The 57,671-nt window shown below is 45.2% G+C and carries 48 protein-coding genes and 1 tRNA gene (2 of these 49 cut by a window edge); 17 read left to right on the top strand and 32 right to left on the bottom strand.

Annotated features, from left to right (window positions below; all coding sequences use genetic code 11):
• From DXN04_RS34495 to DXN04_RS01775, 3 genes are all read right to left on the bottom strand, one after another.
• Positions 1-243, bottom strand: the 5' portion of a protein-coding gene (locus tag DXN04_RS34495; protein WP_147319814.1) for a hypothetical protein. It extends 6 nt beyond the left edge of the window; only the first 243 of its 249 coding nucleotides appear in the window; its start codon is at positions 241-243; its stop codon lies beyond the left edge, outside the window.
• A 79-nt stretch (positions 244-322) separates the two neighbouring features.
• On the bottom strand, positions 323-757 hold the full coding sequence (locus DXN04_RS34490; RefSeq protein WP_147319813.1) for a MauE/DoxX family redox-associated membrane protein: 435 nt from the start codon (positions 755-757) through the stop codon (positions 323-325).
• 547 nt (positions 758-1,304) lie between these two features.
• Positions 1,305-2,123, bottom strand: coding sequence for an Ig-like domain-containing protein (locus tag DXN04_RS01775; RefSeq protein WP_158568800.1), 819 nt, complete (start codon positions 2,121-2,123; stop codon positions 1,305-1,307).
• 479 nt (positions 2,124-2,602) lie between these two features.
• Between DXN04_RS01775 and DXN04_RS01770 the strand changes: the two genes are divergently transcribed.
• Complete coding sequence (locus tag DXN04_RS01770) at positions 2,603-2,995, top strand: response regulator (RefSeq protein WP_116851587.1); 393 nt, start codon at positions 2,603-2,605, stop codon at positions 2,993-2,995.
• A gap of 78 nt (positions 2,996-3,073) precedes the next feature.
• On the top strand, positions 3,074-3,427 hold the full coding sequence (locus DXN04_RS01765; protein WP_116851586.1) for a DoxX family protein: 354 nt from the start codon (positions 3,074-3,076) through the stop codon (positions 3,425-3,427).
• A gap of 107 nt (positions 3,428-3,534) precedes the next feature.
• Here the strand turns inward: DXN04_RS01765 and DXN04_RS01760 are convergent, their stop codons facing one another.
• From DXN04_RS01760 to DXN04_RS01695, 14 genes are all read right to left on the bottom strand, one after another.
• On the bottom strand, positions 3,535-4,668 hold the full coding sequence (locus DXN04_RS01760; protein ID WP_116851585.1) for a glycoside hydrolase family 172 protein: 1,134 nt from the start codon (positions 4,666-4,668) through the stop codon (positions 3,535-3,537).
• Between the two features lie 32 nt (positions 4,669-4,700).
• Positions 4,701-5,462, bottom strand: coding sequence for a hypothetical protein (locus DXN04_RS01755; protein WP_147319812.1), 762 nt, complete (start codon positions 5,460-5,462; stop codon positions 4,701-4,703).
• Between the two features lie 8 nt (positions 5,463-5,470).
• Complete coding sequence (locus tag DXN04_RS01750; RefSeq protein ID WP_116851583.1) at positions 5,471-5,977, bottom strand: O-acetyl-ADP-ribose deacetylase; 507 nt, start codon at positions 5,975-5,977, stop codon at positions 5,471-5,473.
• Positions 5,978-6,109: 132 nt separating this feature from the next.
• Positions 6,110-6,556, bottom strand: a complete 447-nt coding sequence (locus DXN04_RS01745; protein ID WP_199414967.1) for a YbhB/YbcL family Raf kinase inhibitor-like protein — start codon at positions 6,554-6,556, stop codon at positions 6,110-6,112.
• Between the two features lie 48 nt (positions 6,557-6,604).
• A complete protein-coding gene (locus DXN04_RS01740) occupies positions 6,605-7,969 on the bottom strand; it encodes a BT_3987 domain-containing protein (protein ID WP_116851582.1) in 1,365 nt (454 codons plus the stop codon).
• 10 nt (positions 7,970-7,979) lie between these two features.
• Complete coding sequence (locus tag DXN04_RS01735) at positions 7,980-9,704, bottom strand: alkaline phosphatase family protein (RefSeq protein WP_116851581.1); 1,725 nt, start codon at positions 9,702-9,704, stop codon at positions 7,980-7,982.
• A gap of 9 nt (positions 9,705-9,713) precedes the next feature.
• Positions 9,714-11,288 carry a DUF5008 domain-containing protein gene (locus DXN04_RS01730; protein WP_116851580.1) on the bottom strand — a complete coding sequence of 525 codons (1,575 nt, stop codon included), beginning with the start codon at positions 11,286-11,288 and terminating at the stop codon, positions 9,714-9,716.
• An 18-nt stretch (positions 11,289-11,306) separates the two neighbouring features.
• Positions 11,307-12,008: a fasciclin domain-containing protein gene (locus DXN04_RS01725; protein WP_116851579.1), complete on the bottom strand. Its 702-nt coding sequence runs from the start codon at positions 12,006-12,008 to the stop codon at positions 11,307-11,309.
• A 10-nt stretch (positions 12,009-12,018) separates the two neighbouring features.
• Entirely contained in the window at positions 12,019-13,557 is a 1,539-nt protein-coding gene (locus DXN04_RS01720; protein ID WP_116851578.1) for a RagB/SusD family nutrient uptake outer membrane protein, read from the bottom strand.
• A 10-nt stretch (positions 13,558-13,567) separates the two neighbouring features.
• Complete coding sequence (locus DXN04_RS01715) at positions 13,568-16,687, bottom strand: SusC/RagA family TonB-linked outer membrane protein (protein WP_116851577.1); 3,120 nt, start codon at positions 16,685-16,687, stop codon at positions 13,568-13,570.
• Positions 16,688-16,699: 12 nt separating this feature from the next.
• Positions 16,700-17,722, bottom strand: coding sequence for a DUF5007 domain-containing protein (locus tag DXN04_RS01710; RefSeq protein WP_158568798.1), 1,023 nt, complete (start codon positions 17,720-17,722; stop codon positions 16,700-16,702).
• 5 nt (positions 17,723-17,727) lie between these two features.
• Complete coding sequence (locus DXN04_RS01705; protein WP_116851575.1) at positions 17,728-19,293, bottom strand: carbohydrate-binding protein; 1,566 nt, start codon at positions 19,291-19,293, stop codon at positions 17,728-17,730.
• Positions 19,290-20,801, bottom strand: a complete 1,512-nt coding sequence (locus DXN04_RS01700; protein ID WP_116851574.1) for a RagB/SusD family nutrient uptake outer membrane protein — start codon at positions 20,799-20,801, stop codon at positions 19,290-19,292. The genes DXN04_RS01705 and DXN04_RS01700 overlap by 4 nt, the downstream gene beginning before the upstream one ends.
• The gene (locus DXN04_RS01695) at positions 20,801-23,650 is read right to left on the bottom strand and encodes a SusC/RagA family TonB-linked outer membrane protein (protein WP_116851573.1); all 2,850 of its coding nucleotides are present in this window, start codon (positions 23,648-23,650) and stop codon (positions 20,801-20,803) included. Before DXN04_RS01695 ends, DXN04_RS01700 begins: the two co-directional genes overlap by 1 nt.
• A gap of 589 nt (positions 23,651-24,239) precedes the next feature.
• Between DXN04_RS01695 and DXN04_RS01690 the strand changes: the two genes are divergently transcribed.
• Entirely contained in the window at positions 24,240-25,712 is a 1,473-nt protein-coding gene (locus DXN04_RS01690; RefSeq protein ID WP_116851572.1) for a hypothetical protein, read from the top strand.
• A 171-nt stretch (positions 25,713-25,883) separates the two neighbouring features.
• Positions 25,884-27,380 (top strand): hypothetical protein, encoded by a 1,497-nt coding sequence (locus DXN04_RS01685; protein ID WP_116851571.1) that lies wholly within the window; start codon positions 25,884-25,886, stop codon positions 27,378-27,380.
• Here DXN04_RS01685 and DXN04_RS01680 read toward each other — a convergent pair.
• The 4 genes from DXN04_RS01680 to DXN04_RS01665 form a co-directional block, all read right to left on the bottom strand.
• Positions 27,377-29,599: an alpha-L-rhamnosidase gene (locus DXN04_RS01680; protein WP_116851570.1), complete on the bottom strand. Its 2,223-nt coding sequence runs from the start codon at positions 29,597-29,599 to the stop codon at positions 27,377-27,379. The genes DXN04_RS01685 and DXN04_RS01680 overlap by 4 nt on opposite strands.
• A 64-nt stretch (positions 29,600-29,663) precedes the next feature.
• A complete protein-coding gene (locus DXN04_RS01675) occupies positions 29,664-31,262 on the bottom strand; it encodes an MFS transporter (protein WP_116851569.1) in 1,599 nt (532 codons plus the stop codon).
• Positions 31,259-32,311, bottom strand: coding sequence for an HlyD family secretion protein (locus DXN04_RS01670; RefSeq protein WP_116851568.1), 1,053 nt, complete (start codon positions 32,309-32,311; stop codon positions 31,259-31,261). The genes DXN04_RS01675 and DXN04_RS01670 overlap by 4 nt, the downstream gene beginning before the upstream one ends.
• 5 nt (positions 32,312-32,316) lie before the next feature.
• Positions 32,317-33,654, bottom strand: coding sequence for a TolC family protein (locus DXN04_RS01665; RefSeq protein ID WP_116852395.1), 1,338 nt, complete (start codon positions 33,652-33,654; stop codon positions 32,317-32,319).
• A gap of 84 nt (positions 33,655-33,738) precedes the next feature.
• Between DXN04_RS01665 and DXN04_RS01660 the strand changes: the two genes are divergently transcribed.
• From DXN04_RS01660 to DXN04_RS01625, 8 genes are all read left to right on the top strand, one after another.
• Positions 33,739-34,539 (top strand): AraC family transcriptional regulator, encoded by an 801-nt coding sequence (locus DXN04_RS01660; RefSeq protein ID WP_116851567.1) that lies wholly within the window; start codon positions 33,739-33,741, stop codon positions 34,537-34,539.
• A gap of 96 nt (positions 34,540-34,635) precedes the next feature.
• A complete protein-coding gene (locus tag DXN04_RS01655) occupies positions 34,636-35,220 on the top strand; it encodes a TetR/AcrR family transcriptional regulator (RefSeq protein ID WP_116851566.1) in 585 nt (194 codons plus the stop codon).
• A gap of 56 nt (positions 35,221-35,276) precedes the next feature.
• Positions 35,277-36,428: an efflux RND transporter periplasmic adaptor subunit gene (locus DXN04_RS01650; RefSeq protein ID WP_116851565.1), complete on the top strand. Its 1,152-nt coding sequence runs from the start codon at positions 35,277-35,279 to the stop codon at positions 36,426-36,428.
• A 21-nt stretch (positions 36,429-36,449) separates the two neighbouring features.
• A complete protein-coding gene (locus DXN04_RS01645; protein WP_116851564.1) occupies positions 36,450-39,605 on the top strand; it encodes an efflux RND transporter permease subunit in 3,156 nt (1,051 codons plus the stop codon).
• Complete coding sequence (locus DXN04_RS01640; protein ID WP_116851563.1) at positions 39,592-40,989, top strand: efflux transporter outer membrane subunit; 1,398 nt, start codon at positions 39,592-39,594, stop codon at positions 40,987-40,989. The genes DXN04_RS01645 and DXN04_RS01640 overlap by 14 nt, the downstream gene beginning before the upstream one ends.
• A gap of 116 nt (positions 40,990-41,105) precedes the next feature.
• Complete coding sequence (locus tag DXN04_RS01635) at positions 41,106-41,486, top strand: hypothetical protein (protein WP_116851562.1); 381 nt, start codon at positions 41,106-41,108, stop codon at positions 41,484-41,486.
• A 140-nt stretch (positions 41,487-41,626) separates the two neighbouring features.
• Positions 41,627-43,189 carry a S8 family peptidase gene (locus DXN04_RS01630; protein ID WP_116851561.1) on the top strand — a complete coding sequence of 521 codons (1,563 nt, stop codon included), beginning with the start codon at positions 41,627-41,629 and terminating at the stop codon, positions 43,187-43,189.
• Positions 43,190-43,362: 173 nt separating this feature from the next.
• Positions 43,363-43,433 (top strand) — tRNA-Gln (locus tag DXN04_RS01625).
• Between the two features lie 220 nt (positions 43,434-43,653).
• On the opposite strand, the gene DXN04_RS01620 is transcribed toward DXN04_RS01625, so the two are convergent.
• The 6 genes from DXN04_RS01620 to DXN04_RS01595 form a co-directional block, all read right to left on the bottom strand.
• Positions 43,654-44,346: a hypothetical protein gene (locus tag DXN04_RS01620; protein ID WP_116851560.1), complete on the bottom strand. Its 693-nt coding sequence runs from the start codon at positions 44,344-44,346 to the stop codon at positions 43,654-43,656.
• 197 nt (positions 44,347-44,543) lie between these two features.
• A complete protein-coding gene (locus DXN04_RS01615; RefSeq protein WP_116851559.1) occupies positions 44,544-44,783 on the bottom strand; it encodes a hypothetical protein in 240 nt (79 codons plus the stop codon).
• Positions 44,784-45,122: 339 nt separating this feature from the next.
• Positions 45,123-45,455 (bottom strand): hypothetical protein, encoded by a 333-nt coding sequence (locus DXN04_RS01610; protein WP_116851558.1) that lies wholly within the window; start codon positions 45,453-45,455, stop codon positions 45,123-45,125.
• Between the two features lie 202 nt (positions 45,456-45,657).
• Positions 45,658-46,233, bottom strand: a complete 576-nt coding sequence (locus DXN04_RS01605; RefSeq protein WP_116851557.1) for a hypothetical protein — start codon at positions 46,231-46,233, stop codon at positions 45,658-45,660.
• A 338-nt stretch (positions 46,234-46,571) separates the two neighbouring features.
• Positions 46,572-48,140 (bottom strand): SMI1/KNR4 family protein, encoded by a 1,569-nt coding sequence (locus DXN04_RS01600; RefSeq protein WP_116851556.1) that lies wholly within the window; start codon positions 48,138-48,140, stop codon positions 46,572-46,574.
• Positions 48,141-48,510: 370 nt separating this feature from the next.
• Positions 48,511-49,050, bottom strand: a complete 540-nt coding sequence (locus tag DXN04_RS01595) for a hypothetical protein (protein ID WP_147319811.1) — start codon at positions 49,048-49,050, stop codon at positions 48,511-48,513.
• A 234-nt stretch (positions 49,051-49,284) separates the two neighbouring features.
• Between DXN04_RS01595 and DXN04_RS01590 the strand changes: the two genes are divergently transcribed.
• Complete coding sequence (locus DXN04_RS01590; RefSeq protein ID WP_116851554.1) at positions 49,285-50,631, top strand: hypothetical protein; 1,347 nt, start codon at positions 49,285-49,287, stop codon at positions 50,629-50,631.
• A 2-nt stretch (positions 50,632-50,633) separates the two neighbouring features.
• Here DXN04_RS01590 and DXN04_RS01585 read toward each other — a convergent pair whose 3' ends face one another.
• Genes DXN04_RS01585 through DXN04_RS01570 form a run of 4 tightly spaced genes read right to left on the bottom strand, consistent with a single transcriptional unit; the run spans position 50,634 to position 52,844 of the window.
• The gene (locus tag DXN04_RS01585; RefSeq protein ID WP_116851553.1) at positions 50,634-51,002 is read right to left on the bottom strand and encodes a DoxX family protein; all 369 of its coding nucleotides are present in this window, start codon (positions 51,000-51,002) and stop codon (positions 50,634-50,636) included.
• Between the two features lie 56 nt (positions 51,003-51,058).
• A complete protein-coding gene (locus DXN04_RS01580) occupies positions 51,059-51,376 on the bottom strand; it encodes a hypothetical protein (RefSeq protein WP_116851552.1) in 318 nt (105 codons plus the stop codon).
• Entirely contained in the window at positions 51,376-52,209 is an 834-nt protein-coding gene (locus DXN04_RS01575) for a hypothetical protein (RefSeq protein ID WP_116851551.1), read from the bottom strand. Before DXN04_RS01575 ends, DXN04_RS01580 begins: the two co-directional genes overlap by 1 nt.
• A gap of 5 nt (positions 52,210-52,214) precedes the next feature.
• On the bottom strand, positions 52,215-52,844 hold the full coding sequence (locus DXN04_RS01570) for a YiiX family permuted papain-like enzyme (protein ID WP_116851550.1): 630 nt from the start codon (positions 52,842-52,844) through the stop codon (positions 52,215-52,217).
• A 461-nt stretch (positions 52,845-53,305) separates the two neighbouring features.
• On the opposite strand from DXN04_RS01570, the gene DXN04_RS01560 reads away from it, so the two are divergent.
• The 4 genes from DXN04_RS01560 to DXN04_RS01545 all read left to right on the top strand — a co-directional run bounded on the left by DXN04_RS01560 (position 53,306) and on the right by DXN04_RS01545 (position 56,846).
• Positions 53,306-54,121 (top strand): ATP/GTP-binding protein, encoded by an 816-nt coding sequence (locus DXN04_RS01560; protein WP_116851548.1) that lies wholly within the window; start codon positions 53,306-53,308, stop codon positions 54,119-54,121.
• 90 nt (positions 54,122-54,211) lie between these two features.
• The gene (locus tag DXN04_RS01555; RefSeq protein WP_116851547.1) at positions 54,212-55,741 is read left to right on the top strand and encodes a TROVE domain-containing protein; all 1,530 of its coding nucleotides are present in this window, start codon (positions 54,212-54,214) and stop codon (positions 55,739-55,741) included.
• 267 nt (positions 55,742-56,008) lie between these two features.
• The gene (locus tag DXN04_RS01550; protein ID WP_116851546.1) at positions 56,009-56,203 is read left to right on the top strand and encodes a hypothetical protein; all 195 of its coding nucleotides are present in this window, start codon (positions 56,009-56,011) and stop codon (positions 56,201-56,203) included.
• 10 nt (positions 56,204-56,213) lie between these two features.
• The gene (locus DXN04_RS01545; protein WP_116852394.1) at positions 56,214-56,846 is read left to right on the top strand and encodes a hypothetical protein; all 633 of its coding nucleotides are present in this window, start codon (positions 56,214-56,216) and stop codon (positions 56,844-56,846) included.
• A gap of 135 nt (positions 56,847-56,981) precedes the next feature.
• On the opposite strand, the gene DXN04_RS01540 is transcribed toward DXN04_RS01545, so the two are convergent.
• On the bottom strand, positions 56,982-57,671 hold the 3' portion of the coding sequence (locus DXN04_RS01540; RefSeq protein ID WP_116851545.1) for an SDR family oxidoreductase. The gene runs 51 nt beyond the window's last position; only the last 690 of its 741 coding nucleotides appear in the window; the start codon falls outside the window, past its right edge — the gene reads right to left on this strand; its stop codon occupies positions 56,982-56,984.

The raw sequence follows: 57,671 nt of genomic DNA, 5'->3' as shown, positions 1-57,671 counted from the left end.
TTTGAAGGCACGGGCTATGGATGTTGTGGTCGGATTGGGAGATGAGTAGCCATAGGCGCACAGGGCTCCGTTTCCTTTACAACCTGTTGGCGGGTTATCTTTATCGAAAGTAGCTCCCAGATAATCATACGTGTATGGGTCATACCAATAAACGAGAGACCTGAAAGATTTAGCTGCCTGTGTGGCGCTAATGGTTACAATGGTTAGTACTGCCGCTAATGCAGTAAGACGGATGTGTTTCATTTGGTTTGCGATGTTAAAGTTTGGCGTATGTGATTTAATTAGTTGTTGTGATTCCAGATACTATTCTGCGCTAGTTGTATTAATGCTGATTTGATATTCGGTATTTATTTCGCAGCAGCCAGATGCCCGCCATGCATAGTATAAAGCAAGCGGCATCAAACCATACATGTGCATTCCAGCTCATACTGCTGATGATTCCCCCACAGGTGCAGGGTAAGGTACTGCCACTACTCAGCAAAATTCCCAGGTATGCCAGGAATCCGGCAAAGAGGATAGCGCTTGCAATGAAAGCGGTCATGCGAAAAGCAGTGATCAGAAACATTCCTGCGAGCAATACTTCTCCTATTGGCAATGCCCAGGATACAATTCCAGACCAGGATGCGAGCAACGGCCAGGGTGAAATACTCAGTTGGTATCTGAATGTGGTGTGCTCAAATAGTTTATTTAATCCTGTGTACAAAAACAATATGACGAGTAAAGACGCAATGATTTCAATAAGCAGTTTATTTTTCATCTTTCATAACATTTCATGAGTATATGGAGGACACAGATTCTCTTTTAGCATTGCAGAAAATACGTCTCACCGCGTATTATTCATACTATACTTTGGCAACAAAACAGGAAGCACCATTCATTGGCAGGCTATGTCCCGCCTGGCCTTTCTCAGGTACAGTTTTAATAAATAATACACATAACACATTGCTCTTTGCTGAGAGCATCAATCTTTGAAAATAATAATACCAGGGGAATTGAATTGGCTATTGAGACTCTTTGGCTACTTAATGCTAAATGCTGATACTTGATTCTGTTGTAGTCACATTACATTCATCCTGGTTATTTGAGTTCTTATGTTCTTTAGCAGACCTGTTTGTTAGATGCACGGTTCAGATTTTCACGTCTCATAAAGTGGGGGGGCCGACAAAAGTTTTACATAACTTAGTAAAATTAGGGAATAATTTGGATACGGCGATAATTTTTCTACGTAAAATAACAGTCATTTTGCGCTTATCATTTTGGTTTTTATCAAGCTGCAAAATGCAATGGATTGCGGGAAAGATCATCTAATGGGCTACCACTACATTTGTATAAAAACTATAATCTTTTGACCGGGTAAACAACATATACATTCCTGACGGAACCCCACTCACGTCAATAGTTACAGTCAATCCATCCAGCGCCATTTCCTTTTCATACACCGTAATACCATTATAACTTACTAATGAAATCACCGCTTTTGCACTCACCGCAGGTACATATTTTACTGTGAGATTCGTACTTGCCGGATTAGGGTAAATCTTGTCAAACATACCAGTAGATATCGCTGTCCTGGTGAGTACTACCGATGCTATATTTGGATTACCCGCCTGGTCTGTCGCGGTACTATCAGGAATCTGCACACTCAACCTGCCATCATGAATCGGAGTCACTATTGCAGTGATCAGATTATTGCGCACACGATCAAAATCAGATAAAGTAGCATTTTCAACTATGATCCGGCTCACATCAAATGTGCTGATCGCTTCACTGAAACTGATGCTAACTGTGAAAGGTGCTGACACAGGACTTCCCACCGTAGAAAAAATACCGGATGTAGGCCGCGTCATGTCATAATAAACTTTACTATTGTCTGTAGTCGCATTAATCACATTCAGGGTATCACCCGCTTCATCTACATAAGCTACACTGAACAATATTTCTCCCTCAATATCAGTATCCGTCATCGTCCAGGAAGCAGCATATTGCAGGTAAGACACAAAAGAAGGGCTAACCTTATGGCCGGCAATAGTAACCTGGGGGGTTGGGAGGTCACTGCTGGCAATAAAGGATAAAGTTACAACATCCCCCAGTTTGGCAAAGGATGTATTCTCATTGTTAGACACTATATTAACATTGCTTACTACTCCAGAAGCGCTTGTTTTAGCAAAGCCCTGTGCGATGGCATCAGCAAATACAAAAGTTAGTATAAAGCATGATAAAATGAGCCTGTGAGCTATGGTTTTTCTTATTAAAAATCGGTCCATTAGGATAGGGATCTCCGGTTTTTCAGTTAGTAGGATAAAATTATAAATAATTATTTAAAGAAAATAATAATATGTCGATAATAAAACCAGTAAAACGCGATACAGGCAAGGATTAGGAGGCAGGAAAAGTACCTTATTCTTTGTATTTCAATTGATAACAATAAAATCAGGGCAAAAAAGGATTTTTGACAAAAAAACAGGAAAAGACAGGGCTAATTAAAGCATAATGTCCTTGATTTAGTTCCGGTTGTCTATTAACAATTATATTCATACTTTAACAAGTATCCAACCATCCATCTTAATTGGTCTTTAAAACTATTATCGGTACTTTTGCGCACATGACGAACAAGGTTATATTACTGGTGGATGATGATATTGATGATCAGGAACTATTTGGTGAAGCGATGTCTATAGCAGACAGCTCCGCTGTTTGTCACTTCGCATCTGATGGTGAAGAAGGCCTGGAATTACTGAAAGACAATTCCATGGATGTACAACTGATCTTCCTGGACCTGAACATGCCCAAAATGAATGGCAAACAGTTCCTGGAAATCATCAAACAAAACGAACAACTGGAAAAAATCCCTGTCGTTATCTTCACTACCTCACTCAGGGAAAAAGACGGCCTTGAAACCGCTGCATTGGGAGCCGCTCATTTTATGACCAAACCTTCCAGTTTCGGAGAACTCGTGAAACAGTTGGAAGGCGTATTGGAAAAAGCCCTCGGATAAACTTCACTTACCTGTAAGTAACTAAAATTTTATGGGTTGTTAACCTGCATAAGTTTGCCTTATTAAACATAAGCAAGCATGAAAGTATTGAATCCTATCCTTTGGATACTCCAGGTTTTAACAGGTCTGCTGTTTCTTTATTCCGGATACATGAAGCTATTTACTCCTATCGCACAACAGGCTGCTATGTATCCTTGGACCGGACAGGTAGCCCCCGCATTCCTACGTTTTATGGGCATTATTGACCTCCTGGGTGGTATCGGCATACTCATTCCCTTTCTGAGTGTTTATGCTGCCAGCGGGATAGTATTACTCATGATCAGCGCTTCGGTTTTCCATATCTCCAGAGGCGAATCCAGCGTGATCGGGTTTAATATCGCTATCGCGCTTATTGCCGCTTTTATTGTATGGGGAAGGAAGAGACTGGCATAATGCCAGTCCCTTCATATCCTTGCTGTAACCATAATATGAAAAGTGATTTCATAAATTCCGTCAGCCGGGAACTTAATCGAATGCGCCACCCCTTGCATATCTGCCGCTTAATACACTTCCAGCGCATCTTTTCCAGGTAATGCAGGAAATGGCTGGTGAGGCTCAGTCTGATACCAGTATACTACTGATGATAAATCAGACTGCTGTTTTAAATACCTTCCACCACTCCGCCAGCCCAGATCCTGGATCGTCACCCGCAGGTCCTTGTCAAATCTCACAGGATCCACAATATGCCAGCGGTACATGCCAAAACGCTGACGTGTATGATAATCATTGTCCGGACGGATCACCTGGTGCAACCCGCTGTATGGTGTACAAAAAGGCACATATTTACCATTCCGGTCAAAGTTGTAAGAACCACAGAAATAGTCTTCCGTACCCGTACCACAGATAGTAGGGAATTGCTGATCTCCATCCATGAAAAACTTGATTTCACCTTCTCCCCACCAGCCATTATTATTCACGCCGACTGCCAGGAAAGTACCCACATACTGCCCTTTCCCCTGGATATTGTCTACGAGTACATAATCACCACTGGTATCAGGATTTGCCCGGCGAAACTGCGCATGAAAATAAGCCTCATCTGAGGGTACATCCCTCAACTCATAATCTACCTGGTAATAAAGCGTCATCTGCTCTGTATGGATGTTTTCCATAGTTATGCGGCACTTCTTCCTGAACGGCATCTGCCAGTAGCTATTAAAGGCACTGCCGGGATTCACACATACAGGTAAGGAGGTCAGTGGTGCATATTCATTCCAGGCCATGCCGAAGAAATCACCAACAGGGCATTCTACTGAAGGGGTCTTCTCATCGTCCCAGTAGATGCGCAGAATGCTGTAGCGCCATACACCTGTCGGTGTCATCCAGATGTGCTGTATAGCACCGGAACCGCTTATTTCGGCCAGTGTAAATGTCTGGCCCGGCTTAATAATGATGAATGGATTGACTTTCCAGCCCTGGCCCAGATCGCGGGCTGCATCAGAAGCATTGGCTGTGTTAAGAGGAGCATTTTTGGAGGGCAATGCCATGCCTCCCTTACCTTTCTCACCAGTCAGGTTTTCAGGACTGATGCTACGTGTTTTTGCATTGGAGAGGCGGTACAGATTGTCAAGACCCTGGGAAGAAACCCGGAGGCTAAAAACTACTATTAAGAGTAACAATAACGGGAACTTTCTCATACATGATTATTTGTATGAGAAAGTTACTGTTTTTATTGGCGGATGTCAAGCTGTGAAATCTGTATACGCATACTGTCTGACTCTTCTTCTTCCTCATCTTCTTCCAGGCGACCTCCCTGTATAAAGGTCAGCTTCGTACTGCCGGCCTCACCTTTGGGGTAGAAGGCCAGTTGACCATAACTGGCTACCACATAGGCAGTCGTATTATTCTCTGCCAATGGTATGAGCAGCCCAAAACAGAGATTGGTGAACATACCTGAAGACCATTCGTTAGTACCTGCAAGTATCACATATTGCTGACCATTGATGGTACAGGTTTCCATCGGAGAACCGGCCCAGTTGAGGTATCCACAATCATTGATCGTACTGCCGCTTTCATCAATGATGCGGGTGATCTGCTTTTTATTGACAGTAATGGTACTGATACCCGGTTCGAACTGTTCTTTAAATTCAAACTTATAGGTAATATCATACCCCGGAATGTGGAAAACTGAAACCCGGGTGGTCGTACTATCCCCGGTGATATCCTCATCGTTGTGAGTGAATGCAATACTGCTTGAAGTGAAAGGATATTTCGCCTTTATAAAGGCATCTGTTTGTTTGGCAGCAATGACTGTATCGAACAGTACTTTTACTCCTTCCTGTACTTTTTTGCTCTCGAATGCGGCTGCCGAAGTGGCTGAACCGGATGTAGTCGTACTGGTTTCCGTGGCCGTTTCTTCTCGTTGTGATGTCTTGTTTTCCTGATGACACCCTGCTATTGCAAGCGCCATTAGGATGCTGATTCTTCTCATAGATTTTATTATAATAGGGATTTGTACAGATCGTAATTCTCCCGGTCGAAACATACAAAGATTACCTTTTCAATTGTATTATTTTTTTCGGCAAAATCCCTTACTGTAGTGATAGCTATTTGTGCAGCCTTATCTTTTGGAAAGCGGTAAATACCTGTGCTGATATTAGGAAACGCGATGGTTTTCACATCGTGTGCCACAGCCTGTTCCAAACTGTTGCGATATGCATTGGCCAGTAATTCTTCTTCTTTAGCTTTGCCATTCCATACAGGTCCTACTGTGTGAATGACGTACCTGGCAGGCAGGTTCCCTGCGGTAGTGGTCACCGCTTCTCCGGTGGCGCATTGGCCCTGGCGGGCCACGATCTTCCGGCAATCTTCAAGTATAGCCGGACCGCCGGCGCGATGGATGGCACCATCGACCCCTCCACCGCCCATCAGGGATGTATTAGCTGCGTTTACAATTGCATCTGCATGAACTTTAGTGATGTCTCCCTGGATGAGTTCGATTTTCATTGGCTCAAAATTATGAACAAAAAGAGGTTGTATCAAAAGTAATTTGAAGGCATTGAGAATTAAAAAAACAAGAATTCTCTCTGCCAATGCATCCGGATTAATTCCCGGAATTTACTTTTGATACAACCTTTTTTAATTACGTTGATATGTTCCCATCAGGCTGCCCTGACCTATGATATGCCCTTGCATCGCATCCTGCAACTCCTGCCGGGATGCACCTGCCGGCAGATCCAGGTCTGTATCCAGGGCAAACAGGTAAAAAAAGTAACGGTGTGACCCATTTGGCGGACATGCTCCATGATATCCTGTCTTACCCGCGCCATTCTTACCACTGATGCCCGGTCTGCCACCCTCTGCTATATCTGGCACAGGGTCTATATTCCATACCAGCCAGTGGTCAAAAGTACCCTTAGGGGCATCGGGATCCTCCGCTATCAGCGCCATGGTAATCGTACCTTCAGGAATGCCTTCTATATGCAATGGCGGACTCACTTCATCACCATCGCAGGTATACTTAGCCGGCATAGCACCTTCATGTTCGAAGGCTTTACTGCTGATCTTCATTTCCTGTACTTCCATAACAAACTGTTTATGGAATATACCATCAACAACGTGCCAGATCTATTGCTAGGGCCGTTTGAGCAGCCGCCATTCTGCCTGTTGCCAAAGAGAACTGCCATGTGTAGCGGTCACATAGAGGCGGTAAAACTTATACGCCTCCTGGTTGGAGAAGGTATACTTAACAGTCAGAAAACGGGAACCAAAGTTCTGATCTACCCGCTTATCCAATACTACCCAGTCTGTTCCATTGTTGGAACCTTCTATTGTCCAGTCTTTAGGATCACGGTCAGGTGCATCGTTTGCCGATGTCATTGTATAAGCACCAGTGGTCTGCGGCGTAGCAAATTCAAGCATTGCCCACACTGTAGAGAAGCTGCCTAAGAGGAACTTCGTATTGATGTTGTTATCGATCAGCTTAGGCGAATTCTCGTTACCATTACTGGTATTTTCGTACTGTGTAGTGTACCTGATATTCTGACTGGTGATGTCTGTTTCTATCAGTTTGGAAGGATCCAGCTCCAATACAATCGTACGCTTCGATGAATCCAGCAGATGGCGGGTCGGATCACTCAGCTGAATGGCCAGCACCGGCTTGTTATTCACATTGTTTAAAAGAGAAGCCGTTTTCACTGTAAGATTAAATTTAGCCACATTTGTGTTCGCCGGGAAACTAACAGAAGCTGGTAAGGTATAATCTGTTCCTGATGCCAGTAAGGTGGATCCGGCAAGGGTACCATTGTCTATAAGCGCCTGTGCCGTATCAGGTGTGGCGGACAGGTTGATAGTAAATGCACTTCCTGCCGTACCCCCCAGTGTAACACTCACCGGCAGGGTCACTTCTGTATTGCCTAATGTATGATCAGTACCATCCGGTTCCATCAGCACACTCCCCGCTTTCGTGAAAGAGAGATAGTGAATTTCTGATGCACTTATTACCTTATCTGTATGAATCAGCACAATCGCCAGCTGCCCTTTCAGGTCCAGGGTATTTGATTTCGTGGCATCAGAAAGTCGTATTGCCAAAGCCAGATCGCGACCATAATATCGCTCTATCGCCTGCATACTTACCTTCAGCGGAATACTGAAAGTATCCAGCCCGAAGCGGATCTCCGCACTACGTGGCAGGGTATAGTAAGACTCCTCCAGCAATACCGCATTTCCCAGTGTCTGGTTATTGATCAGCGCATTGACGGTATCGTTATCCACACCTATATTCACGGTAAAGAGCTTCGGTGTTGCAGCGGAAAATACAAGTCTGACAGGGATCGTAATATCATCTGTCGCCTTGGTATACTCACCTGGCCCGGGTATATTCACAATGCCATTCTCACTGCTGATCGCGACACTGACAGGACTTAACTGTTCATCTTTAAAGCGGTCATTTTTCTCACAGGCAAATAAAAATAACAGCAGAAATATATAAGGACGCATAGCAGTCTATTTATTTGTTAATATCTACATAAGAAGTGACCCATACTCTTCCATCCAGGTCCCATTTGGTATCGGCAGCTATCTGCAGCCAGTTCAGGATCTGACGCACCGGATCTACAGGCTGTGGTACCAGCTGCGCCAGGTTACTGGCACTACTTGGACACATCAGGTCACTGAAGTCATCCCATTTATAACTGCCATTGATCCTGAAATCATGTGCCCATTCACTCTGGTCTTTAAATACACCTCCATACCCGTCTTTGCATGACCAGTAGCCTACCAGGTAATCGTGATAAGGATGCGATGTGGGCAGTTCTGCAGCACATACATACTCACTGATCACATTGTCAGGTAGCGCTGCCTTCCAGAATTTCACCTCTGTGATATAAGCATCCATCCAGCGGTTATTCACTATGTTGCCCGGCATGTAACCTAATGTAAGCGGGGCATCTGTATCGAAATTGCCATAATTGGTGATATCTGCCTCTGTGTTGAAATTACCATCTGTAAACAGGCGCAGGAATCGCTTGTCATCCCTGTTCACAAACACCGCTGCTATATCATGCCACTTACCGTCACTGATATTGCTGGCGGTAGCCATATTAAAACCGGCCCCGTTCTGACCGAAGTGTACACCCCAGGCATTTACTTCCAGCGAGATGTTCCAGCCTGTATTGTTCCACCAGTCCAGCGACATGTTGTTGCCGATGACGGAAGGATATGTGTAGGAATAGTCACCAGCCGAAGTTTTGTTCTTTTTAATCTTCAGTTCTATCGTTGCTTCCGCATCCTTGCCCAGGTTATAATCTTCCTTACCACTGTCGATGGTGGCATATACTGCCGTTGCCGCGGTGTTACCATACAGCCGCACCGCTTTGCCGGTATAACGGTTACCCGTATATGGTCTGTCTAAGAAACTGGTAGCATAACGGGGAGAATAATAAATTGTGAAGGTATTCACCTTGGTATTGCTCAGGATTGTGCCATCATCCTCCGAAGGATCAATAGTATAAGGACCGCCATTACCGGCTGTGATAATCACCAGCCAGTCTTCAGCAGCATAGGTCTTCCGCTGCTTCAGCGCGGCCATGATCTTCCCGATATTTTCATCTGCCTGTAAGATGGCCGCCTTATATTCGGGCACACTCACATCATATCCATACTGGCGGCCTGCCAGCTCTACCTGCGAGAACTGACCAAATACCATACTGGCAGTATCTATGGTCAACTCCTGCAGGATAGCCTGGGTTGCGGCTGCATCATCATCCGCATATGTCTGGTTGACATCTGTATCCGTTATTAAGAATTGACCCAGGCTATCAGAGGAGCTGTATGCTGCAATACGGAACTTAGGCTCTCTTTCTTTGATATATTTAAAAAATACAGGGTATGCCTGCAGGTGGTTGTTGCTGAAATCAGCTTTCGTCACACCATGTTTTTCCTTGTGTACGCCCGTGAGCAAATCTGCCCACCCCGTGCTACGCAAAGCAATGGTATCACTGATGCTATTCCAGGAATAGACGGCATGCTCTGACAACGCCAGCAGATTGGGAGCTGCAGCATCCCTCACCGACTCTCCCCTGGCCCCGTCTATAGTCAGGAACAAAATCTTTGGAGTACGTGCAATCGTACCTGTGCTGTCATTATAGTCTTTCTTGTCCAGCATACGGTCATAGCCTTTGTTGCAGGCCATAAAGCCGACCAGTAGCAGGAGGATGTATATTCTGTGCTGCATAATTGACCTTTACTTAAAGAGTAACCTTACTACATTCGAAATTTCTACCCTGTTGAAGCGACTAAAGATCCCTGTGATGAGGGTCTGTGTCTGCCCGGAAGAATTAGTGGTTTCGAAGATCCGCGTGAGACTGCCACTAAAATCTGCCGTATTGTTATATCCTGCCACCAGCGAGCCATCAGGGTTCAATACCATGAACCCGCTGCGGTGTACATTGCCATACTTATTGAAATAACCACTTACTACTATCAACCCGTTATTCAACTGCTGGGCTAACCTGTAACTCACATCTGCCGCCATCGGTAATGATACCAGCTGAGGATCTACCGTACCATCCGGTTTCAGCATCACCAGCCCCTGGTGATCTACCCCGTCGAACTTCCGGAATATACCTGACAGCATAAACCGTTGCGTGGTAGCATTATAGCGGATACTGGCAATCTGGTTGTCGGCCCCCGCACCACCAAACCCCGCATCGAGACTGCCATCCGTATTGATGCGGGCAATGTATGGAGCCGGATCACCATTGTAATGAGTAAAACGACCTACAATGATCAGTTTTCCATCATCCTGCATAAACGCATCGCTGATAGGACCATTCGGACCATTATTACTTCTATGCAGTGTAGTATTATAATTGAATGTAGAATCCAGTGAACCATCCGGGAAGAAACGGATCAGGTTCCTCACCGGCACACTGTCTACCACCAGCGAATCCCGCTCATGCAGATAATCTGATACACCATACACATACTGCTCGTAATAACTAAATGAACCAACCGCTGTAATCTTATTTTCATGTACAAATACTTTGTAGATATTGCCATCAGTACCGCCATTAAATGCAGGCACCGTATCTTTTCCTTCGAATGTGTTGACAACAGTGGAATCTATCGAACCGTTTGCATTCAACACCGTAATGTTGTGCATTTCTGCGAGGTGAATATCATACGAACCAAAACTGCCACCCACTACCAGCTTGCCACTGGGTAGCGTACTGATAGAACTGAGTGAACCATCTGATCCCCTGCCTGATTGCAGCGAGCGATCTATCTCCCCGTCTTTGGAGATGAGTACAATGCGGCCTATGGGTTTTACCACACCTTTATGTTCATAATCCAGGAAATCGCCGATCAGCAGCATACGACCATCAGAGAAGCGGTATACATCATTCACCCAGCTGCTGGCACCTACTACTCCCTTCCAGGCTGGATCAATGTCCAGGTTAGCCTTTACTTTGAATACAGGCCCAATGAACACCTGGTCGCCAATGGATACACTGGTCACACCGGTGCTGGCAGTGACAGGTACTTTCACCCGGATGCCGGTTGAATCTACTGCTACTATTTCGCCCGCTTCACCATTGAAGTTGAAGTGGATACTATCCTTGTGCGGCAACAAACCTTTGCCTTTGAATGTGATGACAGTACCTACCGTCGCTTCTGATGGTGCAGGAGCATCTGTGCTAAGTGTGACCCCCAGAGGGTCACGTCCCCCGGCATAGGGATCCGGATAGACTTTGTCGGTTTTGCGGCAGGCACTGAGCGTTATGCTGACAGCCAGTATATATGCGAGTATTTTCATATCGTGTTCTATTTTTTATCAACCGCCGGTTTGCATTACAGAGATCATATCGTTCACGAATGCTAAAATGTCAAAACCAAAGTAATAATGATCTTTATCCAGCGCATGAACCACCCCATTGTCAGTAATAATATTGGTAGATGATACAAATGCCGTATTCCAGTTATCAAGCGGATAAGTGAGATCCGGTATGTAGGACAAGGTTAACTGCCGGTAGCCCACATACTTTACCCCATTGTCATCTGCGTAGACTACACCAATATTCATCGTGGTATTATTCCAGGATAAATAGTCCTGGCCCGGGTATATGGATTTCAGACTGAAGTCTATCTGCGGAAAATCCTTCAGCTGGTTCGCTCCACGAAACATATAGCGCTGCAGGTATTTCTGCCATACCACCTGTGGTACATCTGCCAGGGTTTTGATCGTATCATAACCGTACCTATAGAGATTGGTATTGAGCGTCTGTACCAGGTTCATGATACTACGGTCAGTAGGTGCAAAAAAAGTAAGTGTATCCGATGTAAATACATCTTCCATACCAGAGAGCCGTACCACCTGCGCTACTGAATCAAAGAAAAAAGGCACCGCATCCAGATACGCCAGGGTATTGCCTTTGAAATGCGGATCCTGGGTACCGGAATCCCGGTAATATTGGTCCTTTTTACAGGCGAATAAGCTCATCAGGATGAGCGAAGAAAATAAGATCATTCGCAGCATAAGACATGTTTTATCTTAACCAGTAATTATTTAATTGCATGTAGGGATTGTTATCCAGCGAAGCTGTAGATATAGGCCAGGTCCATCCGCCATTATCAAACTGCGATTGTGTCAATGCATTATAACACCAGTTTGTATTTGTCACCCTCCCTGTTCTTACCAGGTCGAAGTAATAGTGTCCTTCCATCATCAGTTCCTTTGCTCTCTCTGTAAAGATTGCCTCCTTCAGCGCCGAACCACCAGCGCCCTGGTAAAGCGTTGTTTTCGCCCTGTCCCTGATCAGGTTCATCATACGGATCGCTTCTGCATCTTCGCCCAGTTCTGCCAGCGCCTCCGCCCTGAGCAGTATAGCTCCTGCATAACGCAGTACTATGAGGTTGTTATCCACATTCACGTCATCATTCCCCTGCTCATACACACTATTGTATTTTAAGAAAAGGAAGGTTCCGTCGTTGGCAAACATCTGGGAGTCAAACCACATCTCTATACGTGCATCCGGTACACCTGTCGGATACAAGCGGCGCAGGTAATCGGCCCTGAAATAACAAAAGCTGTATTGGTGGTTAGCTGCCGGACGTTTGTAAGGATAGTGCACCACCAGCTCTGAAAGGTCATTCCACTTTTCAGATAAGGTCTCACCATAGTTGGAGCTGATCACGATATCAAAAAGACTCTCTTTACTCCGCCCTTTGAAAATGGTGAATGACTGATCGATTGGCAACAATTCGTAAGCGGCACTCTGGATCAGTTCATTGCCCAGGTCTGCTGTAGACCTGTAGTATTGCTGCGCATTCGCTTTGTCAAAGCCCGCATTCCACATATTCATTTCCATAATGAGACCAATGGCAGCACCTTTGCTGGCACGCGCCCCCCTGTTCGCAGGGTCTGTAAATGTCCAGGGCAGGTTGTCCATCACACCACTCAGATCCGCAATACAATTCCTCATCACCGTTACCATTTTTTCTCTTGGCAGCGGTGCCTCATGATAGGCATCCGTATAGTAGGCCACATCGCCCCAAAGCCGTACCATGGTCCAGTAAGCCAGGCAACGCATGAAGGTAGCCTCTGCCTGGAACTCCAGTTTCTGTTCATTGGAAAGGTCTGGAATCACCCTGCGGCCTACTTCGTATTGGAGGATATTACAGGCCTGTATAACGCGGTAAAATGGTTTCCAGTCTGACAGGTTCGCCAGGTCAAAAATGTTCCAGAAATCCTTGCCTGATGGCGTGTAAATCAATGGCAGCAAATCGTTCTTGGCTGCATACTCCACGAAACTACGGTCATTGCCATCGTTCTTCTGCGGTGAATAGCCCAGCATACCGCCCCTCACCTCTCCTGCTACGGCGTATAGTGGACAGGAACCTACAACGTCTCTGAAAAGGCCATAGATGTCCCACATATTATCTTCCACATCGCCCGCACTCTGGAAGAAGGCGTTGCCGGACAATCTGTCAAGTGCCTTTACATCCAGGAACTTCTTACAGCTCCCCTGGGTAATCAATAGTAAACAAGCGATGAGATATATCCTGCGATACATATTCGTTCTCATTTTTAGTGTGTTAGAATTCTATATTCACCCCGAAATTGTACGTGCGCGGTACGGGATAACCGCCGGACTGATCACGTCCCAGCGCGGATACATTCTCCGGGTTAGGACCGCTGTAAGGCGAGAAAGTGACCAGGTTGTTGCAGGTGAAATACGTTCTCACTGAATTCACTCCATACCTGTTGGTAAACTTCCTGTTCAGCAGGTAAGCAATTGTGATCGTATTTATCTTCCAGTAAGAACCATCTTCCTCTATCAGCGTCTGATCATACCTGTAAGGCCTGATGGAAGAGTAACGGGTATAATCAAATGGATTCGGATACTTCGCATTCGTATGATCCTTTGTCCAGTAATCCACACTCCCCACATCCGCCACTGCTTTAGGATTGTAAGGATCGCCCAGGAACTGCATTCTTTCTGCAAATGCATTGTTGAGAATCTTACGGATCAGGGTATACGATGTATTGAGATTCAGAGACCAGCTCTTATAGTTTACATAAGATTGCAGACCTCCCGTCACCAGGGGTTGTGAATTGCCCGCAGGTACATAGTCATTATTATCCAGGATGTAGTTGTGATCTACGTCCTGGAAAATTGGATCGCCAGCCTTGAAGTAAGTACCATCTGCGGTGCGGTAACGCTGACCTGTAGCCGGATCCACAGGTACATCCGCGTCAGTGGCATAGACCCCTTGTGTTTTGAGCAGGTAGTTGGTCAGGCTGTTTCTGCCTACGCGGAACAAGGTGTTCTGACTGTTGGAATAGTCATATTCAATGAGCTGTCTGGCACCATTGGGCAAATGGGTCAGGATATCTTTATTGAGTGCAGCATTCACAGACACTGTCCATTGTACCTTGCTGGTACGTGGCAATGGACGAAAGGTCAGGGTCAGCTCATAACCATAGTCAATGAGTGACGTTTCGTTGGTAGTGATCTGATCAAAACCGGTGATGTTAGACAGGTTCTTGGTCCTTAACAGGTTCTTCACCGTTTTGTAATAGGCATCAAAGATCACTTCCAGCCGGCTGTCGAAGAAGCCTGCTTCAAAACCTACGTTGTATTGCGTAGTGGATGTAGGTTGTAAAGTAGTATTGGGCAGGAGTGAATAATTGATACCCAGTCGCTGATTGGCATTGTAGGTACCACGCGGATCGAAGGTACCATAGATGGCAAAGATATCGCCGGATGGTACAATGTTTTGTCCCCAGCTGCCTCTCAGGGAACCGTAGGTAAGCCATTTCTTTTCACTCAGCGCGTTCTCCTTGTTAAAGTTCCATCTCACACCAATAGCCGGGTTCTTTGAATAAGGATCTTCAAAACCGCTGCTGGATGTGCCATCCATACGGTAACTGAGATCCATTACATACTTCTGCTTATAGTTGTAGGAGAAGGTACCTGCAAAGCTGGCAATGTGCTGCTTGCTGTAGTTGTCCAGCAAACCACCTCCCAGCGAGGCATAGCCGTCATAACCCAGGGGGCCCTGGTACTGGTCGTTTGGAGTCTTTTCCTGCTGTATCACCTGCGCCTGAAATCCTTTGCTGTAGATTTCATTGAAGGCAGAGAGGAAGAAGTTGTGCTTGTCCTTAATCGTCGTAAAGTAGGACACGGTATTTCTGTTGTACAATGTATACTTGCGGTCATCGTATGCATATACCTGCGAGAAGTCGCCGTGCGCCGCAGCAGGTATAAACCTGTCTTCCGTATTACTGGCATACTCATAGCTCACACTGGAACCCAGGCTCAGCCCTTTCAGCAACTGGTAACTCACATCCAGGCTCGCTCTTACATTCGCAGTTTTGTTATCATTTTTGGTATCCAGTGAAGACAATACACCGGCAGTACTCTGGTAGAAAGAAGGACCGGGTAACAGTGAAGATGCAGCTGCATTCGCCGCCACACCACTCTGTGTCAATCCATTTCCGTCCCCTTTATTTCTTTTACCTACCTGTGTGGATAAGGTGGTGAATACCCTGAATTTCGGATTGGGCTGATACAGCATATTCGTATTCACAGAATAGCGGTCAAAGCCGGTATTACGGATCACCCCATTTTCATGATAATAGCCCAGGTCCACCTTGTAGTTGAATTTAGGATCGCCACCACTGATGTTGATATTGTGTGTCTGGTTATAAGTAGCCTGGTAAAATACATCCTGCCAGTTGGTAGAATTATTATAATAAGGATTGAGACTATCAGCCAGGAAATGCGTAGTCGTAATGTTGTAAATATCATTGATATTCCCGCTACCATAAATCTGCTGTAAGCGGAGCCTTCTTTCTGCCGCACCACCGATCGTTTTACGCAAGCCCGGAGGTGTATTCACAAAGAAGTTGCCCGTATATCTCACCAGGGGAATAGGCGAACTACCTCTGCGGGTAGTGAGCAGGATCACCCCATAAGCGCCACGGGAGCCATACAGCGCAGTCGCCTGCGCATCTTTCAGGATCTCCAGGCTTTCAATATCCTCTGGGGGAATGAGGGACATTGGGCTTACTCCCGGCCCGGCTGACTGGTACCCATATTCAAAGTTTGCATCTGCATCGATGGGTACACCATCGATCACATACAAGGGAGAAGTAGGCGACAGGAAGGCATCATTCCCACTACCCGTTACTGTGATATTAGACAGGCCCCTGATCTGGATCATACCACGGGCACCGGGTGCACCGGTATTGTTCTGAATATTCAAACCAGCTACACGACCCTGCAGGAGTTGTTCTACGTTGGATACCGGTACGTCCTGGATCTCCTTACCACCCACGATCACTGCAGAACCGGTGGTAACTTCACGGGTCTTTTTCTGATAACCGATGATCACCGTTTCATTCAGCTTATTCTCCGTCACCGCCAGGCGGATCACCAGCTCTCTTTTATCCTTCAGGGTAATGCGATAATCGGAATAACCTATATAACGGAACACCAGCGGAGAATTAGGCAATACACTGGCAGAAAACTGACCACTGGCATTGGTGATGCCCACCGCTTTCAGCGGACTACCCGCCATGATACTTACCCCTACCAACGGCTCATTGGTCACACCATCCCGGACCTGCCCGGTGACGGTAACCTTGTCCTGCGCCTGAAGGAAAACAACGGTCAGCAGACAAAAAAGCAACAGTATAGATTGTTTCATAATTTTCTTTGTTTATTCGTCCCTGAACCGGGGGTTGTTCCTGAAATAGAAGATGATTTCCCAGTCTCCTTCCTGGTAGATGTTGAAGGAGAGATCCATGCTGCCTGTCTGCCGGATATTCCCAAAGCCCACTCTTGTAAAGCTGAATTTGACGTATGCCTGCGAGCCATCTCCATTGGTAAACCGGGTCTTGAAGCGCATGAGCGGAATCGGATAAGCCACCTGGTAAGTCACCCCTGTAGCCGTGCGCGTTATATCAAATCCATGCATCAGACTGTCCCAGGGTGTGAGGTTAAACATAGCAGGATCTATTGGCAGGGAATCCTTATCCATAAATTTGAAGGTGACGCTATGCCCGTTGCCCGTTTTGTTAAACAATACGCGTACGCTGTCTGATTTAAGGTCCAGGTTATTGTCATCGTTGGTAATGCCGCTGATTCCGGGGTGATTATATTGCAATACGAAGATGGATGAGTCGTTCGTATTCGGGTAGGTTGCCTTTTGCCTGCCGGTGATTGGATCGTATTCATAAGGTGCATAAGGCTGTTCCCTAAATGGCATCAGGTTGAGATCCTTGTATACATTTTTTCCGCCGGAATTCGTCGCTTCCACATCGAAGAGGTAGCCGGAATCAGGTTGTGCACGCAGCCCTGTGTTGGACCAGCAGACAAAATCGCCGGATGTAGGCCTGATCTCCCAGATAGGATGTGTCTCTATCACCCGCTTGGCATTGATCTCTTCGAGCGAGGTCTCATATCCCGTATAGGCTTGTTTCCAGACCAGTGCTTCCACAGTCTGATCCAGGTCGGTAGAAGCTTCACCCGTTTTCTTCAGGCGAACGTTCAGAATCTTAAACTGGATCGGCGTACTTGAGTTATCAGTGTTGAAGATCTGGGAATATAAGGTAGTTCTGCCCATTACAGGTGCAAATACGGTCTGATTATACACAGCCCGGCTACTTAGATAATCCAGGTCATCCGGTGCCCATTTGCGGCAGGAAATGAATAAGAGTAATATTAATATCAGTCGTTTCATGTGCATTAATTCAAGGGTCTGAAAGTGACGGACTTTACATCATAACCACCGGTTTCTTCAAAGAAGCGCATCACATGTATGCCTTTGGTGAGATAGACGGTGACGTTGGCGTTCTGGCGCTTGTGATAGTCTGTTGTATTGGGTACGGTGACAGAACCTGTCACATCCACACCATCGAATTCTATGTGGAATTTGCGCCCGTCGTTCGGGCTGCCTAATAATGTAGAGGCAATGTAGTAGCCTGTTTGTTTCACATCTACCGTGTAGTTCATCCACTCACCCGTGTCTGTCCAGCCTACCTGGTATCCGCCACCGGAGTTCCTGGAATAGTCGATATCCACGCTTTCGTCAGGTCTGTATTTGCCACCGGAGTTTTCTTTCGTCACATCGTGGTAGCCTACTCCCTCACCTCCCGGGTCATAGTCCTCCAGTGTGATCACACCAGGTATTGGTAAAGGGCGACCCTCAGGCAGCAATTTGATAAAACGTAAATCATAGAGTGCGAAATCGAAGTAGAGCCGCATGAGGTGTTTACCTGCTTTCAGCATTACGCCACTTACATAAATGTCTGTATAAGTGCTATAGCCCCCGGTGGATTTAGTGGTCATCGCACTGCCTGTCACGGTAGTTCCATCCAATAACAGGTGTAACTTGCCATTATCACCACCAGAGCCATAGCGTAACTGCATTTTATAACTGCCGGTTTCAGTCACATCCACACTATAGTCCATCCATTCATCGGTTTCGGTCCAGCCGATCTTGAAACCGTCTTCGCCGGAAGCGATATCCACATTTTCTGCAGGACGGTACTGACCGCCTTTATTATCGATAGAGAAGTCAAGATAAGCTACTTTGTTACCACCCCTGTTGTACTGCTCCAGGGCTATCACACCCGGGATATAGAAGGGATAATCATTCCAGGGGGTAGACGTAGTTGGGTTCATACGCCCTATGAATTCATCGAAGCCAAACTGGTGATTCTTGTCCAGCACATTCACCAGCCCATTGTCAGTTACGATATCAATTGCTACCGTTGTTGCATTGGACCAGCGATCAGTATAGATCACGCCCTTGGTATCGCTGTAGGTGATGATGCCCGGGCCGCCGTTTACATGCCCCTCCGCATCGGTACGACTGAACTTCCCGTGCATAGGATAGCCATAACGGATGGCTGGCAGGTCCAGGCCATCCTGCAACTGCATGCGGCCTGCAGACACTGTATCTCTTACTACATAGCGGCATACCAGGGTATCCAGCTGTTCCAGCGGTAGGGAACTGATATAGATAGGGCCACGTCCCTGGATCGCACGCAGGGTATTCATATTGTCGATCGCCTGGATGAAACTGGCATCCGATGGAGCGAACACCGTATAGCGGCCAGACCTGAGACTATCGGTTAAACCTACACGATCTACTGCCAGCAGGAAAGAATCATATTGCTGCTGACTATGCAAAAAGTCGTAGGTATTGCCGTCATACTTCTTCAGCTCATTGGTGTAGTCATAATATCCTTTATCCTTTTTACAGGCAGCGAAGGCGAGCAGCAGAAAAAACAAAGTGTATTTACTCATTGCCAGTAAGGATTTTGTGTGATCAATGGATTTTGTGTCATGACTTCATCAGCTACCGGCCAATAAATACCTCCGCTGTTGATGAGCGCCATAAATGCAGGATCGTTTTGTTTGATTTTGTTGTAACGAATCAGGTCAAACCAGCGCCAGCCCTCTCCCATCAGTTCCTTCCGGCGTTCCCTGAAGATGGCATCGATCAGGTCACCTTCCACATTTACATCGTAGCGTTTTATCCTCCGCAGATCCCGGATTGTATTCAACAGGTCAATGGCATTCTGTTGCTGACCTATTACAGCCAAAGCTTCTGCCTGCAGCAGGGTGATGTTTTCAAGACGGGTAATGATGATGGTACTGGAGTAAATCCTGAAGGAAGGATCGGAAGTATTACCATCCTGGATCACCTTTACCTTATTGAAGATGGGGATCTGGGTATTGAAGCTGGTAAAGTAGCGCTCAGAGGTAGGTATACCTGTCAGGGTATCCAGGCTGAAACGCTCATCCAGTGGTTGGTCGAATACGGAGAGAATCGTATCTCTGGGTATGTAGATATCAGGCAATGCCTTGTTTACAACGGGGCTGGCGAGTGTAAGTTCTTCCAGGTGACCGGAGAAGGTCGCATCTACATGGCCCCAGTCGAAATTGAAACCGAGGATGTGGTTATCCTGTTTCCAGTGGAAGAAGCCGGTGCCCCTCACCAGTTCGTCCGTACCTACATAGTAGCTGCCACCTTTGGAGTAATTGTCCAGTACAAACTGGCCATATACAGAAGCATCTACATACTTGCCCTGGTAGGCGGCTACATGTGCCAGAATAGCATAAGCGGTCAGCTTACGGGCCAATACACCTGCCCAGCGGGTGCTGGTTTCATTGTAGTATTGTCCCAGTTGCTGGGGATCATCTGTACTATATTTATAAGGCAGATCCGGTGCTGCCGCCAGTAATTCCTTTTCTACAAAGGCCAGAACAGTCGCCTTGTCATCTCTCGCTTTATTTTCAAATTCACCATCGTGCGAGGAGGTGATCAATGGCACATCGCCCCATACGGATACCAGAAAGAAATAAGTATATGCCCGCATAAAACGCATCTGTGCGATATCCACTTTCATATTCTGTTCGGAATACTTAGGATCACGTTCACGTACTTCGCCTACATGTTCCATGAACATATTGGCGGCATTGATCACCGCATAAAAACGCCGCCAGTTGGACAGCGTCTGCAACAATGGGTATGCAGCCCTGAGATTGCCTTTTACAATGGCTTTCAGGTCCTGTCGCTGCACAGATTGAAAATCGCCCATGCGCAGTTCTCCATACATCCACCAGGCATCATTGTCCGCCATTGCTGCGCGGAGTAAACCATACACACCAATTAGGGCAGTGCGGGTATCTTCGTGAGAGTTCCAGAAGTTTTCTTCAGAAACAGCATGCGTGGAATCTATATCCAGTAGTTTTTTACAACTGACACTACAGAACACGAGCAGGAGTAACAGTAAGAATAGTCGTTTCATTACAAATCCATTTTTATGCCGATGGTGTAGGTTTTAGTGAAGGGAAGCGCATAGCCGGTATCGAATCCGCTATAGTCCACCAGTTCAGGATCTCCACCTGTATAGGGAGTGAGGGTAAACAGGTTGCTGGCAGTAGCATACACTGCCAGGTTATGGACCGGACTTTTTTTGTGCCACCACCTGGCAGTTGTCAGATCATAGCTGAGTGACAGTGTGCGCAGTTTCAGGAATGCACCGTTTTCAAGAAAGAGATCCTGGTCTGTGCGATAGGGATCAACAGTACTCCATGGATTATAACGTGGATATTTATCATAGTTACCTGCCTTGGTCCAGAAGGTGATTTCTTTTACAGCACTCATGTCTATTTTACCCTCCCTGTTTACAAAGTCAAAATGATTCGCCATTTCAGCATTCATCACTTTTCTGAAAGCAGTGAAGTAAAAGTTCACACCCAGGGTCAGGCCTTTCCAGCTGATGTCGTTGTTGAAGCCACCTGAGATGACCGGAAGGATATGTCCTTTCAGCACCTTATCCTTATCATCGATCACGCCGTCATTATTCTGATCTACCCATTTCGGGTCACCGGCCTGCAGGGGAATTCCTTTATAGTTCAATGGTTTGCCGCTGGCATGGCTGGAGGGAATATCCGAGTCCCTGTTATAGATCCCATTGTTCTCCAGAACCCAGAACTGATCAATGCTGTTACCCACTTTCAGCAGGCGGGTTCCGTCAGCAACTACCAGTTGCTGCAATCCACCGGGCAATGCCATGAGGGTATTGCGGTTGTAATTCAGGTTGATACCGGGCTGCCAGGTGATGGTTTTAGTAGCGATGATCGCATTGGCGCTCAGGTCTACGCCCATGTTGCGCACTTTCATCCCGTTTTTAAACTGGTAGGCATAGCCATATTCAGCAGAGAAAGGTACTTCCAGCAGCATGTTGTGGTCCATTTTGTGGTACACATCGATGGCGAGATTGACCCTGTCATGCAGTAAGGTAGTGTTCCATCCAATGTCCAGCTGGTCGGTGAACGGCCAGCGAATGCCATAGCCGATATAACCGGAAGAATAGGCACGGCTGATGCCCGGAAACCCATTGTATGAAAAGCGAACAGGGTTATTGCTGAATGAAAGGTCGGAGGTATACTGTGGCCCTTCACCAAAGCGGTCGTCCGGCATCAACCGGCCTACCCTTCCCCAGCTGGCGTGAAGCCTGGATGTGGTACTCAGTCGCCATCCGGCAGTAAAGGTGGGTGAATAGAACCACCAGTTGTCCGGCTGCGCGCTGGAAGAGCCATCGGCTCTCATCATGAGGGAAAAGTCAAAACGGTTATCGTATTGATAAGCCATGCGGCCATAGAATGACAGCAGGCGATGTCTTTGTTTGTCCAGGAAGGTGAACATCAATGCATGGTTAAAAGACTTGGGCGACAGGTAATTCGTCTTTGTATTATCAGAATACAACAGGTTTACCCTGATCAGGTCATTCGGCCCCTTATATGCATAGGCATAATTATACCTGTTAAAGTCTGCCTGAAAGTTCTCCCCCGCTTCCACCTTCACACCGTGCTTACCCCACTGGTGCTGAAACTGGACCGTGTTGTTCACAAACACACGTTGATTATATCCGAAGTAATTGGAGAGGTAGTTCACCGTTTCCAGCAGCGTACTGGGATAGAATACATCACGTAGCCCTTCGTTGTAATCAAATCCTGAGAGGGAGGTCAACTGCCAGCTGTCAGAGATCCTGAGGTTGATGGAGAAGTAGCCGTTTACTTCGTTGGTTTTATTATCATCGAATGACTTGTCCCATTCTTTCAGATACTGACCATAGAATGCTTTGTTGGGGGGCAATGGACTACTCAGATCCGGCAGGTATTGCATTTCCGCAAAGCGGTCGCGCAGCCAGCGGTTGCGTTTTCTTTCCAGGCGGGTGGCACTGAGCATAGCGCTTACAGTAAAGCCTTTGAGCGGCACCATATTGATCTTGAACATGGCATTGTAGCGATCTGCACGGCTGCGGTCTGCCGCATTCGCAGAGCGCTGGTTGCCCGCAGCAAAGAGAAAGTTTGCCCTGTCTGTTCCACTGGAAAGGGTGGCATTGATGCCATAGACAGGGGCATTTTTAAAATAGAGGTCCGTCCAGTTAGCAGGCCCGTAATAGGCATTATTAGTCGAATCCCGGAGGTATAATGGATAGGTCTGGGATTCCTCCTCAGTTGCATATTTATCGTAAAAAACCTGCCTGAAATCGTTTTCAAATTTGGCATTGGTGGTAAACAGGTGTGGACGCTGTACAATACCAAAGTAAGTGTTGAAACTTATTTTTCTTTTACCGATCACAGGTTCCTTTGTATGAATCAGGATCACGCCTCCATTCGCCGCGCGGGGCCCGTACATGGCTGCCTGTCCGAAGTCTTTGAGCACTTCGATACTCGCAATGTTATTCGGATCGATAGCCGCGTAAACATTGGAAGCAGGCCCCAGATGATTGTACTGGAACTCCTGAATATCGAATGTAAAAGGATGATCGGCAATGAGCGGAATCCCATCTAAAATAACGGTGGGCTGTGCTTCGTAATTATTGCGTGCACTGGTATATGGAACAGCAGTACCGCGCATTACAATGCTACTCATCGATGCCGGTTCGGCCGATGGCTCCTGGATATAAACACCGGCTGCATTGCCTTTGAGCAACTGTTGCAGGCTATTAAATGGATAAAGAACCGCTCTTTCCACGCGCATACTGTCGGCGCTGAGAGGCAGGGAATCCTTCCGTAATGACTGAGCGTGTACGTTATGGCCATACAATACCAGGCACGTGATGATAATCCGTACAGATAGATGCATATAAGAATATGTTTAAAGAAGATGTAATCGATTACACCTGGCGCTAAATGTTTGTACGTGGAGTATGATAGGGTGAACAACACGAACCTGACCCGTGAATACAAAAACGTGGAAAATTGTAAAACGATTTAGCGTTTTAGTTTAAATACATTTTTAAAGGTTATTTGATATGCTTGAATTGGACTTATGATTCGGCTACAGTTTTTTGTTTTTAGATTAAGGTTGAATTACAAACGCTCATATAAATTAACGGGAACACTGAATAACAATTCAAATATAGTTAGCCGTATGATAAAAAATATACCATTTTTCAGGCCATTCGGATATTCCCAAAATTTGTTTTACCGGCTGCCTCCTTATCTCATCTATTTGATTTTCAGCATCAAATTAGGTTTTACGTATATACAATACAGACAATGCTATGTCAAAGAACACTGCATTATTATTGCCTTAGAAAAATCTAACTTATTTTGTCTCCGACAATCAACCTTGATCACGTTTATGATGCTGTAGAGACAAATCATCTACCCTCTTATAATCACGTTGAGCAACCGTTAAAAGTGCCCTGAACATTTAAACAACTTGAACTATGGCTAAAGCTGATATGCTTGGCAGGCTTGTTAGTACACTGACAAAAGCGGAAAAAAGGTATTTCCGTTTATATTCATCCATGCAACAGGGGAACAAAGACTATGTCAATCTATTCGACCTGCTGGACCGACATTCTTTTTCCGGCCCCGCTGCTGCAAAAACTGCATTTCAACAACAATATGCAGGGAGTAGCTACGAAGTATCAGGCAAGTACTTGTATAAGGTATTGCTGGATTGCCTGCTGCACATGCGCCTGCAACGTGAACCATTGATAGCTGGTATGCTGAAAGCAGAGATCCTGGTTGAAAGATCTCTATACGAAGATGCCATGAAACAATTACAAAAGACGACAGAACAGGCAGACATGAAAGCACAATGGATTCTCTCACTCTGGAGCAGACAACAGGAAATGCAATTAATGCAGCTCCTGAATTTTCCTGAGATCAATGAAATGGAATTGAAGGAAAAACAGGCAGGTATTTCTACCACCATCCGGCAGTTAGATCACTACCAGGAACAACAGGCGCTGTATGAACAACTGCGCTATCAATGGTTGTACAGCGGACCTGCGAGAACACCTGCAGAAAGACAGGTACTGGATGAAATGGCAGCAAGAGAAGCACTCGTAAATACAGATCAGAAGCTGCACCTGCTCTTCCAGGCACATTACTTTTTACTGGCCGGGGAATTCACCACTGCATTACAATACTTTTATGAATCGGCCCCCCTGTATGAGGCACCTGCCGACCAGCTGATGGTGATAGAAGGCATACTCTACAGCCTGCGCGCGGCAAAAAGGTATAAGGAACTATCTCTTTTCCTGGATAAAGTATTACGCTTTAAAGCGACATCAGGTTATTTCAGTGCAATGATTGTACGACTTCTGTTCATCTATTCTCCCGCTGTGCACATCGATAGTGGAGAGTTCAACCGCGCCCTGGCACTGCAACAGGAATTGCTACCTTCATTGAACTTACAGTTGCTCACTTTAGTACAGCGTGCAGAAATCTACCTGTCAAGAGCATTGGTTTACCTGGGCAACGGGGATATCAACAATGCACACTATGCACTTGACCAGGTGCTCCAGCAAAGTAGCCTGTATAGTACCCTCCCCCTCTATCGTACCTTCAGACTCGTACACCTGCTCATACAGTATGAACTGGGCAACTATGAATACATCCGTTATGAAACACGGGCATTCAGGCGCTATCTGCGCCCGGACAATAAACGCGCATTCCTGCTGGAACGCACTATGATCAAATTCCTCAGCGCAGGCGAACTATCTCCCGTCATGGCTTATAGAATTGCCCTATGGAAAAAACTGCAGGCAGTGTTCCAACAAATCAGACAAGACCCTTATGAAAAACACCAGCTACAGCTTTTTGACTTTTCGGCATGGACAGAATCCAGGATCCTGAGAAAGCCATTGCAGGAAATATTAAAAGAAAAATTCGAAAGTGTATCAATTTGAGTTTCCTTTAAAAAACACCTAAATCCCTATGCTTTGCTGACGGCAAAGCGCAGGGATTTAGTAAAGTTTTATAGTGTCAGTTTTTTCGTTATCTTAGTCATACCCCATTAACCGCCTCAGAATTTTAGTTTTCCTCAATATGATCCATACCTAATAAACTATTCTAACAACATGACCACTATTGCGAAAAACTTGGACGCTTACGGAGCTTCATCCCCCTTCCTGCAGTACGTATTTAAAAACAGTACTAACAGGAAATTCATACTGGTAGCATTTATCGCCGGACTGATACAGCTAACCATTTTCAAAATACTCTATCCTTTTCCGGATTTCATTTCTGATTCTTACAGCTATATCGATACGAACCTGTATCACATGAAGGTGAATCTATGGCCTATAGGATACTCTAAATTCATTGCCTTTATTCACCTGTTTACCTCCTCCCACGTATTCCTCGTATATGTACAGTACCTGATACTTTTGGTGACTTTCCTCTATTTCTTTTTCTCCGTATTGTACCTCTATGGTTTACCACGGCGCTTTGCACTGATCCTGTACATCTTTTTGTTCTTCAACCCCATGTTCCTGGTGCTGGCCAATTGTGTACTGAGCGATGCTATCTTTTGCTCCATCAGCCTCATCCTCTTTTCACAATACTTATGGATGTATCGCAGGCCGACATTGTCAAACCTGGTCTTCCAGGCACTCCTGATCGGGGCTGCATTTGTGATCAGGTACACGGCGATCTATTATCCCATCGTGAGCATATGTGCCATCTTACTGGCAACTTATAAATGGCCCCTGAAGCTCATTGGAATGGTACTCCCCTGGTTGCTGATCTTTCCGTTTATCTGGTATACACAACAGGAAACTAAAAAGCTGACAGGTACAGCCGAGTTCTCTGTATTCGGTGGCTGGCAGATAGCAAACAATGCCCTGTATATGTATGGAAATATTAATGTAGACAGTACCAAATTGCCTCCCGGCACTGCAGAACTGGACAGGGAAGCAAGGGCGTTCTGGAAAAAAACGCCGCCTACAGAAGCAGACCTTGCAGAACTGCCCGGTACCTTTTTCATCAAAGTACCTACGGCTATTTTAAAACCTTATCTAAGTACACATGGCTGGGCTACCCTTAGGGGTGCGCCTGGTGGATTCCAGGCATGGGGATCTGTATCACCTGTTTACAATGCCTATGGTAAGTGGCTCATCCGGCATTATCCCATTGAATTTGCACGCTACTACATGTGGCTGAATGTGAAGAATTACTTCATTCCTCACCTGGAAAAATTCGGCTCCTACAATATCGGGATGCGGGAAGTATGGGACCCTGCCAAAATATGGTTCAATATGAAGAGTAATGAAGTCACACTGATCCCATCTATCGAATTCCAGGGCCAGGTCTTCTTCATATTTCCCCTGTTCTTCATGGCCCTGAATATCTTCTTTGCAGGCTGCGCCATCTTCTTCCTCACCAACAAAAAGCTAAGACAAGCCAACAAACCCTTGTTGATTGCCCTGCTCATGGCACTGGCCTTCCTGATCATCAATTTTGGATTCAGTGTATTTGCCACACCGGTTGTATTACGATACCAGATCGTACCCATGATCGTGTTGCTCACATTCACACTCCTGCTCACAGAAAAACAATTCGACACACAGGACTAAAAATCATACATCCCTGCTGCCACCTCCACACTCTCCTTACCCGGAATCATAATCGTGGCCCGGGTGCCGGCAGGGATTTCCACATGCATTGTGAACTTCCCATTGTCTGTTTTCCAATTGGAAACGATCTTTCCATAGGCACAATTATAACTTGCATTCACCCAGGTAAGTCCGCCTCCCGGATGCGGATGGATCAGGATCTTTTCATAGCCCGGACTGGCAGCATCAATACCCGCTACGACCCGGTATAACCATTCGCCCACTGCACCATAAGAGTAGTGATTGTAGGAAATGGCCTGTACAGAGCTATCCGGCCGGATGGCATCCCATTTTTCCCAAATGGTAGTGGCACCCATTTTTACCGGGTACAGCCAGGATGGACAAGTCTCCTGGTTCAGCACTCTGTAAGCCAGGTCCGTATACCCGTTTTCACTCAGTGCATGCAACAGGTATGGAGTACCCAGGAAACCGGTAGCCAGGTGGTTCCCCTTATTCATGACCAGGGTCGCCAGCCGCTCTGCCGCGTTCTTTTTCATATTGACTGGCAGCATGTCAAATTGCAATGCCAGTACATAAGCAGTCTGTGTATTGGTAATTGCTTCACCTTCGGGAGAGATATAATTTTTCAGGAAAGCAGATTTGATCTCCTGCAGGGAACGGGTGTACTTATCCACATCGTCTGACTTACCTAACACCCTGGCTGTATTGATCAGTAACTGCGTAGAATTGGCCCAGTAGCACTGGTCGATATAAGGCAGAGAGGTCGAGTCGCCGGGTGCCAGCCAGTCGCCATAGCCATTGGCCTGCCAGAGACCGTCCTTACTCACACTGTTAATATAATCTACCCAGGCCTTCATACTCATATATTGCCTGTTTAATACCGCGGTATCACCATACACCCAATACAGGGTCCAGGGAATGATAGTAGCAGCATCTGCCCATCCCGCTGTACCACCACGGGGATCTTTGCGATACTTCTTATACACATCCGGGATCACACTGGGAATAGCACCATTCGGAGCCTGCTCTGCAGCCAGATCCTGCAGCCATTTAGCAAAGAATGCATCCACATCAAAGAGGTAACTGGCGGTTCTGCAAAACACCTGTGCATCGCCTGTCCAGCCCAGGCGCTCACTGCGCTGCGGACAGTCAGTAGGAATGTCGAGTGCATTGCCTTTGAAACTCCAGGTAATGTTGTGACATAACTGGTTCAGCATGGCATTGGAAGAAGAGAAGGAGCCTGTAGGTGTAAGGTCTGAATAAAGCGCAATGGCGGTAAAATCCTCCGGCTTCACCCTGCAGCCTTCTACTTTTACATAACGGAAGCCATGCCAGGTGAAATGAGGTTGAAAGCTGGCCTTTCCCTTTCCATCCAGGACATAGGTATCAGTCGCAGCGGCCTCTCTTAAGTTGCCTGTGTAGAAATTACCTTCCTTGTCCAGGATCTCAGCATGATGCAGGCGTATGGTATCACCCGCACTGCCTTTCAATGTGCAGCGAACCCAGCCAGCCAGGTTCTGACCGAAATCAATGACTTGCTCGCCTTTGGGAGTTGTCAAAACTTTCAGGGGATGAAACTGCTCCTTTTCTCTTACAGGAGGCGCAGTACTGGCTATTAATATATCTTTGGGAAAATCTACTGTTTTCACTGGCCCGGATAGAACCGGTTTTAAACGGGTATCATACAATTCACCTTCGTATAGTCCTGAATAACGAATAGGCCCTGTGGTGCATAACCAGCTGCTATCAGATACAATAATTACCTTTCTTCCGTCATTATATGTCAATTCCAGCTGAAAGAGAAGCCCCGCATCATTACCATAGGTATCAGGTTCCAGTGCACCGCCAAAACGGCCCCTGTACCATCCCTCTCCTACAGTTACAGCAATCGCATTAGGCCCCTTTTTCAGTAGTTTCTTCACATCATATTGCTGGAATTGCAATCGTTTATCGTACCGCGTGTACCCGGGTGTAAAGTATGCATCTCCTACTCTTTTTGAATTGATCCTGGCCTCGTAAAGGCCATGTGCAGTGAGGTACAAGGTTGCAGCGCGCAATCCTTGATGTACTTCAATATCTTTGAGGTATACCGGGCAGGGCCGGAGTAATGTATCTTCTTTAAAACCGGGTACAATCCATTTTGCTGATTGAAAAACGGATTGACCCGATACAGTCGTAGCTGTAAGTAATAACAGGCAGAATACTAGTTTATTGATCATATTGGGGATAATCGTCGATACCCGGGGTCGGGTACTCTTTAAAAACCCGAATTTAACGAAAATGTTAATATCCCGCCGGTGCCGGTTGATTCCTCCGCAGGTCAATGACCGTCTTATTCAGGTAGGGTACCCATGCGATCAATAAAATCACGCCTATGATCAAAATACTGATCAGGTAATAGTAATCCATCGAGAACCTGATCTGTGCCTGTAAATCCGCAGAGCGGTAGAGTAAACCGGTAGCTGCGTTTGTCGCTCTGTCCGCAGGCAATCCCTTCACCATCAAGCCTGCTTTATACACGCCCAGTTTTGAATTCACCAGCGGATCCAGTGTTGTCAGTTTATCAAGGAACCGGTTATAATGTCTGCTCTTATCGTACAGCTGGTAATAATTGATCAGGGCAATGCTGCTACAAAAACCGGTAAAGCGGAAAAACACGCCTGTAGCTGATGCTGTGCTTCCCAAATGTGCTGGTACTGATGATATACTAAAGATGATCAATGGTGACATGAGCATGCCAGCTCCCATGCCCTGCGTAACAAGGGGAATGATGAAGGTACCGGCATCCGCCATCGTGGCAAACAGGAAGTTCATCCACAGGTGAAATATCAGCAACAGGCCAAAACCAATCAACCAGGTCCATCTCATTTTTACATTGTTAAGAATCATCCTGGAACTGATTAACACACCTAATACAATCCCAATGATATTCGCAATCAGTATATAAGAAAGATGCATCGGGTCCATACCCAATACATTCGTAAAATAGGTGCTGGTAATATTCAATGCTCCCCTACAGATGTACAATACAAAGATCAGGATCATCCCTAATACATAATTGCTATTCTTAAACACATCCAGGCTGAGATAAGGCCTTTTCAATGCTTTCTGTCTCACCACATGCAAGACACCCAGTACGACTACAGCTATCGATGCCGCCAGGATCCTGCTGTCACTAAACCAATAATATTGCTGCCCGTACAAAAGGACATATCCCAATAAACTCAATGCTGTTGTATAGATCACAAAGCTGGCCCAGTCCAGCTGATACAATGGAAAACGTTTGTTCAACCGCACTGGATTCATCATTACAAACAACAAGAGGGTACCTGGAATATAAGTAAAGATCATCCACTTGTACAACACATTGTAATCAAACGTATCCAGTAAAGGAGCTGTAATCAGTGTACTCACCGCTGTAATGCACAGCAGGTTCATATAAAAAAGTGAATACCCGATCTCCCGCTGGCGGTTGCTCCGCAGTCTGCTAAAGATCAGTGTGATACATACAGAAGAAGAAATACAGTTTGCCATCCCCTGGATGAAACGCAGACTCAGTAAGATATACAGGTTATGTGTTTTGTAACAGCCGTAAGAAGTAATGATTTGTATTACTGCCCCCATCAACAGGTATTCCTTTGTAGCAATGTATTGAAAGAATCGTCTTTCCAGTGCAAAGAATCCTGCCAGCGAAGCGTAGAACAGGACCATGGAATACTGTACATCAGCTGGCTCAATACCATAGTAACCGGCAGAACCGGGTCCACTGGATACAGAGATCCCGAACATCAGCAGGTTTGGCAACAGGTTCAGGAAGATCACGAACCTGATAAACCATTCCGATGCCGTAGCCCATGGTTTAAATATCGTTAGTTTTTTCATTGTGCTTTTGCAATCTTCACAGTTGCGTTCATACCTGCACGAAGTAATAAATCAGCATCTGCTTTGTCAGTCAATTTGATGCGTACCGGTATCCGTTGTACGATCTTCACGAAGTTGCCCGTGGAGTTGTCCGGAGGTAACAGTGAAAAGCGGGAACCGGTAGCAGGAGATAAAGACTCTACCTGACCATTAAATATTTTCCCGGGGTAAGCATCAATCTCAATCTTCGCCTCCTGTCCCACGTGCATATGATGCACCTGTGTTTCCTTGAAGTTGGCCACGATCCACTTACCGGCAGTCTGGTTCACGATGAATGCCAGTGTCTGCCCGGCCTGAACCAGCTGACCTTCTTCGATGGTACGGCGGCCCATTTTACCATCATACGGCGCTTTGATTACGGTATAGGATACATCCAGTGTATTTCTGCCCAGCATGGCTTCCCTGCGTTCTATTTCGGCCATTAATGCCTGCTTTTGTGCTTTGATATCACCTACTTTCGATTCTGAAGCAGCATAGTTGTTCAGCGCAGTCTGGTAATCTGCTTTCGCTACATCCAGTGCTGTCTGCACATTTTCAAGCTGTTGTTTGGTAGCTGATTCCACATCAAACAGTTTCTGATAACGGTCCATTTCCTGCTGCTGCTTCCACAACTTTGCTTTTGCAGCTGCGATCTGTGCCTGTGTTACAGTAGCTGTCTTTGCTGTAGTAGAGATGCTTGATTCCAGTACCTGGATCTGTGCTTTTGCATTCAGCAAAGCAGCATTGGCTTCCTGCTGTTGTAATTTATATTCACTGTCGTCAATCAGGAGCAGGGTATCTCCTTTCTTTACATCCTGGTTTTCTTCGTAGTTGATCTTCGTAATATATCCCACTACACGATTCGTGATCGGGTTGATATATTCTTCTACCTGGGCATCATTCGTCTCTTCGAATTTATATAGGGTCAGGAGAGTGATGATGCCCCATATCGCCAATCCCACTAATATTAAACCGGCTACCCATCCGGTGATAGTGGTTATCACCTTATCGGTCTTTGCATAATTTGCCATAATAATTATAGATTGCCTATTACTTTTTGTAATTGATAGTATTGTACGCGTGCTGCGATCTTTGCTGAAACAAGGTCAAAACGGGTCTGGAGCAATTGTGTATCGGCATCCAGCAGGTCGGTCACGAGGGATAACTGGTTAAAATAAGTGTTGTTTACAATCCTTGCGTTTTCGCTTGCCTGTCTGATATTGGTCTCTGCCACTTCTATTCTCGTCAGTGCTTCCTCATAGCGGAGGTAAGCTTCTTTTACCTGTTGTCTGATTACATCACCGGTTTCTTCGTGCGCTATTTCTTCTCTTTTTAATTCAAGGACAGCTGCCTTTTCTTTGTGCTTGTTATGATAGAAGGCGGAAATAGGAAAGCTTGCTTTCACACCATACATCCCTAATCCATAAGCTGCATCTCCGTAAGGGTAGAACTGTATCTGCGGATACGCGAAGTTGTATTCTGCAAACAGTCCTACCTTTGGCGAGACGTTTGCTTTTACACTTTTCAGCGCCAGCTTTTTCAGTGCTGATTCTCCCTCAGAAATTTTTAACTGGAAGGCGTGCGTGGCAGCTACATTCAGGTACTCTTCATAAGACCCCGGTATTGCATTGCCATCAGTAAGCATACTATCCGCATCAATCCGCTCATTTTCCTCATCTCCAATCAGGATAGCAAGCCGCTGACGGGCAATTGCAATATCATTATCAATTTGCACCATCCCCATCTGCTGCCGGGATAATCTCAACTGTGCTCTCAACACATCGCTCTTCAATACAACTCCATTCTTTTGTAGTTCCTGGATGTGGGCCAACTGCTTTTGCTGGTCTTCTATATCCTTTGCTATTAATTCTTTGAACCGGCAGCTGCGTACCAGATCCAGGTAACATACCGCTGCACTGAATTTTACTTCAGACAGCGTCAGATTCTCTTGTTCCTTCGTTATAGCATGTTCCGTTTGTCCTTTCTGAATTTCAAGGTTGGTCTTATTTCCATTATAGACATTGAAATAAGCATCCCCACCTACCTTGTAATAGTTATGTAGCACAGGGAATTGTGTAGGTGTATGAAAAAATCCATCTTCATACATAGGCATATTCGTTACCCTTGCATAAGCACCATTCACATCGATCTCCGGCAGTCGTTCTGCCTTTGCATTCTTCAGGGATTCTTCACTGGTTTGTACACGGATATGAGCCATCTGAACCTTTTTGTTGTTCTGTGCTGCTTTATCCCATACCTGTTCAAGTGTTAAGTGAATTGGGGCTGTAGTATCGGAAGGTTTTTGTGCCACTGCACACATCGAAAATATTAATACAGGCAGTAATGCACATACCCTTTTGGTATTCGGTCGCATAATCATTATTCTGCATGCAAAGTTAGTACTATGTGAAACGAGCCATTTTATCTAAATTGCCAATTATTTATCCAAACGCGCCACATGTTGTTCCTCGAAGAATATTTAGCAGATATTGATACCATCCCGGACTCGGTGTTCGTCATGACTGATAAAGTAGAACGAAAATGGTCTATGCATGCCCATGAGAAAGGGCAGCTGACCTATGTGGAAGGCGGTATCGCCTATTGCAACCTGCCGGACAGATCCTTTGTTATCCCCGCGCGCCATTATATATGGATACCCAAACACCAGGAACATTATATCCAGGTCCGGCACTCCAGGTTCACTGCCACCCGCAATATATATTTTTATAATTCAGATGACCAGCAATCTCCCTTTTATAGCAGGATGGGCATTTACCCCGTAAATGAGCTGCTGTTGCAGATGATAAACTATACGTCGCGCTGGAAAGGTCATATCCGGCCCGGCGAGACCGGTTTCCGGTTCCTGGCATCCCTGAAAGATATTCTGCCTGAAGTGAGCACAACTACCCTCCCCGTGGCCCTGCCTACCACCACGCATGAACGCCTCCTCCCTATTATTCAATATATCGCCCGCCATTTCGACCAGGAAATCACCCTGGAATCTCTTAGCAATGAATTTGACATCAGCCCCCGTACCCTCTCCCGTTTATTCCATAATATACTTGATATGTCCTTTGTTCAATACCTGAAAATGCTGCGGGTCGTGAAAGGAATTGAGATGATCTTACAGACCAATCAAACCCTGAGCGAGATTGCATACCAAACCGGATATAGCAATATCGCCGCTTTCAGCAAGGTATTTTACCAGGTGACGAACAAAAGACCCAGCGCATTTCAACAGGAAGTGATGTCCGTGTAATTTTCCGTTTACATCTCAGAAAATCGCCAATTGGGCGCGTTGTCCCCAAATCCTTTTCCGCCTCCCCTTACTTTTGTTTAACAATTTTGTTAAATCATGGCGGCAAAAGATAAAAAAACAGAGCAGCATATCATTGATACTGCGATGCACGTCTTCTTCACGGAAGGCCGTCTGCACGCCACCACACAGGATATTGCCGATGCGGCTGGTGTGAACCGGACCCTGATACATTACTATTTCAAGTCACGGGACCAGCTGTTTGATGCGGTATTTGAAAAAGCCAGACTGGAATCCATCAGGGAAGCCCAATCGGTGCTTGGTGCAGCACTCCCCTTCCGGAAAAAGATAGAGCAATTCGTGGATGTATTACTGAAACGATTGGAAACCTATCCTTATCTCGAAATCTCTATGACTACCTCTATGCACAACGGACAGCCCTTTAGGGACGAAGTTCCGGAAATATTTATGCAACAGTTCTTACAGGAGGTAGCACAGGAAATGAATAAAGGAACTATTCAACGCGCGACCCCGGTTCACTTTATCATGAACCTCTTCTCACTTGTAATTTATCCATTTATTGTGAAGCCCCTTAATCAGCATTTGTTTGGACTGAACGAACAGGAATATGAAAAGATTGTTAAGGAAAGAAAGACAGTGATAATGAATACGCTCTTTAACTAATAAGCTCCCTTGTAATCAGCCAGACTTTTTTGTCATGTACATAATTTAAAACTTATATGTCCAAGATGTATTTACCGGTCGCCGGCGCAGCACTTCTATTGCTGTCCTGTGGCAATAACAAGAAAGGGATGCAGGGCCAGGCCGATGCGGCAAAGGACTATGCAGTCATATCGTTAGCTCCCATCAAAGCCACGATCCATTATGATTTTCCGGCTACCATCCAGGGGCAGCAGGTCATAGAAATCAGGCCTAAAGTAGACGGATATGTGAAAGCGATTTATGTAAATGAAGGTGCCAACGTGAAGAAAGGCCAACTGTTGTTCACGATCAACAACCCCGAGTACGAGCAAAATGTAGTCACTGCCAGAGCCGCTATCAAAAGCGCTGTTGCAGATGTGAATGCCGCACAGATGGATGTAAACAAAGTACGCCCGCTGGTAGAAAAAGATATCGTGAGCAAGTACCAGCTGGAATCTGCACAGTATACCCTGGAAGCAAAACAGGCTGCGCTGGCACAGGCGCAGGCCACACTGGCAAATGCCGAAACCAATCTGGGCTACACCATTATCAAAGCACCTGCCGACGGCGTGATAGGTACCATCCCTTACAAGATTGGTGCCCTGGTGAGCAGTACCAGCACTGAAGCACTGACTACCCTCTCTAACATAGGTAACATATATGCCTATTTCTCTCTGAACGAAAAACAATTGCTTGACTTCTCTGAAGAAGTACCCGGCAATACACTCGAAGAGAAAGTAAAACACCTGCCTGAAGTAACCATGGTATTAGCCAACGGCAGTGAATACTCCCTGAAAGGTAAGATCGAAACCGCCAGCGGGTTGATCGCCACCGCTACCGGTACTGCCCAGTTCAAAGCTACCTTCCCCAACCCGATGGGTATCATTAAAAGCGGTGCCAGCGCAATTATCAGGATTCCCAGATCTGAAGATTCCGCACTGGTCATTCCCCAGGGTGCCACATACGAACTGCAGGACAAACGTTTTGCTTACATCGTAACCAAAGACAACTACACAATCAGTCGTGCTATCACGACCACAGCTAATGACAACGGACAATTCTTCATCGTCAAGAGTGGCCTGAAACCCGGTGACAAAGTAGTGTTGGAAGGTGCCAGCACGCTGCGCGACAGTACCCTGATCAAACCACGCATGGTGAGAGCCGACAGCCTTTACCAGAAGATCGACTAGCCTATTATTAAAAAAGGAATTATGCTTAAGACATTTATAGAACGTCCTGTACTCAGTACGGTGATCTCGGTGATCATTGTCATACTGGGTATCCTTGGACTCGTATCGCTGCCGATAGCGCAATACCCTGACATCGCACCTCCTACGGTACAGGTGTCTGCCAGCTATACCGGTGCTAATGCCGATGTGGTACTAAAAAGTGTGATCGTGCCGCTGGAAGAACAGATCAACGGTGTGGAAGGAATGACCTACATGACCAGTAGTGCGACCAACGACGGTTCCGCTACCATCAGTATTTATTTCAATGTAGGCCGTGACCCGGATATGGCAGCCGTAGACGTACAGAACCGCGTATCTACCGCCTCCAGCCTGCTACCTGCCGAAGTAACACAGGCCGGTGTAACCGTAAAAAAGCAACAGAGCAGTAACCTGCTCATCACGGCTATCTATAGCGATAACCCGGCTTATGACCAGACCTTCCTCCAGAACTATGCGGAGATCAACCTGATCCCTGCACTGAAAAGGGTAAACGGGGTAGGTAACGCCAGTGCCTTCGGTACTATGAACTACTCCATGCGCATCTGGCTCAAACCCGATGTAATGTCAGTATATGGCCTGGTACCTGCTGATGTTACGAATGCTCTTAGTGACCAGAACATAGAGGCCGCACCAGGTAAATTTGGAGAACAGGGGAACCAGAGTTTCCAGTATGTAATTCGCTATACAGGTAAACTGAAAAGTGCGGATGAATTTGGGAATATCATCATCAAATCTACCGGCAACGGCCAGTTCCTCCGGCTGAAAGACATTGCCCGTATTGAACTGGGCGCACAGTCATACAATAGTATGGCCACTGTAAATGGCTACCCGGCTACCAATATCTCTATCAACCAGACAGCCGGTTCAAACGCCAGCCAGGTAATCAATGACTGTAAAAAAGTACTGGCAGAAGCTGCGAAAGACTTCCCGAAAGGCTTACATACCACCAACATGGTGGACATCAATAAATTCCTGGATGCCAGTATTGAAAAGGTCATTCATACACTGATCGAAGCCTTCATCCTGGTATTCATCGTTGTATTCATCTTCCTGCAGGACTTCAGGTCTACCCTGATCCCTGCTATCTCGGTACCAGTTGCGATCATTGGTACTTTCTTCTTCCTGAACCTGTTTGGTTTCAGTATCAACCTGCTTACCTTGTTTGCATTGGTACTGGCTATTGGTATCGTGGTGGATGATGCCATCGTCGTCGTCGAGGCGGTGCACGCCAAACTGGATGCTGGGTATAAGTCGGCCAGGAAGGCATCTATCGATGCGATGAGCGAAATCTCCGGTGCGATCGTTTCCATCACCCTCGTTATGTCGGCGGTATTCGTACCTGTTACTTTCATCAGCGGATCTACAGGTGTATTCTACAAACAATTTGGTATCACCCTGGCCATTGCTATCATCCTCTCTGCTATCAACGCATTGACGCTGAGCCCTGCACTGGCTGCCCTCTTCCTGAAACCACATGCTGAAGAGCATAAGAAGAAGAACTTCATGCAGCGGTTTTATACCTCCTTTAATACCGCATTTGATACTGTTACTACTAAATATACCCGCTCTGTGACCTTCCTGTCCAGGAAGCTCTGGCTGGTATTGCTGGGTGTCGTTGTATTTGGAGGCGGCCTCTATTATCTCATGACTTCCACTTCCAGCAGCTTTGTACCGGACGAAGATATGGGTACTATATTCGTTAACGTGAGTATGCCTCCGGCCACGAGTATGGAACGCACTACCGTGGTCGCGAATGAACTGGACAGCATAGCCCGTACTATTCCGGCGGTGAACAACTCACTGCGTATGGTGGGACAAAACATCCTGGCTGGTAGTGGTAGCTCCTATGCGATGATTATCCTGGAACTGAAAAACTGGAAGGATCGTAAGATGAGCAATACGGATGTAATCGGGGCGCTCATGCAAAAGTCATCATACATCAGGGGAGCACAGATCCTCCCGATCTCCCTGCCTACCATTACCGGTTTTGGTATCGCCGGCGGTTTCTCCTTCCAGTTGCAGGACAAAGGAGGTCATACCACCGATGAGTTTTACAAGGTAGCACAGGACTTCCTGGGCGCACTGGGTAAGCGTCCTGAAATACAATATGCATCTACCACTTTCAACCCCAACTTCCCGCAGTTCCTGCTGGAAGTAAATGTGGCCAAGGTGAAAGAAGCAGGTCTCACCGTTGACAACGTCATGAATGCCATGCAGGTGTATTATGGTGGTTATTATGCATCCAACTTCAACCTGTTTGGTAAGCAATACCGCGTCATGATCCAGGCAGATACTGCCTACCGGGCGAATATCGAAGGGCTGAATAAGATCTATGTGAAGTCCTCCAGTGGCAATATGGCCCCCATCACGGAGTTTGTAAAACTGACCAGGGTATTCGGACCTGAAAGTATTGCACGTTTCAACCTGTTTACTTCTATGTCGGTAAGCGGCGCGCCGAACAATGGTTACAGCTCCGGTCAGGCACTGAAAGCGATTGAAGAAGTGGCAAAAGAAAAACTGCCGCCTGGTTATGGTTATGAGTTTTCCGGCATCAGCCGTGAGGAACAAAGCAGTGGTACGCAATCCATTTATGTGTTCATTCTCTGCCTGGTTTTCGTATACTTCCTGCTGAGTGCACAATATGAGAGTTACCTGCTACCATTTGCAGTACTGCTGTCATTGCCGGTAGGTCTGACAGGTACCTTTATCTTTGCCCGCATTTTTGGTATCGACAATAATATCTATCTCCAGATCTCGCTGATCATGCTCATTGGCCTGCTGTCAAAGAACGCTATCCTGATCGTAGAGTATGCAGTAGAAAGACGACGACATGGTATGACCCTGCTGAATGCAGCGGTAGAAGGTGCAAAAGCACGTTTCCGCCCCATCCTCATGACATCTTTTGCCTTCATATTTGGCCTGATGCCGCTCATGTTCGCCAGCGGTGCGGGTGCGAATGGTAACCGCTCCATCGGTACAGCCGCAGTAGGCGGTATGCTCTTCGGTACCATGATAGGTATATTCATGATCCCTGTATTATTCATCATCTTCCAGACCCTGCAGGAGAAAGTAAGTACTAAAAGGGTAGAAGAAGACGATGATACAGACACTAAAAGCGTAACACATGAAATCCAATAATAAACAAGCACTGTTGGTGATACTCGCCGCTGCCAGCTTCGTTGCTTCGTGCAGGGTGACAAAGCCCTACAAGCAAGCAGAGGCTGTGGCAGACAGTAAGTTGTACCGCGACAGTACATCTACCGATACTACAACCATGGCCGACCTGCCCTGGACACAGTTATTCACCGATCCACACTTGCAGGCCCTGATCAGGGAAGGCATACAAAATAACCTGGACCTGAAGATTGCAAATGCACGTATGGATGCAGCAGCGGCCAATCTCCGCCAGAGCAAACAGGCCTTCCTCCCTTCAATAGATGCCACGGCTTCTGTGACCCAGCAGAAGGTAGCCGCCTCCCAGGGGGGTAACTTTATCAAGGCGAACCGTATCTACCAGTTGTCTGCCTCAGCCAGCTGGGAAGCTGATATATGGGGTAAACTGCGCAGTACCAAGCGTGCTTACATGGCGGCTTTCCTGCAAAGTGAAGCCTATCGCAGGGCCGTACTCACCCAGCTGATTGCCAACATTGCATCTAATTACTATGCGCTGCTGGCGTATGATGAGCAACTGAAAATTACCCGTCAAACCGTGGAAAACCGCAAAGCAGATGTGGAAACCATGAAAACACTGAAGGAAAGTGATGTGGTAACTGGTGCCGACGTGGTACAGAGTGAAGCCAACCGCTACTCCGCTGAAGTCACGATTCCAGACCTGTTGCAAAATATCCGGGAAACAGAAAATACCATCAGTGTATACCTGGGCCGTACGCCCGGTGCCATCGAAAGAGGTACCCTGGGGGAACAATCTGTGAATGCGGACCTGAAAACCGGCTTACCGGCACAGTTACTCGCTAACCGTCCGGATGTACAACAAGCTGAATATCAGCTTCGTTATTACTACGAACTGACGAATGTGGCCAGAACTTATTTCTACCCCAGCCTGTCAATAACGGCTACTGGTGGTTTGAACGGGACGACCCTGGACAACTACTTTGATGCCTCTCATTTCTTCGGTAATATCGTTGGAAGTCTGACCCAGCCGATCTTCCAGCAGGGGCAGAACAAGCAACGTTTACGGGTAGCGGAAGCCAACCAGGAAGAATACCTCGTCACCTACAAAAAAACCCTGCTCACAGCGGGCCAGGAGGTAACGAACGCCCTGTTTGATTACAATGCTGCCGTAGATAAGGCCGCCATCAGGGGCCAGCAGATTGCTTACCTGCAAAAGTCTGTAGACTATACGAAAGAATTACTCAAGTACACTTCCAATACTAACTATACGGATGTACTTACATCCGAGCAAAGTCTGCTGTCCGCCCAGCTGAACAGCATCAGCGACAAGCTGCAACAGCTACAGGCGGTGGTGACGCTGTACCGAAGCCTTGGAGGCGGATGGAAATAATCAGTGTGCCTTATCAGAACAGGACATCTCTAAATTGCCGGCATACGGGGAACGTGTATCTTACTTTTGATACACGTTCTTCTTTTTATACTATCTTGCGACATTAATTTTATTGTATGTCAGCAAGCAGTGATCAAAGGACGGCGCTCTATTCAAGGATCTTTATTGCCATTTATACCATATTGATGACACCCATAGGCGGTGCTATTCTTTTTTGCGTAAACCTCAGAAACACAGGCCGGCTGAAGAGCATTCCCTTTGTAATGCTGGGTGCCATGATATTTGAATACTTCCACCTCCAAATGATCCTGCATAACCATACCGGCAGAACTGATGTCATCTTTGTACCCTCCCTTATTTTTGCCTTTTTACTGAGTTTCCCGGTATGGCACCTGCTTTTGAGAGGCATTCCCCCGTACAAATTATTACCTGCCTGGGTACCATTGATCATCATGGCGGTTGTGTGGCTGGGTATAATTGCTTACTTTAACATTTAACATTTTCAAAGGGTTATAATAGCTATTTTCGACCCTTTAATTCCCCAGAGCAAAGACAACTTTAAAAACAAACATAAAACCTACCCCGGGAGCATATATATTCTATTGAACTGCTACTGTGGAGTCAATGATCAAAACATATGAGTATTTTCAAAAACGCAGCCATCGCCGCCGCATTGTTACTGTCCGCCTCTATGGTGCATGCACAGCTTCCCAACTGGCAGAATATGGATCTGGAAAAGGATTCCGTTTTCGGTATCAGCGTAGAAAAAGCGTACAACGAGCTGCTGAAAGACAAGAAATCTAAACCTGTAGTAGTTGCCATTATCGATAGCGGTGTGGACACCGCACATGAAGACCTGAAATCTTACCTCTGGGTGAACCTGAAGGAGAAGAGAGGGAATGGTAAGGATGACGACAAGAATCACTATACAGATGATATTAACGGCTGGGACTTCATCGGTTCTGCCAAAGGCAATGTAAGTTATGACAACCTGGAACTGACCCGCCTGGTGCGTGCCGGCCAGGCCCGTTTTGCAAACCCATCTGCCGACACCAATGGTCTCTACCAGTACAAACAGTTGCGTGCTAAGTACGACCAGGAAATGGACGAGGCTAAGAAAACCCTGTATGGCATCAACCGTTTCAAGGGTATGCTGGATACCATGGTAGCTAAAATGAATAAGGAGAATCCGACAGCGGCTGATTTCCAGACCTTTAATGCGGACAACCCGGTGGAAGAGCAGATCAAGCAGGTGGTAGGTCAGCAGCTGCTGCGCTACCCTGACTATAAAACCTTCAAAGCCAGTGAGCTGGATAGGGCGTATGATCATTTTAAGGAGCAGGCGGATTACCAGCTGAACCTGGAGTATGATCCACGCGCTATAGTGGGTGATAACTATGCAAATGTAGACGAGCATTATTACGGTAATAACGATGTCACTGGTCCGGATGCGGATCATGGTACACACGTAGCAGGTATCATTGGTGCGGGTCGTAACAATAACCTGGGTATCAATGGTGTAGCTGACAATGTATTGCTGATGTCCGTACGTGCGGTGCCTAATGGAGATGAAAGAGACAAGGATGTGGCAAATGCACTGCGTTATGCGGTGGATAATGGGGCGAAGGTGATCAATATGAGCTTTGGTAAGCCTTACTCTCCGAATAAGAAGGCGGTAGATGATGCGGTAAAATATGCGATGTCTAAAGATGTGCTGCTGGTACATGCAGCGGGTAATGATGGTGAGAATACGGATTCTGTGGGAAACTATCCTAACCGCAAGTACCTGGATGGAGGTATAGCAGATGCGTGGATTGAGGTAGGTGCGTCTGGTCCGAATGATGATGAGACATTGCCGGCTTCTTTCTCTAACTATGGTAAGGATGCGGTGGATGTATTTGCACCTGGTGTGGCGATTTATTCTTCAATTCCGGGTTCAAAATATGATTATCATGATGGAACGAGTATGGCGGCACCGGTGGTAACTGGTTTGGCGGCGTTGATTCGTTCTTATTATCCTAAGCTGACTGCGCTGCAGGTGAAGGATATTATATTAAAATCTGTGGTGAAGATTGAGCATCCTGTAGCGATTGGAGATGAGAATGGGGAGGCTAAGCAGGTGCAGATGACGGATTTGTGTAAGACGGGTGGTGTGGTGAATGCTTATAAGGCGTTGCAGTTGGCGGCGACTTATAAATAAGGTTGTTTTGGATGCTCTTTAATAAGTAGAATTAATTTCGATAAATGGAAAAAGCCCCGCATGTGCGGGGCTTTTTTACTGTCTCAGATTAAGCTGCCTGAAATTTTTAAAATAAATTTTGCTTTTTGTTAAAGAAAGTTATAATTTTGCCGTCCCGAACGACAAATAACTATTGCCTGATAGTATAACGGTAGTACGACAGACTCTGACTCTGTTTGTCTTGGTTCGAATCCAGGTCAGGCAACCCGAAAAAACGAATCTTTTTTAAACCGCTGAAGAATTCATTCTCAGTGGTTTTTTTTTAGATGCTAACCGCTCAAAAAGTCGAATATTCGATTTTAAATACTCCCTTTAATTTTGTGTTCGCAGGAATTGAATAAATACCTCTATCAGGATTATTGCCCTTAACTCTTACTCCACCGGAATCAATATTTATAAAATAGGGGCTTAACCGGGATTATACATTATTCAATGGCGAGTCTTTCTATCAGTTGCATATCCCACATATCCCTCGTACTGAATTTAAATGAGGGTAATTCCCTGAGTGTACCTTCCCTGAGATCTACCCCTGCTATGACACCCATGTCCAAGGAGGCAGTTACTTCCAGAAAGGCAATAAAGTCTTCTATATCGTGAATGGTTTCTTCATTTTTTAATCCTGCAAGTAATGCTTTCACTTCTTCACTAGTGATCCAGCCTGTTACGCCCATTCCTTCAGCAGTGAAGATGCCTGGGTTATTCATACTTAATTCACATATGATCTCATAGCTCAGACCCTTGGGGTTGATTCCCGGCACACGATGTATAGCAGCAGATTTTCCTAAGCGGAAGTATGGCACATAGTCAGCGCAATGAGAGAACACGACATACTCAAAGAAGGCAGACAGGTGATAGGTCCATGGAAGGGTATTCAGAAATGGATACCATTCCTTGTGGATCACTTCCATAAATGGGAGATACTCCAGCCGGTAGCCTTTGAGCTGGTTGAACACGGTTACCAGTTCAGCTAATGGAATATCGCATTTTCCTTTGATACAGGTTTGTTCATACTTTGTATAATAAGCCTGAATATCTCCCTGCTGACCTTTGAGCAGCGGAACAGTGTCAGTATAGAAGCGCTTATCATCAAATAGGTGTAGGGTATGCCATTGGCCCATGGTTCACAATTTTGTATTCGATCAACTACATTAATAACCTTAATATACAATTCTACGCTTAAAACATTATCCACCGAAGAAAACTCATTTAGCGTCAGGTACAAAAAAGATCTCACTTTTTGACATGCGGAAGTTTATCAGATCATCACGGACCAAATAATTCCTTTTCCCTCATAAAAAGTTATCCTCTTTCATCTCTACTCCAATACATAGTTAAGTTTCTTAACAGCCACCCGGTGTGCCCCAAGGTAGTTTATGGCTTCAACAGATACTTCAGCTACGCAATAGTCTTCACCCGAAAAATAGTTTTCCGTTGGCGGATCAAAAGAATTTATTACCCTTTCTTTCATAGCCGTTTTATCCGGGTGGCCTGCAGGATATATGGTGGTGTTTTCGAAACTGAAAACATCATCTTCCGATAAAATCAGATTTTCCAATTTGAAATTAACGTCCCACCTAGCCGGCAGTTAGTGGAGAAATGATTAATTGCATCTAAGGTTTCATGAATGGTCTTGTTCTTGAAGAACTCTTTTTTCTCTTCGGCGTAAATAGATTATAACATTGATATCTTCCCTGATAATTCCTCCTGCTGGTGACTGGGGAAAATGAAAACAATCGTTTTCACCTTCCCCAATCAGCTATTCCCCCTCCTCCAGGACCACAATATTTAAATCCGTCTCCTTATCATGCTTGTTATCGGCATATAGATCAGGATATTCGTTAAACCCCAAAGATTCCGGAATCATTTCTGAATGGCCCATTTTTAAAAATAAAAACTATTTATTGTCTGTCTTTACAACATTGACCATAATAAAACCGGCTTTGATCCCAAAACAAAAAAACCAGATGTTTTTTAAAGATTTCAGAGCGAACAATTCAAAATTTTCTGCTTCTTTTATCATCTCAATTTGACCTTTCTCTCCTAAGTGCTTTATTTCCTCTATTTTTAATTGTTTTACCCACAATGTAGTGGCCTCTGATAAGTTTTTTGATTCCACCTGACTAATATAGGTACCTCCTCTAAACTGCATTAAAAATGTATATAACTCCATAATGTATAAATTAATTACTTCCTTTTGCTCTTTAGCTGTAATTTTCACCAGTTTCATCCATTTTTTTTGATGCTGAACCTGGTTTTTCAGTTTATCTAACTCCTTCTTGTCTTGTTTTGATTCTTTCGGTTTACTGTTTAATACTTCATATTCGGCTTTAAGCGCTTCATATTTTTCCCTTGCAGCCTCTTTAGCTTTCTGATTTGCATGTTGTCCATTTTTACCTTCCCCATGTTTTGGAATTGCTTCATCTCCTTCCTTAGCAAATAAAAGTCTTGAAACAAGGAAATGGAAAATCAGGGTTTAATTCCTGGATTTTTGCCGCTTTAACATAATTGGTATTATTTACTACAGTGTTATCCTGACTAGCGGGGTTCCCTGGAGCAATAGTTGGTTGGAATCCATTGATGGTTTCCAATTGTAAAGACGAAAGAACGTCTTGTATAAATATATAAAAATCGGTTTTCTTTATAGGCAGTTTATCTACACTTAGTGTTTGCAACTCATCAGGTGTACCTTTTACCTGTTTTACTCCACTTTTTTCATCTACCATGTTGAACATGTCATCAAATAATACATCATTCAAATATGCTTTAGGTTTAGATAAATTTTCATCTGGATCTTTAGAAATTAATTGCTCATATTCACTGGTAGTAAATGATGTGGCCAATATAGAATTACCATCAATTCCTGCGTGAACGGCGTTAACTACGCCGAAAGAGCCAAATGCTTCAACTATTGCAGACAGCATGCTGTTGCTGGTAGCGTTTGAAGTGTTCGCAGCTATGCTTTTGTAAAATGCTTTCGCTCCAATTTGAATTGTATCTCCTGCCATTACACGTAATACAATTGAAGGACCTGGAGACAGGTTCAAAATTGTGGCATGGTATTGTTTTCTTTCGTTAAATACAGGGTGTTTGTTTATTATAAGATTGTGGTTTAAAATTCGAAAAAAAAGAGCTTTTTACTGTTTTACACCTTTATCACAACTAGCTGATTATCAAATACGATTCAAATCACATTCAGGCAACAAGCTAAAAAGCCGCTTTAATAGCGGCTTATTCTTTTTTATACCTTCTTTTAATTTATACCTTCTTTTAAGTTTCCTGGTTTTAATAAACATTGCCCAAAAACATTGCCACCCAACAATTACACACTGCAAATAATATTTCATCACATCCAACTCCCCTTGCCTGCCCCATTGGTATAATCCAGCTCATTCGCCAGCACACTCGCCGCAATAAATTCCAAAAACTTCAGCTTCTTAGCCGAAGCCGGTGCAAAACAACCACCAGCCTCCGCGCCATATTGCAAAGTATCCACCCACACTTCACCCTCAAACACCCCGTTCATAATCAGCAACAAAGGATCCTGTGAAGCCGCATACCCAAACTCAAAACACCCATCATTCATCTTTGCGCCAGCCGGCAAACCAAACATCTCCTTCATATCATCGTCCTTATCCAGAATACCCACCTCCTTCCACTCCTCATCATCAGGTTCCACCCAGGCATTCAGTTCCCACCAGTGACAAATATCATGCACCTTATCTTCCGTCACCGGAAACGGCTTCCGCGCATTTTCCAAATCCTCCTTTTTATCAATCAACCATTTAAGATCAATCCCTCCATAACAAAAATACCCTTTACCACCTTCCCCTATTTCCATGAGGTATACCTTCAACTCATCCGGTAAACGAATGTCATTGTCTTTCTCAAATTGCAGCACCGCCTCTGGTGACCACGGCTGCAACGCAAACCGTTCCTCCTTAAAGTTTTCTTTCACCTTAATCCTGTCCTTCTGGTACATCTTATGGAATAGACAGGAAACCATCCGCTGTTTTATCAGGTTCAGTACATCCGCATGCTGTATTACAAGCGGATGCCCCGGGTTGATAAACTTGTTGACAACCTTTTCCTGCTCCGATTTTATCATTCCCATAAATGCTGCCTGCGCTTTTTGGGCCTCTTCATCCTTTACAGCCTGCCATGTCAAAAATCCTTCATCCTTCTTCAGGTCCTGGAAATCCGGATAGTCTTCATCCCATGCCAGGGCTTCCCGAATAATGGGATAGGCTTCCTGCGGGCGATTCAGTTTCAGCAGGAGCCGCACCTTGGTGTCTTTGATATAAGATAGTTTCTTCCAATTTGCATGCTGGTACCCTTTTTCCACTACCGCCAAAGCAGTTTCCAGTTTTTCAGGATCCTGCTCCCGCTCGTAAGTAAACCAACCGATCTGGTTAGCATATAGCACATACATTTCCTGCTCCCATCGCATTAACTGCCTGTCATGGGGGAAGCGCTGCATACAGTGCGCCGCCTGGGCCAGCAGGAATGGCAGGTACTTACTTTTCATTTGAGGATCATTGGGGGCGTGAACAGCAATATTCCAGGCCATAAACTTCCAGTTTTCCAGTACCGTTTGAATCGTACTTTCATAAAGCAGGTCGGTGTTCTCAGGAATGTTATAGGAAACATTGCCATTTTCATTTTCCTCGATCTGCTGGGGTTCGTCTTCAGGGTCAGCAAGGTTTACAAGCAAAATCCGGCTATTCGTTGCCAAGGGTTCCTGCGTGGGAAACTCCATTGGCAACATGGGGATCATCTGATCACAACCTGCAATGACCTGCTCCATTAAGCGTTCATTGAATTGACCTGCGGAAAAAAGGGTTTCGAGTTCATTCATTGCTTTGCGGGCAGTTACATAGAGGCGCTTAAAGGCCTTAATACTATTGGGTTGCATTCCAGGGTTTTTAGGGATACTGATTTAATGGGGCACAAAATAGAATTTTAGTTTTAATTCATTGCCTGTTTTTAATGCCCATAATTAATCCTTACATCACAAACAGAATAATTAAAACCCTCAACTTCTAAAAGCTGATCAGACTGATTTTCGATGAGAATATTAAGCCTCCTGTATTTTATAAATTTTGCTCCTTTGAGATATGCCACATAGGATAAGGCAATAGGGCTGCGTTTCTATTGACAATTCATGATATCCCGTAAAAAAAAAACAGATATAACTGAGCATAATAAACTGAAATAGTTGGACAGCACATTGACTGCCCGGAATCTTATTCCAAATTTATATATGCCTGATCAATTATTTCTGATTATTCTAACCTCATCTCCCTGACCGTCTCATTCCCGGCCAAATCCACCGCACCCACTACCACCATCCCTCCTGCCGGCAAACTACCCGCCACATAATACCAATCCACCCCATTCCTCCCCAATACCGCCTTTCCCCTTTCCAATTGCACACCAGCTGCATCAAACACACGTACATCCACCTCCGCTACCCTGAATTCATCCTTCGCCCTTACCACCACAGTCGTATCTTCAAATCGAATTTGCTGCACTTCCGGAGCATTATAAGCATCCTTTATTGCCATATTATAAGCATTCTGTCCAGGACCCGCTTTCGATTTATAATATGCCTTCAACTCCGGATCCTTCAGGATCTCCTTTGCATAAGCTGCCGCTGCCTGCATCCTATACCGGGCTTCCAGCTGCTTTTGTGTCGGTTTCTTTTTAGACCGGCCACGCTTCTTCGCCATTATAATCTGGCCATTTCGCTCATAAATCGTGATCTGACCGCCCAGACTACCGCGGACGAGTTGGAGAAGTATATTGTCTTTAACAATTGCCATAACAAACAATTTTGGGGTTATAATCAATATTAAACATTCTTACCGAACTATAGCGTAGCATTAATACCAATTGAGTACTAATACTTTACTTTAAGTACACTATAAGTGCACCTCAATATCCAATCGATATATAGATATACTTCTGGTGTACTTATAGTACCCTTAAATTGAGCTTATGGATATATGGTTTGACTATTGACTAGTAAAATTGTTCTCTTTGATTATTTTTATCGAATGAATATCATCCCTCAGCTGAAAGAACTGGCAGAAAGATATGACGTTGATGAAATGGATAAACTGGTAGAAGGCCTTTCATCAACCGAACTGGAAGAATATAAGGACGAGATTATAGGTGCCTATGATATGATTTATTCATATGGTGTATATGACCTGGACTGCGACAAAGTAAGCAACCCGGAAGACTTTATCTTTTACCTGCTCGGTATCATCGACTCCATCCAGCGTTTCTACCCCGATCAGATGTACTACCAGGAAAGAGGCTATTGTTACCAGCAGCTGGCCGATCGTGCAGCCGCATATGAGGATAAGGTCCGCTACATCCAGGAAGCCATCCATATTTACTACCTCGCACCGCAAACGACTGACATTCAAATGTCGATGATCGGGGCGCTGACAGATAAAATGATCATCACCCAACAATTTACTACTGAAGCATTCACAGAATTACTCTATTATTTCAGACCGGTACTAAACGATACCTCCTTTATCCGTTCATTGATCCACCTGTGCTTCAGGGTCCGCGCACTTCCCTTTGCACAGAATCACTACTGGCATCAACGCTTATTGCGCGAGTTCGAAGCTGCCATGTACCTGGCAGCAGAAAAGCAGCCACTCGTTTACCTGGACTGGGCAGAGACTTACCACTACATCCTCTTCCACGACATGAATGATATAGATGCGGATTACAAAGATCAAATGGCAGATCAGACAGCCTCCCTGCTGCAAACTCTCGAAAGTTATAATACACAGGATCCTGAACTGCTGAACCGACTCGGCAAGGCATTTGCCGATACCGCCCAAAGGCTTAAAGAACAGGACCTGAAACTGGCCTATTACTGGCTTTCAGTAGAGTTCTTTACCAAAGGACATGAACAGCAACCTGCTTCCTGGACCTTTCCCGTATATGCCACCAATTCACTGCTGGACATCGCGCAACTCTATCATGAGCAGGGTGCTTATGAAAAACTGATCAATACCTTTGAACATGGTCTCCAGCTCTTCTCACAGGTATATAAGCACGAAGAAGATTTTCAACTCAACCTTTACTGGGGCAATTTCCTGGTGAAATATACCGAACTCGCATACGATTTTAAATCTCCCTCCATCAACCACCTTGCAGAAGAAAAACTGCAACTCTCTGCAGTGCTGGGCAGAAATTACTATTCACATCCTTACCTATCAATGGCAAGGCTGGCAATAAAATCAGGCGATAAAGAAAAATGTGTGCAAGTCCTGCTGCAATGCAGAGAGGCAATCCGCTCTACCGGGTACACGGCCTATGACCTGGAAGAAGCGCTGAGAGATGAGGACTTCAGGGAAGTATGGAGCCTGTTGCAATAAAACTAAAGCCTTCTGTCTGCAGGCCTGAAATACCAGGATACCACAGTCAGAATTGCAAAAATCAGGGGGGCTATGAAGTGTGCAAAAGAGTCACCCGAGGCAATGTGAGAAATAACGGCACCCGTCATGGCAAAGAAGAAGCCAGCATATGCCCATTCTTTTACCAGCGGGAAACGGGGAAGCAGAATAGTAATGACACCCAATACTTTCCACACCCCCAGGATGGTCATAAAATAAAGCGGATAACCCAGGTGGATAATGCCATCCACATTGTCTTTCTGACGAAAAATCTGCGCTAATCCCCCTACAAACATGAATAAGGCCAGGATAATGGTAGCTGTCCAGTAAATAATGTTATTGCGTTTTGTCATTATGTAGCTATTTGACTACAAATATATGCGTAGCTATTTAACTACACAAGTTTTATTTAGAAAATTTTCAGATCATCTTTATAGGCTTTCTTGTAGAGGGTGATAATTTTTTCGAGAATGACCGCACGCTCTTCTGTGCTGATAACAGTATTGTCATCCCAATGCGCAATTGTTTCAGGGTTAATGACAGCAAACCGTGCAGCTATTTCGCATAGCAGGGCACGGTCATTTTCCTGGTAAAAGAGGGTTTCTCCCCGGTAGAGGATCAGTAATCCATACTTATTACCATCTTCTTCGTAGCGGTATGCCCGCTGATCGCTTTTTAGTTCATCGATAGTTGCTTTTGTTGCCTTTGAATAGGTTCTTTTGCTCATTATGTAGTTTTATACAGGTACCATCCATTCCCTATTTCTTTCAACATGATTAATCGGTTTGGGTTCATTTCAGGCAGATCTTTTTTATTTGCAGCGTAAAGATAACCAACTGTATTGTCAAGCATGCCACCAATTGTGAAGCTCAGGCAATTGCCACCTACTTCATAATCATCATACCGTACTCCAACTATGAATAATTTATGATAATCTGGTTTAAGTTTTTCAATCATCCTGGTACTCCCGTCTTCATTTATTTTTATTGTCTTCAACTCTTCTAATGCAGTATTTTTTATCCTCTCAAATTCCGCTTTGTGCTCTTCAAAATGTTTGATAAGATCACGATCCATAGCAAGCACCAATCTTGAATTGCCAAGTTGAAACGCATAATCTTCTTTTGATTCGAAACGACCTTTTTTAATCGCTTCTTCTACCTGTTGGGGAGTCAGGTGTTCCATTTCCTTCAGCGCCTCTGCTATGATCCCGGTCATAGCCAGTCCCCTGACGGCGTTAATTTTCCATACAGTGTCCTTTTCAAAATGCAGGTAAATGTCTTCTCCTTTTCCTGATGGGGTTAAGGCTGTCATTGCGACTACCGCTGTATTTTCTTTTTGTTCCAGTAAGGTGAATTTTGTCGTCAGACTATCAGCCAGGTCATTGCCACTGAAATCACCTTTATATTCCCCGGTAGAAAATTTCTTTACATCCGGAAATCCTTTTTTACCAAACACACTTTGTGCCACATCCAGGGGAGTGTCTGTCTTAAATACATTTTTGGGATGACTGTTGCAGGCTACTAACAAGATTGTAGCCAGTAGTGAGGATAAACGTATCATAGGTATTACTTGTTAATAATTGTTTCTAAGAGTTCGCTTTCAAATATTGACTGTGGAGAAATGACTGTTTCATTTTCGGGAATCTTATTTCCATATCGTTCCTTCATTTTTGCTTTTACGATCTCACTGCTAAGATCGAAATCACCTAATTTTTCCAGTTTTCCTATCTCTATTCCTGTGGCCCGCTGGTATACTTTCCAGATAAGCTCCGAGCAATAGATCCGTTCATCACTCCATTCGAAAGTGAGATCGTAATTTTTACCGGCGAAGGTTTCCCCCACCTGTTTCATTTTTAATAATTTATCGGCAGTGAGTACTTTATCCGCATTCTTCAGTCGTTTAATCACATAATGGCCTCCCTTTCCCCGTGCAATCCACTTATCCAGCGGGGTCCGCTTTACCGGCTGCACTGCTTCGAAAACAAAGTATTTATTCCCTTCTTTATAGATGATTCCACAATGAGAGTATTTGGATTTTGTGGCTAACTGAATAGCTTTACTTTGCGCTGATGCAGAAGTCTGAAAAATCAGGTCTCCGCTTTGAATATCAGGGGGATTTACAAGTCGCTTCCTGGCTTTTACACCAATGAGCAGGGTTAAAACCAACAGGGTAATGATTAGTATTCCTTTTTTCATATATATTGTCCATACAAGGTAGCAGTTTTTAGACAAACGGTTTATGCATAATTTTTGCAATCCTCTTTCTTTTTGTTCTTATATTGGTTAACAACCCGTTTTCGTCTTTCGCGACCACACCACCGGGAGACGAGGTATCCAAAAAGTACTGCGCCGGCTGCCATGGCGATCAAATGCAGGGTGGTGTCGCTACCGCACTGATCAAAACTAACTGGAAATCTGGGGGTGACAGGCCCCTGTTTCCGCGATGGAAAAACAACCTGCTTGTGACCGCCCTGAATACGAAGAAGTAAGACGACTGGTGATCGATCAGGATAAGGTGACTGAACAGGGAGATCCTGCTTAAAGGATATGGCCAGGTGAGACGTGTAAAGATAGGACCCGATGTAGCCTTATATGAGATCATCCATAAGCCCGGATGCACTGTTACGAATTATGCCACGTTGATAAAAAACACAATTATGAAAACAACCTTTATTGCGATCGCAATCATCTTTACACATGTATCATTATTTGCTCAGCATTCGCTGGAAAAGTTATGGCAGACGGATACCCTGCTTCTTACTCCGGAATCTGCCCTGCTTGCTGCAGACGGAAAATTCCTGTATGTGTCCAACATCGGTAGCAAAGAGGCCAACACCGGGTTTATCAGCAAGGTAGGCCTGGATGGTAAAATTATTACGCGGGACTGGGTAACCGGCCTGAATGCCACCAAAGGGATGGGCTTATACAAAGGAATGCTTTACGCCGCAGAACTGACTGACGTAGCAGTGATTGATGTAAAAACGGGGACCATTGTGCGCAGAATTCCTATCGAAGGGGCAAAGATGCTGAACGATATTACAGTAGATGCCAAAGGCATCGTATATGTAAGTGATTCCAGGGCCAATAATATCCACAAAATTGAAAACGGGGTGCCGGCTGTTTACCTCGAGGATATGGACAATGCCAATGGTGTGCTGGCAGCAGGCACCTCATTATATGCACTGACCAATGGAAAATTGCAGAAGATTGATGCACAAAAAAATAAGACCATAGTTGCAGAAGGAATGGAAAGCGGCACAGACGGAATTGTACAGGTAAAGGAAAATGAATTCGTGATCAGTTGCTGGCAGGGAATTATCTATTACGTAAAGGCAGATGGCTCCAAACAGGTAATGCTGGATACCCGTGAGCAAAAAAGTAATACAGCCGATATCTGGTATAATGCGGCGACCCACACATTATATGTACCTACCTTTTTTAAGAATACCATTGTCGCATATCAACTGAAATAATCTTTTTTTTCGAAAGATTTATGTGCGCAAAAAAACTGCGCACATGCGTCCAATCTTTGTATTGTTAATCACAAACGAAAAAAAACGGTTATGAGATTCAATACATCAAAGAAGGACGTATCCGCCACTGTAAACTACGAAGGTGCAAAGGCTTATACCCTGACACCCGAGCTGGAACTGTATAGTGCTGTTGTTACAGCTTCTTTACATGACCAGTTTTATGAAGGGAGTGCGGAGCGCCTGGAGCGGATCCGTGCGCTGATCAAAAAGAATGATCCTCAATTCGTAGCACGCCTGGCGGTGTATACCCGCGAGAAGATGTACCTGCGCAGCATTCCATTGGTGCTGGCTGTAGAGCTGGCGAAGGTGCATACAGGTAATGGACTGGTGAGCAATATGGTGAACAGGGTAGTGCAGCGTGCAGATGAAATCACTGAGCTGCTGGCATTCTATACCCTGTCAAATGAACGGAAAGAGACAAAGAAATTACATCGCCTGAGTAAGCAGATTCAGAAAGGACTGTCATTGGCCTTTAACAAGTTCGATGAATATCAGTTCGCAAAATATAACCGCGCAGCGGCAGTAACACTGAAAGATGCCCTGTTTATCGTACATCCTAAACCTAAGGATGACGACCAGCAACTCCTGTTCGACAAGATTGCGCAGGATGCATTGCAGGTACCCTATACCTGGGAAACAACCCTGACAGCTACCGGTCAGGTACAATACTCCGACGCAAGTGACAGGCAAAAGGCCTTTCGCCATGCGTGGGAACAGTTGGTCGAGTCGAATATGCTGGGCTATATGGCGCTGATCCGTAATCTGCGTAATATATTGCAGGCGGATGTGGATAACAGGATTATCAACAAAGTATGCGCACAGCTGTCCGATGAAAAGGCGGTATTGCATTCAAAGCAATTACCTTTCCGGTTCCTGTCTGCATACCGTGAACTGAAGCAGGTAAAGCATAAGAGAACGGATGATGTAATGAAAGCGCTGGAAGCGGCGATAAAGATTTCGGTACAACACCTGCAGGGATTTGATCAGGATACACGGGTAGTGATTGCCTGCGATGTATCAGGGTCTATGCAGACACCAGTGTCTGCACGTAGTGTGGTAAGGTACTATGATATTGGATTGCTGCTGGGTATGTTGCTGCAGCATAAGTGTGAGAATGTGGTAACAGGGATGTTTGGTGATAAGTGGAAGGTGGTTGATTTTCCTAAGAAGCATATACTGGAGAATGTAGATGCATTTTATCAGAGAGAAGGAGAGGTTGGGTATAGTACGAATGGATACCTGGTATTGGCTGACCTGATTAAGAGCGGACGAATTGTTGATAAGGTGATGATGTTTACAGACTGCCAGATGTGGGATAGTACTACGGGAAATCAGCGTGAAAAGAATACGCTGGCGGAGCAGTGGAAAAGGTACAGATATATGGCCCCACAGGCGAAGTTGTATTTATTTGATTTGGCGGGATATGGCAAAACACCGGTGGATGTGAGAGGAGATGGCGTTTATTTGATTGCCGGGTGGAGTGATAAGGTGTTTGAGATTTTGGCGGCGATGGAGAAAGGAGTGGATGCAGTGGAGCATATTAAGGCCTTGAGTTTTTAAAGTTTGATTTTGGAAAAATAGTCGAGTGAAGGTGTCGTTATAATGGGTTACTTCTACTCTATTAAGTAAAAAAATACACCCTTATGCTTGTTGCCCTTGGCTTAACGGGAGCCCGTCTTTGGACGGGCTTTTTTTGTTTTGAGAATGAGAGATGCAGAGTGATAATACGCAGTGTGGTGGCGGTTTTTATTTGTTTTTTAAGTGAGGAAATGCGTAAATTTGGAGGGTAGAAATTTTATTTTTTTTCACGCTTAAAAATTTAAAAGTATGTATGGAGGTTATGCAGAATACAAAAGGCATATGCAAATTTTGAAAGAGCAGCGCGAGCGGATTATTAATGATCCGGAATATAGGAAACGGTTAAGGGAAGAATCCGGAATTGAAGAAATTGCCAGTCAAATGACCGAAGAACTTTGGCGGATTGCAGATGCTAAATATGGTTATAAAAGAAATAAATCTTAAACGCAAGCACATGAACAATTCGGGTATCATTTATTCGTCTGATCAAGGACTGTTATTAGGTTTCCATGGATGTGACAAATCTATCAGAGACAAAATTATCAATGGTCAAATTATGATGAAAGCCAGTCATAATAATTATGACTGGCTTGGATCAGGAATGTATTTTTGGCAAAATAATCATGCAAGAGCAATTGATTTTGCGCAGAATCCTCCGGGGAAGGGAAAAATAGAGCATCCAGCTGTACTGGGAGCTGCTTTTAGCCTCGGGAACTGTCTTGATCTAACTGATAAATTTTATATTGATAGAGTCAGGGATTCTTATTCTAATTTATTATTAACCCTGAATGAGACAAACACTCCTTTGCCCAAAAACAAGCCAGCAAAGGGATCTACTAATCCAAATGATAAAATATTAAGAGGATTAGACTGTAGTGTTATTGAAACATTACATTGCGAATTAAGGGAGAAAGGAGAAATTCCCTTTGACACAGTCCGCTGCGTTTTCATAGAAGGCAATCCCATCTACGAAGACTCCGGCTTCTACGACCAGACTCATATACAGGTCTGCATCCGCAATCCAAACTGTATCAAAGGGTTCTTCCTCCCAAGATCAGAAGATGACAACTGGTCTAATGCAGCTTAAAAAAGCTTCTATAATTTATTAATGCGTAAAATTTAACCCTATTTAGATTCACCAATCAATAACGCTATCACATAACCCTCTTGGCAAACCCGCAATTACGCAATTATACCATTACCCAATTCCCCAACTACACCATTACGCCATCCCCCCATTCGCGCCAATATTCTGCCCACTGATCCACTTCGCATCATCACTCACCAAAAACGCTACCACCTTCGCAATATCCTCCGGCTCCCCTATCCTGTTAAAAGCCGAAAGCGCCGCTAACCTATCCAATGCCTCCTGCGTTTTTCCTGTTAAAAACAGCTCTGTATTAGTTGGACCAGGAGACACCACATTTACATTAATCCCCCTCGCACCTACCTCCTTCGCAAACACACGCGTCATCTGCTCCACCGCTCCCTTGGTAGCCACATAAGGTCCATAAGTTGGTAATAATAACCGCGTTGTAGAAGAAGAAAAATTGATAATCGTACCATTATCGGCGAGCCTTGTAGCAGCTTCGCGCATCGTATTAAAAGTACCCTTGACATTGATTGCAAACTGCCTGTCAAAGTCCTCATCAGTTGTGTCCTTGATTAATTTATAGAGCAATATGCCCGCATTATTCACCAGCACATCTATCCTGCCATATTGTGCGATCACCGCATCGAACATCCTCTTTACTTCGTCAGATTTACTTACATCCGCCTGAATAGCCATTGCCTGTGCACCCAGGGCTTCGATAGCTGCTACCGTCTTATCAGCAGCTTCCTTATTACCTGCATAGTTCACCGCTACTGTCGCACCTTCCGAAGCCAGCTTTTGTGCGATTGCCGCACCGAT

Origin of the sequence: Chitinophaga silvisoli (genome assembly GCF_003412465.1) — a bacterium.
GTDB classification, from domain to species: Bacteria; Bacteroidota; Bacteroidia; order Chitinophagales; family Chitinophagaceae; genus Chitinophaga; species Chitinophaga silvisoli.
This window is presented reverse-complemented; position numbering and strand designations above follow the sequence as displayed.

Coding starts and splice junctions, on each gene's coding strand:
- DXN04_RS01610 (WP_116851558.1), bottom strand. CDS start 45,455: ATGAAACTGGTGAAAATTACAGCTAAAGAGCAAAAGGAAGTAATTAAT.
- DXN04_RS01735 (WP_116851581.1), bottom strand. CDS start 9,704: ATGCAGCACAGAATATACATCCTCCTGCTACTGGTCGGCTTTATGGCC.
- DXN04_RS01760 (WP_116851585.1), bottom strand. CDS start 4,668: ATGAGAAAGTTCCCGTTATTGTTACTCTTAATAGTAGTTTTTAGCCTC.
- DXN04_RS01635 (WP_116851562.1), top strand. CDS start 41,106: ATGTCAGCAAGCAGTGATCAAAGGACGGCGCTCTATTCAAGGATCTTT.
- DXN04_RS01640 (WP_116851563.1), top strand. CDS start 39,592: ATGAAATCCAATAATAAACAAGCACTGTTGGTGATACTCGCCGCTGCC.
- DXN04_RS01620 (WP_116851560.1), bottom strand. CDS start 44,346: ATGGGCCAATGGCATACCCTACACCTATTTGATGATAAGCGCTTCTAT.
- DXN04_RS01655 (WP_116851566.1), top strand. CDS start 34,636: ATGGCGGCAAAAGATAAAAAAACAGAGCAGCATATCATTGATACTGCG.
- DXN04_RS01575 (WP_116851551.1), bottom strand. CDS start 52,209: ATGATACGTTTATCCTCACTACTGGCTACAATCTTGTTAGTAGCCTGC.
- DXN04_RS01745 (WP_199414967.1), bottom strand. CDS start 6,556: ATGGAAGTACAGGAAATGAAGATCAGCAGTAAAGCCTTCGAACATGAA.
- DXN04_RS01720 (WP_116851578.1), bottom strand. CDS start 13,557: ATGAGAACGAATATGTATCGCAGGATATATCTCATCGCTTGTTTACTA.
- DXN04_RS01650 (WP_116851565.1), top strand. CDS start 35,277: ATGTCCAAGATGTATTTACCGGTCGCCGGCGCAGCACTTCTATTGCTG.
- DXN04_RS01605 (WP_116851557.1), bottom strand. CDS start 46,233: ATGGCAGGAGATACAATTCAAATTGGAGCGAAAGCATTTTACAAAAGC.
- DXN04_RS01670 (WP_116851568.1), bottom strand. CDS start 32,311: ATGGCAAATTATGCAAAGACCGATAAGGTGATAACCACTATCACCGGA.
- DXN04_RS34490 (WP_147319813.1), bottom strand. CDS start 757: ATGAAAAATAAACTGCTTATTGAAATCATTGCGTCTTTACTCGTCATA.
- DXN04_RS01560 (WP_116851548.1), top strand. CDS start 53,306: ATGAAAACAACCTTTATTGCGATCGCAATCATCTTTACACATGTATCA.
- DXN04_RS01600 (WP_116851556.1), bottom strand. CDS start 48,140: ATGCAACCCAATAGTATTAAGGCCTTTAAGCGCCTCTATGTAACTGCC.
- DXN04_RS01710 (WP_158568798.1), bottom strand. CDS start 17,722: ATGAAACGACTGATATTAATATTACTCTTATTCATTTCCTGCCGCAAA.
- DXN04_RS01755 (WP_147319812.1), bottom strand. CDS start 5,462: ATGAGAAGAATCAGCATCCTAATGGCGCTTGCAATAGCAGGGTGTCAT.
- DXN04_RS01765 (WP_116851586.1), top strand. CDS start 3,074: ATGAAAGTATTGAATCCTATCCTTTGGATACTCCAGGTTTTAACAGGT.
- DXN04_RS01630 (WP_116851561.1), top strand. CDS start 41,627: ATGAGTATTTTCAAAAACGCAGCCATCGCCGCCGCATTGTTACTGTCC.
- DXN04_RS01690 (WP_116851572.1), top strand. CDS start 24,240: ATGGCTAAAGCTGATATGCTTGGCAGGCTTGTTAGTACACTGACAAAA.
- DXN04_RS01715 (WP_116851577.1), bottom strand. CDS start 16,687: ATGAAACAATCTATACTGTTGCTTTTTTGTCTGCTGACCGTTGTTTTC.
- DXN04_RS01585 (WP_116851553.1), bottom strand. CDS start 51,002: ATGACAAAACGCAATAACATTATTTACTGGACAGCTACCATTATCCTG.
- DXN04_RS01725 (WP_116851579.1), bottom strand. CDS start 12,008: ATGCTGCGAATGATCTTATTTTCTTCGCTCATCCTGATGAGCTTATTC.
- DXN04_RS01545 (WP_116852394.1), top strand. CDS start 56,214: ATGAACAATTCGGGTATCATTTATTCGTCTGATCAAGGACTGTTATTA.
- DXN04_RS01595 (WP_147319811.1), bottom strand. CDS start 49,050: ATGGCAATTGTTAAAGACAATATACTTCTCCAACTCGTCCGCGGTAGT.
- DXN04_RS01705 (WP_116851575.1), bottom strand. CDS start 19,293: ATGAGTAAATACACTTTGTTTTTTCTGCTGCTCGCCTTCGCTGCCTGT.
- DXN04_RS01580 (WP_116851552.1), bottom strand. CDS start 51,376: ATGAGCAAAAGAACCTATTCAAAGGCAACAAAAGCAACTATCGATGAA.
- DXN04_RS01550 (WP_116851546.1), top strand. CDS start 56,009: ATGTATGGAGGTTATGCAGAATACAAAAGGCATATGCAAATTTTGAAA.
- DXN04_RS01675 (WP_116851569.1), bottom strand. CDS start 31,262: ATGAAAAAACTAACGATATTTAAACCATGGGCTACGGCATCGGAATGG.
- DXN04_RS01570 (WP_116851550.1), bottom strand. CDS start 52,844: ATGAAAAAAGGAATACTAATCATTACCCTGTTGGTTTTAACCCTGCTC.
- DXN04_RS01660 (WP_116851567.1), top strand. CDS start 33,739: ATGTTGTTCCTCGAAGAATATTTAGCAGATATTGATACCATCCCGGAC.
- DXN04_RS01555 (WP_116851547.1), top strand. CDS start 54,212: ATGAGATTCAATACATCAAAGAAGGACGTATCCGCCACTGTAAACTAC.
- DXN04_RS01695 (WP_116851573.1), bottom strand. CDS start 23,650: ATGCATCTATCTGTACGGATTATCATCACGTGCCTGGTATTGTATGGC.
- DXN04_RS01645 (WP_116851564.1), top strand. CDS start 36,450: ATGCTTAAGACATTTATAGAACGTCCTGTACTCAGTACGGTGATCTCG.
- DXN04_RS01750 (WP_116851583.1), bottom strand. CDS start 5,977: ATGAAAATCGAACTCATCCAGGGAGACATCACTAAAGTTCATGCAGAT.
- DXN04_RS01770 (WP_116851587.1), top strand. CDS start 2,603: ATGACGAACAAGGTTATATTACTGGTGGATGATGATATTGATGATCAG.
- DXN04_RS01590 (WP_116851554.1), top strand. CDS start 49,285: ATGAATATCATCCCTCAGCTGAAAGAACTGGCAGAAAGATATGACGTT.
- DXN04_RS01700 (WP_116851574.1), bottom strand. CDS start 20,801: ATGAAACGACTATTCTTACTGTTACTCCTGCTCGTGTTCTGTAGTGTC.
- DXN04_RS01685 (WP_116851571.1), top strand. CDS start 25,884: ATGACCACTATTGCGAAAAACTTGGACGCTTACGGAGCTTCATCCCCC.
- DXN04_RS01665 (WP_116852395.1), bottom strand. CDS start 33,654: ATGCGACCGAATACCAAAAGGGTATGTGCATTACTGCCTGTATTAATA.
- DXN04_RS01730 (WP_116851580.1), bottom strand. CDS start 11,288: ATGAAAATACTCGCATATATACTGGCTGTCAGCATAACGCTCAGTGCC.
- DXN04_RS01680 (WP_116851570.1), bottom strand. CDS start 29,599: ATGATCAATAAACTAGTATTCTGCCTGTTATTACTTACAGCTACGACT.
- DXN04_RS01740 (WP_116851582.1), bottom strand. CDS start 7,969: ATGCGTCCTTATATATTTCTGCTGTTATTTTTATTTGCCTGTGAGAAA.